General features: G+C 41.9%; 53 protein-coding genes (2 of these 53 only partly in view). 26 read left to right on the top strand and 27 right to left on the bottom strand.

All coding sequences use genetic code 11. The annotated features are described in order from the left end of the window. From K360_RS0101900 to K360_RS0101890, 3 genes are all read right to left on the bottom strand, one after another. Positions 1-1,071 carry the 5' portion of a gamma-glutamyltransferase family protein gene (locus K360_RS0101900; protein WP_024821498.1) on the bottom strand. The gene continues 537 nt to the left of window position 1, outside the view, so 1,071 of the gene's 1,608 nt are visible here — the first part of the coding sequence; it begins with the start codon at positions 1,069-1,071; the stop codon falls past the left edge of the window. A 93-nt stretch (positions 1,072-1,164) separates the two neighbouring features. Further along, the gene (locus K360_RS0101895) at positions 1,165-2,319 is read right to left on the bottom strand and encodes a YibE/F family protein (protein WP_024821497.1); all 1,155 of its coding nucleotides are present in this window, start codon (positions 2,317-2,319) and stop codon (positions 1,165-1,167) included. Between the two features lie 78 nt (positions 2,320-2,397). After that, positions 2,398-3,873 (bottom strand): alkaline phosphatase, encoded by a 1,476-nt coding sequence (locus tag K360_RS0101890; RefSeq protein ID WP_024821496.1) that lies wholly within the window; start codon positions 3,871-3,873, stop codon positions 2,398-2,400. A 388-nt stretch (positions 3,874-4,261) separates the two neighbouring features. Here K360_RS0101890 and K360_RS10925 point away from each other — a divergent pair, with 388 nt between their 5' ends. Both K360_RS10925 and K360_RS0101880 read left to right on the top strand, forming a co-directional pair. After that, the gene (locus K360_RS10925; protein ID WP_024821495.1) at positions 4,262-5,620 is read left to right on the top strand and encodes an HD domain-containing protein; all 1,359 of its coding nucleotides are present in this window, start codon (positions 4,262-4,264) and stop codon (positions 5,618-5,620) included. A 45-nt stretch (positions 5,621-5,665) separates the two neighbouring features. Next, on the top strand, positions 5,666-6,175 hold the full coding sequence (locus K360_RS0101880; RefSeq protein ID WP_024821494.1) for a hypothetical protein: 510 nt from the start codon (positions 5,666-5,668) through the stop codon (positions 6,173-6,175). Positions 6,176-6,187: 12 nt separating this feature from the next. On the opposite strand, the gene K360_RS0101875 is transcribed toward K360_RS0101880, so the two are convergent. Then, positions 6,188-7,087 (bottom strand): MurR/RpiR family transcriptional regulator, encoded by a 900-nt coding sequence (locus K360_RS0101875; protein WP_024821493.1) that lies wholly within the window; start codon positions 7,085-7,087, stop codon positions 6,188-6,190. A 308-nt stretch (positions 7,088-7,395) separates the two neighbouring features. Between K360_RS0101875 and K360_RS0101870 the strand changes: the two genes are divergently transcribed. The 19 genes from K360_RS0101870 (at position 7,396) to K360_RS0101775 (ending at position 29,775) form a co-directional block, all read left to right on the top strand. Beyond that, positions 7,396-8,373 carry a TAXI family TRAP transporter solute-binding subunit gene (locus tag K360_RS0101870; RefSeq protein ID WP_024821492.1) on the top strand — a complete coding sequence of 326 codons (978 nt, stop codon included), beginning with the start codon at positions 7,396-7,398 and terminating at the stop codon, positions 8,371-8,373. A gap of 62 nt (positions 8,374-8,435) precedes the next feature. Next, entirely contained in the window at positions 8,436-8,984 is a 549-nt protein-coding gene (locus K360_RS0101860) for a DUF1850 domain-containing protein (RefSeq protein ID WP_024821491.1), read from the top strand. Continuing rightward, a complete protein-coding gene (locus K360_RS0101855; protein ID WP_024821490.1) occupies positions 8,944-10,905 on the top strand; it encodes a TRAP transporter permease in 1,962 nt (653 codons plus the stop codon). Before K360_RS0101860 ends, K360_RS0101855 begins: the two co-directional genes overlap by 41 nt. Beyond that, positions 10,898-12,001, top strand: coding sequence for an NAD/NADP-dependent octopine/nopaline dehydrogenase family protein (locus K360_RS0101850; protein ID WP_024821489.1), 1,104 nt, complete (start codon positions 10,898-10,900; stop codon positions 11,999-12,001). The genes K360_RS0101855 and K360_RS0101850 overlap by 8 nt, the downstream gene beginning before the upstream one ends. An 18-nt stretch (positions 12,002-12,019) precedes the next feature. Further along, on the top strand, positions 12,020-13,063 hold the full coding sequence (locus K360_RS0101845; RefSeq protein ID WP_024821488.1) for an ornithine cyclodeaminase: 1,044 nt from the start codon (positions 12,020-12,022) through the stop codon (positions 13,061-13,063). A 308-nt stretch (positions 13,064-13,371) separates the two neighbouring features. Beyond that, positions 13,372-14,376 carry a Wzz/FepE/Etk N-terminal domain-containing protein gene (locus tag K360_RS0101840; RefSeq protein WP_024821487.1) on the top strand — a complete coding sequence of 335 codons (1,005 nt, stop codon included), beginning with the start codon at positions 13,372-13,374 and terminating at the stop codon, positions 14,374-14,376. A 109-nt stretch (positions 14,377-14,485) separates the two neighbouring features. Further along, entirely contained in the window at positions 14,486-15,511 is a 1,026-nt protein-coding gene (locus K360_RS0101835; RefSeq protein WP_024821486.1) for an SDR family oxidoreductase, read from the top strand. 6 nt (positions 15,512-15,517) lie between these two features. Next, entirely contained in the window at positions 15,518-17,353 is a 1,836-nt protein-coding gene (locus K360_RS0101830) for a polysaccharide biosynthesis protein (RefSeq protein ID WP_024821485.1), read from the top strand. Between the two features lie 39 nt (positions 17,354-17,392). Next, positions 17,393-18,502, top strand: a complete 1,110-nt coding sequence (locus tag K360_RS0101825; protein ID WP_024821484.1) for a DegT/DnrJ/EryC1/StrS family aminotransferase — start codon at positions 17,393-17,395, stop codon at positions 18,500-18,502. Positions 18,503-18,507: 5 nt separating this feature from the next. Next, positions 18,508-19,170, top strand: coding sequence for a sugar transferase (locus K360_RS0101820; RefSeq protein WP_024821483.1), 663 nt, complete (start codon positions 18,508-18,510; stop codon positions 19,168-19,170). Beyond that, positions 19,163-19,774 (top strand): acetyltransferase, encoded by a 612-nt coding sequence (locus K360_RS0101815; protein WP_024821482.1) that lies wholly within the window; start codon positions 19,163-19,165, stop codon positions 19,772-19,774. Before K360_RS0101820 ends, K360_RS0101815 begins: the two co-directional genes overlap by 8 nt. A gap of 7 nt (positions 19,775-19,781) precedes the next feature. Beyond that, positions 19,782-21,032, top strand: a complete 1,251-nt coding sequence (locus tag K360_RS0101810; protein ID WP_024821481.1) for a glycosyltransferase family 4 protein — start codon at positions 19,782-19,784, stop codon at positions 21,030-21,032. Between the two features lie 53 nt (positions 21,033-21,085). After that, positions 21,086-22,177, top strand: a complete 1,092-nt coding sequence (wecB, locus tag K360_RS0101805; RefSeq protein ID WP_024821480.1) for a non-hydrolyzing UDP-N-acetylglucosamine 2-epimerase — start codon at positions 21,086-21,088, stop codon at positions 22,175-22,177. 11 nt (positions 22,178-22,188) lie between these two features. Continuing rightward, on the top strand, positions 22,189-23,310 hold the full coding sequence (locus K360_RS0101800; protein WP_024821479.1) for a glycosyltransferase family 4 protein: 1,122 nt from the start codon (positions 22,189-22,191) through the stop codon (positions 23,308-23,310). A gap of 3 nt (positions 23,311-23,313) precedes the next feature. Then, positions 23,314-24,087 (top strand): N-acetyltransferase, encoded by a 774-nt coding sequence (locus tag K360_RS0101795; protein WP_034326175.1) that lies wholly within the window; start codon positions 23,314-23,316, stop codon positions 24,085-24,087. 32 nt (positions 24,088-24,119) lie between these two features. Beyond that, positions 24,120-25,439 carry a nucleotide sugar dehydrogenase gene (locus tag K360_RS0101790; protein WP_024821477.1) on the top strand — a complete coding sequence of 440 codons (1,320 nt, stop codon included), beginning with the start codon at positions 24,120-24,122 and terminating at the stop codon, positions 25,437-25,439. Positions 25,440-25,455: 16 nt separating this feature from the next. Continuing rightward, positions 25,456-26,454 (top strand): Gfo/Idh/MocA family protein, encoded by a 999-nt coding sequence (locus K360_RS0101785; protein WP_024821476.1) that lies wholly within the window; start codon positions 25,456-25,458, stop codon positions 26,452-26,454. Between the two features lie 168 nt (positions 26,455-26,622). After that, positions 26,623-28,029: a D-glucuronyl C5-epimerase family protein gene (locus K360_RS0101780; RefSeq protein ID WP_024821475.1), complete on the top strand. Its 1,407-nt coding sequence runs from the start codon at positions 26,623-26,625 to the stop codon at positions 28,027-28,029. A gap of 438 nt (positions 28,030-28,467) precedes the next feature. Next, positions 28,468-29,775: a hypothetical protein gene (locus K360_RS0101775; RefSeq protein ID WP_024821474.1), complete on the top strand. Its 1,308-nt coding sequence runs from the start codon at positions 28,468-28,470 to the stop codon at positions 29,773-29,775. Here the strand turns inward: K360_RS0101775 and K360_RS0101770 are convergent, their stop codons facing one another. From K360_RS0101770 to gcvPA, 19 genes are all read right to left on the bottom strand, one after another. Further along, complete coding sequence (locus K360_RS0101770; RefSeq protein ID WP_024821473.1) at positions 29,776-31,230, bottom strand: oligosaccharide flippase family protein; 1,455 nt, start codon at positions 31,228-31,230, stop codon at positions 29,776-29,778. 102 nt (positions 31,231-31,332) lie between these two features. Next, a complete protein-coding gene (locus K360_RS0101765; RefSeq protein WP_024821472.1) occupies positions 31,333-32,694 on the bottom strand; it encodes a hypothetical protein in 1,362 nt (453 codons plus the stop codon). 1 nt (position 32,695) lies between these two features. Then, positions 32,696-33,223, bottom strand: coding sequence for a winged helix-turn-helix domain-containing protein (locus tag K360_RS0101760; RefSeq protein ID WP_024821471.1), 528 nt, complete (start codon positions 33,221-33,223; stop codon positions 32,696-32,698). A 118-nt stretch (positions 33,224-33,341) separates the two neighbouring features. After that, entirely contained in the window at positions 33,342-34,274 is a 933-nt protein-coding gene (locus tag K360_RS0101755) for a DMT family transporter (protein WP_024821470.1), read from the bottom strand. Between the two features lie 101 nt (positions 34,275-34,375). Continuing rightward, the gene (locus K360_RS0101750) at positions 34,376-34,876 is read right to left on the bottom strand and encodes a sigma-70 family RNA polymerase sigma factor (protein ID WP_024821469.1); all 501 of its coding nucleotides are present in this window, start codon (positions 34,874-34,876) and stop codon (positions 34,376-34,378) included. Further along, complete coding sequence (locus tag K360_RS0101745; protein WP_024821468.1) at positions 34,873-35,247, bottom strand: YcbK family protein; 375 nt, start codon at positions 35,245-35,247, stop codon at positions 34,873-34,875. Before K360_RS0101745 ends, K360_RS0101750 begins: the two co-directional genes overlap by 4 nt. Then, positions 35,231-35,401, bottom strand: coding sequence for a YvrJ family protein (locus K360_RS11165; protein ID WP_084043838.1), 171 nt, complete (start codon positions 35,399-35,401; stop codon positions 35,231-35,233). Before K360_RS11165 ends, K360_RS0101745 begins: the two co-directional genes overlap by 17 nt. A 66-nt stretch (positions 35,402-35,467) precedes the next feature. Next, positions 35,468-35,674 carry a DUF2922 domain-containing protein gene (locus K360_RS0101735; protein WP_024821467.1) on the bottom strand — a complete coding sequence of 69 codons (207 nt, stop codon included), beginning with the start codon at positions 35,672-35,674 and terminating at the stop codon, positions 35,468-35,470. A gap of 42 nt (positions 35,675-35,716) precedes the next feature. Continuing rightward, the gene (locus tag K360_RS11395; protein WP_169728656.1) at positions 35,717-35,938 is read right to left on the bottom strand and encodes a DUF1659 domain-containing protein; all 222 of its coding nucleotides are present in this window, start codon (positions 35,936-35,938) and stop codon (positions 35,717-35,719) included. A 401-nt stretch (positions 35,939-36,339) separates the two neighbouring features. Beyond that, positions 36,340-37,221, bottom strand: a complete 882-nt coding sequence (locus K360_RS0101725) for a DMT family transporter (protein ID WP_024821465.1) — start codon at positions 37,219-37,221, stop codon at positions 36,340-36,342. Between the two features lie 33 nt (positions 37,222-37,254). Beyond that, entirely contained in the window at positions 37,255-38,076 is an 822-nt protein-coding gene (locus K360_RS0101720) for a pyrroline-5-carboxylate reductase family protein (RefSeq protein WP_024821464.1), read from the bottom strand. A 4-nt stretch (positions 38,077-38,080) separates the two neighbouring features. Continuing rightward, a complete protein-coding gene (locus tag K360_RS0101715; protein ID WP_024821463.1) occupies positions 38,081-39,268 on the bottom strand; it encodes an MFS transporter in 1,188 nt (395 codons plus the stop codon). A gap of 2 nt (positions 39,269-39,270) precedes the next feature. Then, positions 39,271-40,677 (bottom strand): Sapep family Mn(2+)-dependent dipeptidase, encoded by a 1,407-nt coding sequence (locus K360_RS0101710; protein WP_024821462.1) that lies wholly within the window; start codon positions 40,675-40,677, stop codon positions 39,271-39,273. 74 nt (positions 40,678-40,751) lie between these two features. Further along, entirely contained in the window at positions 40,752-41,066 is a 315-nt protein-coding gene (gene ppnP / locus K360_RS0101705; protein WP_024821461.1) for a pyrimidine/purine nucleoside phosphorylase, read from the bottom strand. Between the two features lie 20 nt (positions 41,067-41,086). Then, positions 41,087-42,562, bottom strand: a complete 1,476-nt coding sequence (locus K360_RS0101700) for an alanine/glycine:cation symporter family protein (protein ID WP_024821460.1) — start codon at positions 42,560-42,562, stop codon at positions 41,087-41,089. Positions 42,563-42,818: 256 nt separating this feature from the next. Next, positions 42,819-43,997, bottom strand: coding sequence for a saccharopine dehydrogenase family protein (locus K360_RS0101695; protein WP_024821459.1), 1,179 nt, complete (start codon positions 43,995-43,997; stop codon positions 42,819-42,821). 161 nt (positions 43,998-44,158) lie between these two features. Next, a complete protein-coding gene (locus K360_RS0101690) occupies positions 44,159-45,283 on the bottom strand; it encodes an ATP-NAD kinase family protein (RefSeq protein WP_024821458.1) in 1,125 nt (374 codons plus the stop codon). 6 nt (positions 45,284-45,289) lie between these two features. Continuing rightward, on the bottom strand, positions 45,290-46,879 hold the full coding sequence (gene gcvPB, locus K360_RS0101685) for an aminomethyl-transferring glycine dehydrogenase subunit GcvPB (RefSeq protein WP_024821457.1): 1,590 nt from the start codon (positions 46,877-46,879) through the stop codon (positions 45,290-45,292). A gap of 24 nt (positions 46,880-46,903) precedes the next feature. Then, the gene (gene gcvPA, locus K360_RS0101680) at positions 46,904-48,295 is read right to left on the bottom strand and encodes an aminomethyl-transferring glycine dehydrogenase subunit GcvPA (RefSeq protein WP_024821456.1); all 1,392 of its coding nucleotides are present in this window, start codon (positions 48,293-48,295) and stop codon (positions 46,904-46,906) included. 505 nt (positions 48,296-48,800) lie between these two features. Here gcvPA and K360_RS0101675 point away from each other — a divergent pair. The 5 genes from K360_RS0101675 to K360_RS0101655 all read left to right on the top strand — a co-directional run bounded on the left by K360_RS0101675 (position 48,801) and on the right by K360_RS0101655 (position 54,205). After that, complete coding sequence (locus K360_RS0101675) at positions 48,801-49,460, top strand: GntR family transcriptional regulator (RefSeq protein WP_024821455.1); 660 nt, start codon at positions 48,801-48,803, stop codon at positions 49,458-49,460. Between the two features lie 255 nt (positions 49,461-49,715). Continuing rightward, positions 49,716-50,801 (top strand): AI-2E family transporter, encoded by a 1,086-nt coding sequence (locus K360_RS0101670; protein ID WP_024821454.1) that lies wholly within the window; start codon positions 49,716-49,718, stop codon positions 50,799-50,801. Positions 50,802-51,124: 323 nt separating this feature from the next. Then, positions 51,125-51,790: a GntR family transcriptional regulator gene (locus K360_RS0101665; protein ID WP_024821453.1), complete on the top strand. Its 666-nt coding sequence runs from the start codon at positions 51,125-51,127 to the stop codon at positions 51,788-51,790. 86 nt (positions 51,791-51,876) lie between these two features. Next, positions 51,877-52,866 (top strand): uroporphyrinogen decarboxylase family protein, encoded by a 990-nt coding sequence (locus K360_RS0101660; RefSeq protein ID WP_024821452.1) that lies wholly within the window; start codon positions 51,877-51,879, stop codon positions 52,864-52,866. A gap of 28 nt (positions 52,867-52,894) precedes the next feature. Next, positions 52,895-54,205 carry an L-cysteine desulfidase family protein gene (locus tag K360_RS0101655; protein ID WP_024821451.1) on the top strand — a complete coding sequence of 437 codons (1,311 nt, stop codon included), beginning with the start codon at positions 52,895-52,897 and terminating at the stop codon, positions 54,203-54,205. Positions 54,206-54,277: 72 nt separating this feature from the next. Here K360_RS0101655 and K360_RS0101650 read toward each other — a convergent pair whose 3' ends face one another. The 4 genes in view from K360_RS0101650 to K360_RS0101630 are tightly spaced (at most 13 nt apart) and all read right to left on the bottom strand, a layout consistent with a single transcriptional unit that may run on beyond the window. Beyond that, positions 54,278-55,363: an NAD/NADP octopine/nopaline dehydrogenase family protein gene (locus K360_RS0101650; RefSeq protein ID WP_024821450.1), complete on the bottom strand. Its 1,086-nt coding sequence runs from the start codon at positions 55,361-55,363 to the stop codon at positions 54,278-54,280. 13 nt (positions 55,364-55,376) lie between these two features. Then, positions 55,377-55,727: a GrdX family protein gene (locus K360_RS0101645; protein WP_024821449.1), complete on the bottom strand. Its 351-nt coding sequence runs from the start codon at positions 55,725-55,727 to the stop codon at positions 55,377-55,379. A gap of 2 nt (positions 55,728-55,729) precedes the next feature. Then, positions 55,730-57,040, bottom strand: a complete 1,311-nt coding sequence (locus K360_RS0101635) for a glycine/betaine/sarcosine/D-proline family reductase selenoprotein B (RefSeq protein WP_084043836.1) — start codon at positions 57,038-57,040, stop codon at positions 55,730-55,732. Between the two features lie 11 nt (positions 57,041-57,051). Further along, positions 57,052-57,671: the 3' portion of a glycine/sarcosine/betaine reductase component B subunit gene (locus tag K360_RS0101630; protein WP_024821446.1), read on the bottom strand. It continues 673 nt past the right edge of the window; 620 of the gene's 1,293 nt are visible here — the last part of the coding sequence; its start codon lies off the right edge, out of view; it ends in the stop codon at positions 57,052-57,054.

Genomic DNA, 57,671 nt, shown 5'->3' with positions numbered 1-57,671 from the left:
GTAGACCGTACCACATGCCTCGGGTCGCCCAGCTTCTGGCATACGAGCTTTATCTGTTACCAACTCTCGACGTGAGGCTCCATATTCTTCTGAAATCATTTCAGAGACAGGAACACGGCTATAGCGTTGGTCTGCCACATATCGGAACCCGTCGGCAAATGCTAATTTTATAGCTTCAATCTGCTTATGATATGTTTCGGGATCATCACGGTGAGTAAAATCAAAACCCTTTAGAATATTTAAAGCCATTAATACGATAATGCCCTGTCCATTTGGGGGAATTTCCCATACATCATAACCTCTATAGTTCACAGAAATAGGATCAACCCACTCCGGCTCCACCGCAGCCAAATCCTCTGCCGTATAAAAACCACCTGTCTGCTGAGCAAAGGCTACAATTTTCTCCGCAATTTCCCCCCTATAAAAAGCCTCTGCATCAGTCTGAGCAATCATTTTTAACGTGTAGGCCTGATCAGGGCAAATCCATCGTTCCCCAGGCCTTGGCGCTCGACCAGCAGGAGAAAACGTCTTAAACCACGAGGCAAACTCTTTTCCACTTAAAATTTTGCGATACTTTTCAAAAGCCTTATTCCAATTAAAAGCAGTAGTCACTGCCACTGCATGACCATCCTGAGCATACGAAATAGCGGGTGCCATAGACGCAGTTAAAGGCAAATTTCCCATAGACTTCGCAAGAACGGCCCATGTTTTAGAAGCGGCAGGAACTGTAGCTGAAGCCCACCCGAAGTCTGGAACAGTCTGCCAATGTTTCTCTCGAAAAGCTTCCAAATCAAAAGATTGAGGGGATCGACCGCTTCCATTGATACCATGAAGCTTCCCATCTTTCCAAATAATGGCAAAATTATCGCTGCCAAGGCCATTACTAGTAGGTTCTACTACAGTCAAAGCCGCTGCAGTAGCTATAGCTGCATCAACGGCGTTGCCGCCTTGCTTTAAAATCTCAAGGCCTGCCTGAGCCGCTAAAGGATGAGACGTAGCCACCATTCCCTTAGAGCCATAGACAACATTTCTACGGGAAGGATATTGATAACAATAGGGGTCGAAATTCATAGAGCATCACCTCTATTTCATTATGGTGCCAGGTCTCAAATTGTGCAATAGCAGGGCTACGCCGCTGGTTAGTACATCATAAAGGGAAACTACTTAAATTCTAATGATACCTTGTATTTTCTCCAGAAAATACTTGCCCCTACCTTTAAGAGGCTCTAAATTGTAAGAATAAATCCATCCGGCAATTACAGCAGTAATAGGAGCAATCAAAACCAAGCCAATACTTCCTGCCACAGTTCTCAATATTTCTGCCGCAACCATTCTATAATTTACAATTCGTACAAAATCTGTACTTTGACTTGCAAACAACATAAGCAGCGTTAGATATCCACCAGAATAGGCCAGTAATAAAGTAGTTGTCATAGTTCCGATAACAGCACGCCCCACATTAAATCCTGACTGAATGAGTTCTCGACACATTATTTCAGGTTTCTTGCTCTTTACTTCCGCCATGGCAGAAGCAATATCCATACCTATATCCATAGCTGCTCCAGAAGCGCCTATTACAATAGCAGCAAAGAAGATCTGTTTCATATTCAGTCCAATATTTCCGCTAAATAAAAGTGTGGAAGAATAAGGGAGAGTTGTTCCGAGCAACCCAAGTTTATCGCCAAAAAAAGCTGTAATTCCAATAGTGACAAATAATCCTGCCACTGTTCCCAAGAAAGCAGACAAACCCTTTCGCGTAAACCCTGCAACAGAAAAAATAACAATGGCCGACAGCACAAACAAAATACCACTCGACAAAAGCAACGGATTTTCTCCAGCCAAAAGCCCCGGAATAAGATTTTTCCATATAACCCATAAACTAGCTATAAAAGAAAAGATTGCCCTTAGCCCTGTATTCCCAGCATAAATAATGAGCAAAAAAACAAAAAAACCAAAAAGAATAAATTCCCAGCTTTGCCTGTAGAGATCAACAGCTTTTGCGTCAATAACTTTCCCATGGTCTTCCCTTAATGCAGCAACTACTGTATCTCCCGGCGTGTAAAAGGCATCTATATCCAAGTTTCCCAGCAAGCTGTTGTACCCAACAACCTCTTGTCCCTTAAACTTTCCATCAACAACCTTCAAAAGCAATTCCTGGCTCCCTATCCTTGCTATTCCAGACCGCATCACATCGCTGTTATCTGTACTTAAAACCACCGCCCGAACAAAGTTACTATTTCTGTTGTTTTCATATATCCAAAATCCCATAAGAACGAGAAACAAAACGCCCCAAAGTAATGAAGCTTTTATTTTCTTCACTATTTATACACTCCATTCTAGTATTAATGAAGATATAGCCAGGAACAAGCCCCGGCTATATCTTCAAAGCTCTATATTTTAATAATTAATAACTTTAGGCAAACTGATCAGATGGGTAGATGCCACTTTAGTAGGTTTGAATTCCAAAATGGAGAATAAGGTTTTTGCTACTTCTGTATTATCTTTAAATCCGCCAAGAGCTTCGGTGCCAACTCCAATGGCTGAAAGAGGCACTGTTGTCCCAGAGTGGGCATAGGTGGTCCAGAACATATTTGCCCGCTCAGACATAATGTGAGTTACTGTGATAGCCACGGGATCATACCCCGCATACGTTGCAATTGCATCTTTCTGAGAGCCGTCTATGAGATCCATTGCCTGTTCAATTTTTATTTTCTCATCAAGGGATAAGTTATCTAAACCAAGGTTGGTGGCAATAAAATTAAAGAACTTCTTCCTATTTTTATCATATTTCCCCACACCCTCATTTAATACATCCGCCGTGGTGACCTTTGCCTTAAAAAGCTGATCCATTTTCAAAAAATAATTATCACCAAACCCAAGCCCAAAACCGCCTGTTTCATGGTCTGCTACAACAACTATCAACGTTTCATCGGGATATTTCCGGTAAAAAGAGTACGCTTCGTCTATTGCCTTATCAAATGCTAACGTATCGTGGATAGACCCCGCTGGATCATGGGCGTGACAGGCATGGTCTATTCTGCCGCCCTCTACCATTAAAAAGAAACCTTCTTTATATTTTTCTAACACTTCAATCCCTTTCGCCGTCAGTTCTGCCAAACTTGGAGTGTGATTATCCTCTCTATCAAGCTCATAGGGAAGGTGGCTGTACGTGAAGGCCGCAAAGACTTTTTCCTGCCCACTTGGCTTATAGTTTCTAAATTTTTGAGTATCTTTTTCTGTCAGGAAAACATGATACCCTTGGCCTTTAAACTTTTCCGCAATGTTAAGATCATCTTTCCTCTTTGATTTCCCGCCTTCCCAGTTCTGGGGAACAAAATGGCGATATCCTCCGCCAGCAAAAAAATCCACTCCGCTATCAAGATAGTCAAGGGCTATTTCATTTTCAGCATCACGATTTGAGTTATGGGAAGCAAAAACAGCAGGAGTCGCATGAGTTATTCGCGTTGTTGTTATAAGACCTGTTCCCATCCCATTCTCCCCCGCTGCCTCCACCAAACTTTTTACATTCGTGCCATCTGGAAGTTGAGCAATAATGCCATTATTCGTCTTATACCCTGCCGCTAATGCTGTTCCGGCCGCAGCAGAATCTGTTACCAAGGAATCTGCGGAATAAGTCGTGTTGATACCTGCCACTGGGAACTGATTCATTCTAAGTTTTATATCTTTTACTCCAGTTTCAGCCCTCAAATAATATTCTGCCGCCTGACGCTGTGCTGCGCCCATTCCATCACCAATAAAATAAAAAACATAGCGCGGAGCTTGTGCACTTGCACTATTAACTCCCCCGATTAGCCCTAAAAGTAACGTTAAAGCAACAACTGCCAGTTTACGAGAAAAAAACTTACGCAACATAATACCCCCTCAATGTAGATATTCTTTGCTTAATACCTTACAGAAAAGGGGTTTACGTATGGTTACATCTTTGTAAATAATACATAAAAGTACTGTGAAGGGGCTGTTACAAAGAACACACCACTCAGCTTCGCTTCCTCTGAGTCATTTTATGCACCCTCGTTTCTCCTCGTAGCCACGGAGAGTATTTAGTTTGGGAGACTTTACTTTTACCGAAAACTGATGACCTTTTCAATGTTTTATTTCATCCTACTGTTGCTCAATAAAAAATACAGCATTATAGGGCCATTATTGCGCTATTCAAATAACATCAGTTTTAATTTAATAGTATACTTGAAGTGTATTTTGCGCATATACATGTAAAGAGCGAAGCAAGGAGGCAGACACAGTGATTTATGAAGCATTACGGGCACTAGAACTTAAGCATCGTTTTCGAGACCCCTTGTATGGTTATATAGAGTTATCTGAAGATGAGACAAAGATTATAGACACTCCTATTTTTCAGCGACTACGACGCATACATCAACTAGCACTTACAAAATATGTATACCCGGGAGCAGAACATTCTCGCTTCCAACACTCCATTGGGGTTGTTCAAGCGGCTACTGATATTTTCACTTGTCTGTACAATGATATGGCTAAAAACAACAGGGATGAACTAAAAAAATTAGAGTGGGATAATTCTGAAACGTTATTATGTGCTCTAAAAACTCTTCGTTTTGCTGCGTTACTTCACGACATTGGTCATCTACCATTTTCTCACGCCAGCGAAGAAGTATTACTCGATAAAGCTCGACATGAAAACATTGGAAGGTATATTATCAAAAAACATGTCAGGATATCAGAAATTATTAAAGAAAACAACGTAACCCCCTCTCGAGTTGCCAACTTAATCAAAGCAGATCCCCAAGAAATCCCCAATTCAAAAGACAATATATTAAAGAGCATTATCTCTGGGCATTTTGACGCCGATAGAGCCGATTATTTACGAAGGGACTCTTATTATTGCGGCGTAAAGTATGGAGTTTACGACTATAATCGATATCTTTCGTCAATAAAAATACGTACAACAATGCCTTCCCTGGCATTTAACATTGTAATTGACAATATACCTATATTAGAAGAGTTTATTCTTGCTCGGTATCACTATAATTTACAGGTACCTTTCCACAGAACGAGGATGGGGTATGATATTGCTCTGGAACAATATATTGCATATAAAAAAGAGAACAATAAAGGATCTTTTGCGAACTTTAAAAATCATGTTACCATTAATAAAAGCTATTCAGAAGAAATAGACTTTCTGGATATGGATTGGTTCGTTACTTTCGATGACTATTCCATCCTGTGCGAGCTAAATAATGATGCAAGTAACTTTTGGGTTTCTTGTCTGAAACGTAATAACCACCTTAAGATGGTTAAAGAAGGACTCTCCTCAGATAAAGAAAAGCAAAAGGAATATTGGGTGTCCCTTGAAAAACTTCGCAAGGAAGGTTTTAAGCTCAACAACGATTATTTTGTGAAACAGAAGAACCTCAAAATTCATAAACTTTCCTCAAACCAAAATACAGATGAAAAGGATGAGGAAGATTTTCACGTCATATCCAGGTCAGGAGAAAATCTTGTTCTTCCTCTGGCTGAGTATTCGCCTATTTTTAAAGCTTTTTCCGAAACAACGCCGCTCTTGTGGCGTATTTATTCAAATTCCAGTAAAGAACAAGATATAAAAACGCTTCTCAGACAATAGAGCTATGAAGAGACCTCAACTTAAGGAATTAAGGAGGGACGATAGATGGGGAAACTTCTTTTGAAATTTGTTATTCATTATTTTAACGAAAACGGAATGGAAGCACAAAAGATACTTGTGCAAAAAGCTATCTATTTCCTAAACACTCAAGATATAGATACGGGATATTGCTTTGCAGGATATAAATATGGACCTTTTTCTTCTGCTATCATGGAAGACGCTGATACCCTTGAAATGTTTGATGAAATAGATATACAAAACTCCTCTTATCGTAAAGGGGAGAGATTTAGGGATGATGACTTTGATTCTTTAAAAGATATTCAGTCTATAAAAAAACAATTAGATATCTTTCGTGAACGTCTTTTAGAAGGTGATCACAGTTTTCCTAATGTTGAGTTAATAGGAACTGTGTTATATGTGATGAAAAACAAAACTCCTTGTACTCTAGAAAACACCATACGAGGAGTTGAAATGTGGAAACCAGAAAAATATTCACGCGAAGAAATAGAAGAAGTTTTCAACAAAATACAAGCTCTTTCTGCCTGTGATTTTTAAATTCCGCTTTCCCTAAACTGAAATATCATTTCTTAACAACAGGTCACCTAGGTTTTCCAGCTTTGGACGGGCGTCCTCTGCCTTGACACGACCAAGTTGAAAAACAAGGGCATCAATAATCGTTACGAGAGTTACCGTAGAATAATGACTTGTATTCTGCGGGGCTAAGAGAGCGGCAGATGCCAAAGGAACGGCCACATTCGAAAGGCTATTTGTGATCAATATAACAGGAATAGAACGCTCATGAGCATATTTCACGGCATTAATAGTCCGCTTTGTATAGTGAGGACTCCCAGCCATTAAGGCGATAAAAACGTCATCTTGAGTCATGTCATATAATTCATCAAATAAATTATCAGATCCCGAGGCATCGGCAAGATACACATTTCTAAACAACTGGTGAAGAAGGGCATGAAGATATACGGCAAGGCCACGGGTTGAACGTAACCCTAAAATATATATTCTTGACGCTTTCTGCATAATCCGAATTGCTTGAGGAAAACTCTCCGCCAGATGCTGGCTATATAATCCCTGCAAACTCTGAATGTTGTCTTTTATAACTTGTTCGAGCACATTTAGTTCCGAATCCCCTGCTATATTTTCCCGAAGTCTGTCGAGAGGCGGCGGTGTCGTTGAAGCGAAAAGAACCTGCTGAAGCGCCTCCTTTAAGGCTGTATAGCTCTTAAACCCCAAACTTCCCGCCGTACGAAGGACAGTGGCAGTACTCGTTTTTGTAGCGAGAGCAACATCCTCCGCCTTCATAAAAGCTGTTTGTTGATAATGGGCAAGAATGTAGTCACAAACAGCTTTTTGCTGAGAAGGAAAACTTTGGCTCGCCTCCTGCATATATTCAAATAAATCCTTTTTTATGTTTTCTCCCACAACAGAAACTTTTTGCTTTCTATTATGCATAATATTCCTCCTTATTGGATAATGCATACTTGAATAAATAAACAGTATATTGGGTTGACTTTCTGCCTTTCTAAAATTATAGTTTGTATCATGTGAATTTCAAAATATCAATTTCAATTATTTTGACGTATATAAATATCAAAAGATTGATAAATCAGCATATCAAGACGATTAGGTTTAAAAATATATTGACTTCTTTGGAAGTTGAAAGTAGCAACATCGCATTATATGTCGGCGGGTTGATTATATTTATCGAAATGTATGTGCAGTTTTAAAGTAACAATATCATACTCTAAGGGGGAACAAGCATGAGAACGCACGTAAAGGCTTTTGTTGTTTTTCTCACGTTGTTTTTTGTTCTTGGAATGTCATCTTCAGTTATGGCAGTAGAACGGTACTCTCTTGCGACAGGAGGAACAGCAGGAACATATTACCCTATCGGATCAGCTATTGCTTCAATTATTACTAAATATGTGCCAGACATAGAGGTTACAGCCGAGTCAACAGGTGCTTCAGTAGCAAACCTGAAAATGATTCGTGAAGGGAAAGTCGAAATGATAATGGGGGCTTCCAATACAAGTTACGGCGCCTACAGTGGACAAGCTCCCTTCGAAAAAGAACCTGTTGATAACATTCGCGGAATTGCATGCCTCTATCCAGAAATATTCCAGTTCGTTGTTTTAAAAGATTCGAATCTAAAAAGCATTAATGACTTAGCCGGTAAAAAAGTCGCGGTAGGAGCCCCTGGAAGCGGAACGGAACGGACAGCAAAAATGGTTCTTGAAGCTCACGGCCTAAGCTACGACAAATTTAATCCTCAGTTTTTAAACTTTGGCGAGGCTATTACCGCATTAAAAGACCGCCTCATCGACTGTGCCATTATTGGTTCAGGAATTCCTACTTCAGCAGTAGTAGATGCCTCTACAACCCTTGATATCAGCCTGCTTACCCTTGATTCAGATATTATGCAAAACTTTTTAAAAGATCGCTCATATCTCACGATGATCACTATTCCAGGAGGAACATATCGTGGTGTCGATATCGACACTATGGCTGTAGCCAGCCCCGCCCTTCTTATTGTCCGCAAAGATATTAGCGAAGAGGCCGTATATCAAATTACCAAGGCCTTCTTTGATCACCTAGATGTTGTTGCCGACTCTCACGCCCAAGGGAAAATGATCCGGTTTGAAACCGCCCTCAGCGCCATGTCTATTCCCCTTCATTCCGGCGCCGCAAAATATTACACAGAAAAAGGAGTAGACATAACTGGTTGGGTTATTGAGTAATCAAAAATAACTCAAGAGAGGGGTGCGTAAAGGCACCCCTCTCCTCAATAGGCGGTGAAAACATGAGGAAAAGAATCATCTTTGTGAGCCTCTTTTTTTCAAACACAGCACTCTTAACCTATTTTCTTTTCTTTTGTCCTGTTTTCCTTTTGGACATAAGAAACTACGAGACAGGTCAAGTTCTATACACGCATAAAATACCTGCAGGATACTCTTTTGCCACGAGTATTCGGCACTCAGTCCATTTAACACCTGTTTACGAGTATTACCAAGTGCACAAAGATGGCCGTATCCATGTGGTAGCAACAAAGTTACAAGATTTGGGATGGGGGGTCCCTTCTACGTGTGCCGCGACTATTTACTTCAAGGATAACTTTTTAGTTCTCTCAGGTCTCGACATCCCCTTAGATTTTCTTCCTTTCAGAATAAGCTATATAGCTGAACCTCGCCTGTTCCTAGATAGCGGACAAAGGGAAATACCTTTATATAAGTACTTTAACGACATGGAACGCATGGATATATCCGTTGAAAAAATAACGTATCTTCAGTATCTGAGACGAGGTGAATCCGATGTTTTTCAAGAAAAAAACACAGGAAGATCTTACTCCTGAAGAAAAGTTAAAAGCTCTGAACGAAAAATTTGAAAAAAAGAGAAACCTCACAGGCATCGCGGCTAAACTTTGCAGCATCTTAGCTATATGCATGTCTTTATATCACATGTATTCTTCAGGGGTTCACATGCTGCCCCAGTTCCAACATAGAGCTATACATCTAGCCTTCGCACTGGCACTAACTTTTTTAATTTTCCCTGCAACAGACAAGCAAAAAAATAAAGTCCCGCTTTGGGACATTGCCGCTATCATTTTCAGTATAGCTGTAGGTGCCTACCTTTGCTTAGACTATATGAACATCGTATTCCGCATGGGAGACCCGTTTACAAGAGATATTGTTATAGGAGCCATTATGATCGTGCTTGTCTTAGAAGCTACCCGCCGAACCATGGGATGGCCCCTCGTTATAGTAGCTGTAGCCTTCCTCCTCTACGCTTTTTTGGGGCATCTTATACCTGGCACATTAGGACACCGTCAGTATGAGGTAAGCCGGGTTATAGAACACATGTTCTTAACAAGCGAAGGAATTTACGGCGTCGCCATATACGTTACAGCAACGTTTGTATTCATCTTCATCCTTCTCGGCTCTTTCCTTACAGAAACAGGCGGAGCTCAGGCCTTTATAGACCTGGCATTTTCAATTACAGGACGTTTTCGCGGAGGGCCAGCTAAAGCAGCAGTAGTCGCAAGCGGCCTTATGGGAACTATTTCTGGCAGTTCCTTTGCAAATGTAGCTGGAACAGGAACATTCACCATACCCCTTATGAAAAGCGTAGGATACACGCCTGAGTTCGCTGGAGGAGTTGAGGCCTCAGCCTCTACAGGCGGACAAATTATGCCTCCCATTATGGGGGCTGCTGCTTTTATTATGGCCGAAATGACAGGAGTTCCTTACGGTCAGCTTATCGTCCATGCCGCTATTCCCGCTATTTTATACTATGTTGCCGTTTTTATTATGGTGGACATGGAAGCTGCAAAACTCGGGCTTCATGGGATGAACAAAAGCGAACTTCCCGTTTTCTCAAAAGTCTTTAAAGATGGAGCCTTTCTCTTGTTAGCTCCCCTCAGCATCGTCTATATGCTCTTAGCCGGATATTCGCCTATAAAAGCATCTGTCACAGCGGTGCTGATCGTTATCATAACCAGCTCTTTCAGAAAATCCACACGACTCACTCTTACATCTTTCCTGCGAGCTCTTGACCTAGGAGCACGAGGATCTCTCAGTGTTATTGCAGCTTGCGCCGTAGCAGGCCTTATTGTAGGAACCGTCACTTTAACAGGCTTAGGCCTCAAATTCGCCGATTTCATTATCGTATTGTCACGAGGGCAACTTTACCCGGCCCTTATCCTGACAATGGTGGCATCTATTATTATGGGAATGGGCATGCCTACTACAGCACTTTACATTATTTTAGGATCCATGGTAGCCCCTGCCCTCGTAAAAATGAACGTTCCAATAGTGGCCGCTCACCTTTTCATCTTCTACTTCGGATGCATGGCATCTGTTACGCCTCCTGTAGCTCTGAGTTCCTACCTCGCAGCAGCTATTGCAAAAGCTGACTCTGTAAAAACAGCTCTGCAAGGCCTGAAACTTTCTTCTTCAGCCTTTATTTTGCCCTTCATCTTCGCCCTGTCTCCCAGAATATTATTACTCGATACAACAATTGGAGCAGCTACCGTCGCTACTGTTACTGCCACAATAGGTGTTGTAGCTCTTTCCGCTTGCCTGGAAGGCTACCTTATAGGGTCTCTTTCTCTTCCCTTACGACTTGTATCTGGAGTAGCAGCAATACTCCTCATAGATCCCGGCTTGATTGGGGATCTTTTCGGCCTGGTTCTGTTATCAACTATTCTTTTATATCAATTAATTACAAAAAAGAAAAAACTTGCATCTAAAGACGAGGTGAATTTTCTTGAATAAGGTCGCTGTACTTGGTGCTGGAAATGGTGGATTAAGCATGGGTGCTTTCCTGTCTTTAAAAGGGTGCCACGTCAATATCTTTGACAAATTTCCAGCCGCTATAGAAGATGTTAAAAAAGCTGGCGGGGTTATGTTAAAAGGTGTTTCATCCACTGGCTTTGCTGAATTTAAAACCATAACAACCCACATTGAAGAAGCCATCGATGGATGCAATGTTATTTTAATAGTAACTCCAGCCTTTGCACACAGAGAACTTGCCCAAAAGATGGCCCCTTATTTAACATCTGGACAAAAAATAATATTAAACCCCGGACGTACAGCTGGAGCCATAGAATTTTACATGACTGTCAAAAGCACTTATCCCAACGCTAATTTTGTTGTGGCAGAAACTCAATCTCTCATCTATGCCTGCCGCAAAACAGGTTTGGCGGAAGCAACCATTTACAAAGTAAAAAAAGAGATGGCACTTGCCGCCCTGCCTGCTTATAAAACACCAGAGATACTTGAGGAACTGAAACCTTACTTCCCCCAGTTCATTGCCGCTGAGAATGTACTTGAAACAAGCTTCCTCAACATTGGCGCCATTTTCCACCCAACCCCTGCTCTGCTGAATATCGCTCGAATAGAAGGGAAAGAGCTTTTCGAATACTACATGGACGGCATTACACCTTGCGTCAGCAACGTCTTGGAGAGAATAGACGCGGAACGAGTCGCCATAGCAGATACTCTGGGCGTAAAAACTATGACATGCATTGAATGGCTGGAAGACGTATACGAAATTCCCCATATGAGTGGAACGTCTATTTATGAAGCCGTGCAAAAACAAGAAAGCTACCGAGGCATTGAAGCACCTAAAGATCCCTTTGCCAGGTATATTTCTGAAGATGTCCCCATGAGTTTGGTGCCACTGGCAGAATTTGGCCGCATTGCAGGTGTCCCTACCCCCACAATGAACCTCATGATTGATTTGGCCAACTTAGTTCATCAAACAGATTATCGCGAGAAAGGAAGAACCCTCTCACGCCTTCAGCTTGAGGGAGTTTGTCTTGGCGATTTAAAAAAATTTGTTACCGACGGCACCCCCTTTAAAAAATAAATTCAGGAGGGAAAAACAATGGTTCAACAGCGTGTCGAGTTTTTATATTTAACACAACAAGATGTTATCGACTGCGGCGCTACAAATATGGCTATGATAATGCATAAGATAGAAAAGCTCTTCTCCCTCCAAGACAAGGGAGAAACAATCGTACCCGACAAAGTGGCTCTTCGTTGGGGTGATGCAGATTCAGAAGCAAAGACAGGGCGTATTAACGCCATGCCAGGCTACATCGGAGGAGACGTGAACATAGCCGGTATAAAATGGATAGCCAGCAAACCCATGAACCCCCTTCTCCGCAACATGCCACGAGCTTCTGCTCTTACGATCCTCAACGATGTTGAAACAGGATTCCCCCTTGCCGTTATGGACGGCACCATTATTAGCGCCATGCGCACAGGAGCTGCTACAGGTGTTGCCGCTGCATACCTTGCCCGCAAAAATTCAAAAACACTATGTTTAATCGGAGCGGGGACTCAAAACCACACTCAAATGATTGCTGTAAAAACCGCCATTCCGAGCATTCAAAGGATTCACGTGTTCGATATTTCCACGGAAAGGGTTAACGCCTTTATAGAAAAAGCAAAAGAAGAGGCTCCAGATGCTGAAATTAGAGGGTACCAATCCGCATCTGAAGCCTTAAAAGGAGCTGACATAATAGTAAGCGCAACTACAACAGTAAAACCTATTGTAAAGGCAGAATGGATTGAGCCGGGAACATTTATCTCAAACGTAGGAAATTACGAATATGAATTCGATGTGGTGAGAAAAGCCCATAAAATTGTTACAGACGACTGGGATGCCGTTATTCACAGAGGCATTCAAACTGTAGCAAAAATGGTATTAGCCGGAGAGCTTTCAAAAGAAAGATTCCATGGCAACATTGGAGAAATAATCAACGGCACCAAAGCAGCACGAGAAAAAGATGATGAAATTATTTTTTATAACCCTATTGGCATGGGAATTGAAGATCTTATTGTAGCGAAAGAAATTTACGATCGAGCTATACAATCTGGCAAAGGCCAAAAATTAACTTTATGGGAAGAACCATATTGGATTTAAAAAAAGCTTCCATTGGCAAAGTAAAAACACGGAGAAGACGGGAAAGGGCCGCAGGAAAATCCACTCCTTTCCTGTCTTTTTTGTAACATTACTGCCACACCTTTATAAACTGTTACCTCCTATTTAGAAAGAATTTTTTCTATACCAAACACCTGTATATAAAAACTCTCTCCTTTGCCTTTCATGTAATATATAATATATTAATAGAAACAGCTATAATAGCTAACGTTAACTAAAGAAACGTCTACCACACATCATCCTCATTAAATCAATAATAATTGGCAAAAAAGAAAGGGGACCATTTAATAATGGAGGAACAACATAACAATTCCCAACACCCTCGACCTTACATTGAAGACGACGAGATAGATCTTCTCGACCTTTTGCTTGTACTCGTAAAAAATAAAGGCCTTATCATTGGTATCACTGTTCTTTTTGTTTGTGGAGCTCTTATTGCGAGTTTTGCAAAGGAGCCCGTATACCAATCGTCAACAACTATCTTTCTATCACGAGCAGAGCAAACAACCATTGGGAAGGGGACAGAATATACACGTACTGTCTCTACTTTCACACCAGAGCTTATTACCAAACTTTTTTTAACAGGCGATGTAATAAACAAGACAAAAGCCAGTTTACCCCAAAAAGAAGACATATCATCTGTGGCTCTTCAGGCATCTTTTGATAATAAAACTCAACTCATTACTCTTACAGCTACAGCCAACGCACCCGATCTTGCCGCTTTAGCCGTGAATTACGCTGTAAACGCAGCCCAATCAGACCTTGACACTCTTATAGAAGACAGAAACTCCGAGGTTTCTCGCCTTGAGAATGCTATTACTCTTGATATAAATGACGTGCAAAAGCGCCTTTCCGAAAAAGAAGAGGATTTAGCACAATACGTTAAAAAAGTGTCACCTAAAAAAGAAGTCGCGCCGTTCTATTCTCTTTCTACACCTGAAAGTTCCCAAAATGCCGCTGCTTTTTTTGAGCTTCCAGATGGTGGCCTTGAATATCTTCGGCATCTTAGAGAAATTACCCTTCTTGAAGACCAGTATCACGTGCTTCAACAACGTAAAGTTGCTCTTTCTGAACTGAAGCGTCCTGTATCTATAATGGCCCTCGGAGAGGCCATGGTACCTTCTTCGCCCATAAAACCGAGGCGATCTCTCATAGTAACCCTCGCTGCAATGCTAGGCCTTTTTGTGGGGGTATTCATTGCTTTCATTCGGGAGTTTATATATAACGCGAAAAAAGATCCGGAAAGAGCCAACAAGATAGCTGCCATACGGAAATCATTAACATTTAAAAGGTAAAAATTTATATATTGTTTGCTCTTTTTAAATAAATAATAGTAGGTCTTAAAATTAGTAACTGCATCTTTCAAGACCTGGCATCATAAACATTTGAAAGGAACCGTATTTCATGAGCGTATATAAAAATTGCCTCGACCTGATACAAAAAAAACGCCGCACCTGGCTTATCACCGGCGTTGCTGGTTTTATAGGCTCTCATGTGGCCCAAACCCTGCTTCTCTGTAATCAACGGGTTGTAGGGCTCGATAACTTCTCCACGGGGAAACAAGAGAATATAGAGGAAATAAAATCTGCGATCACTCCTCAACAAAGAGAAAACTTCACTTTCTCTTCCGGGGACATTCGAGATCGCGAGCTCTGTTTCCATCTCTGTAAAGAAGCAGACGTAATTCTTCATCAAGCCGCCCTTGCTTCTGTGCCAGCCTCAATAGAACAGCCTCTTACAACCCATGATGTGAACGTTACAGGCTTTCTAAATATATTAGAGGGCGCCCGACAGAACAAAACAAGGGTCGTGTATGCTTCGTCAAGTGCCATATATGGCGACGAGCCGGGCCTTCCTAAAATCGAAACAATGGCTCCTGCTCCCCTCTCTCCCTACGGCCTCACTAAACTTCAGAACGAAGAGTATGCAACTCTTTACACAACCCTTTATAACGTTCCCACAGTAGGGCTACGCTACTTTAACGTCTTCGGTCCGCGCCAAGATCCCCATGGTGCTTATGCCGCAGTTATTCCTGCGTGGATAACAGCCCGCCTCACTCAACAACCTGCTCGTATCTATGGAGATGGAGAAAATACTCGTGACTTCTGCTATATTGATAATGTCGTTCAAGCTAATTTACTCGCTGCCACAACGGAGAATAAAAATGCTTTTGGATTATCTTTTAATGTTGCAGGTGGACATCGACTCTCTCTTAACGAGCTTTATGCCATTATTAATGAAATAGTTTCTAAAAAAGCACATATCCACGCAACAGCTGAGCCGAACTATTTTTCCCTCCGCCCAGGAGATATTCGTCATTCTTACGCTTCTCTTACCCTCTCTGAACGGGAGCTTGGCTACACGCCTATTGTAACCGTGCGAGAAGGACTTGAACGCACAACACAGTGGTTTGCACGATTGAGAGATTAGATTATTATGTCTAAAAGTAAACGTATGCTTCTTATAAAACTTTGTATTGATATTATTCTTGGTGCCCTTGCCGCCTATAGCGCTTTCGCTCTCCGTATAGGTTTGCCCCTCGGGAAATATGCGCCACGGGCTTTTACCTACACCTATTTAAGCGTCTTTATCAAAATAGCCATTAACTTTTATTTTAAACTTCACCGTCAATCATGGCGTACTGTTGGTACTCGCGATGCCATGGTTCTTATTAAAGCTACTATTACCTTCGCTCTCGTTGCTTCTTCTATTTCTTTCTTAGTAGGCGGCGCTTACAATATTCCTCGCAGCATTCCCCTTATTGACGCCCTCGCTTACGCTGTTTTTATGGGAGCTAGCCGTTTCGCCTGTCGAACAATGTTCGAAAGAGCTGTAGGCAAAAAAGTTGGGGTTAATAAAAGAAGAACCCTTGTCATTGGTGCTGGGGAAGCTGGAACAATGATTGTTCGAGAAATGTTCCGCCACCCTGAATCAGGCCTTGTTCCTGTAGGTTTTCTTGACGACGACCCTATGAAACGAGATACTCGTTTTTTAGGCCTCGACGTATTTGGAGCCATTAAAGACCTTCCTCATGTGGTTCGTCATCACGGCATTGAGGAGCTTGTTATAGCCATACCATCAGCGGAAGGTGCTACAGTCCGCCGCATTATAGAGCTTGCGAAAAAAGTAAACGTTCAATACCGCATCATTCCAGGTATTTACGAAGTTCTGAGCGGGAAAGTTTCTATATCACTGCTTCGCCCTGTCGAAGTGGAAGATCTTCTTCGACGGGAACCGGTGAAGCTCGACATCGACTCTATTGCCGGCTACCTCACAGGTAAAGTGGTACTTATAACAGGGGCAGGAGGATCTATTGGCTCTGAAATTTGCCGGCAAGTATGCCACTTTTCTCCCAAACTTCTTATTCTCCTTGGCCGTGGTGAAAATAGCCTGTTTCACATAGAGCAAGAGATACAAGAACAGTATCCTGACATCTCTTCTATTACCATAGTAGCCGACGTACGGAACAAGTCTAAAATTGAACATATTTTTGAACAGTACAGGCCAAACGTAGTTTTTCACGCCGCAGCTCATAAACATGTACCTATGATGGAAACGAACCCTGACGAAGCTATTCTCAACAATGTGGGGGGAACACAGAATTTAGTAAAAAGCGCCTTATGTGTGAATACACGTTATTTTGTCAACATATCGACAGACAAAGCGGTAAACCCTACATCCATTATGGGAGCTTCTAAACGTGTAGCAGAAATGGTTGTACGGAAAGCCGCCCAAGAAGCTAAAGAGGGGCAACATTTTATCTCTGTACGTTTTGGAAACGTACTTGGCTCCCGAGGCAGTGTGGTCCCCACCTTTAGAGAACAAATTCGCAGAGGCGGCCCTGTAACTGTTACTCACCCTGACATGACACGATACTTCATGACAATTCCAGAAGCGGCGCAGCTTGTGCTCCAAGCAGGGGGCATGGACAAAAACGGACAGGTTTTCGTTCTTGACATGGGTGAACCTGTGAAAATAGTGGACCTGGCAAAAGACCTTATTCGCCTTTCGGGCTTTGAGCCTGACGAAGATATTGAAATTGTCTATACAGGCATCCGCCCCGGTGAAAAGCTTTACGAAGAACTTCTTACGGCAGAAGAAGGAACAACAGCAACCCACCATAAAAAGATATTTGAGGCAAAAAGCAATGATTTACCGAAAGATTTGGAAAACACTATTAATTTTTTATTTGAAATAGCAAACAAAGGAAATGGAAAGGAAATTAAAGCAGCCTTGCAAGAAATAGTGCCTCGATGTAAGTTTGGAAAATAAAGATGCATGGAATTGAGATATGGAAAGGATGATCTCCCCATGGGGAATAAAATTTGGCTTTCATCTCCACATATGAGCAAAGAAGGATATGAAATGCAATATATACAAGAAGCCTTTGACACGAATTGGATTGCCCCTCTTGGCAAAAATGTAGATGGTTTCGAAAGTGAATTGGCAAATCGGGTTGGCGCAAAATATGCCGTAGCATTGTCTTCTGGAACAGGTGCTATACATATGGCGCTTAAAGCGGCGGGGGTAGATAAGGGAGATATTGTGTTCTGCCAGAGCCTCACTTTTGCGGCAACAGCTAATCCCATTATTTACCAGAACGCAACGCCAGTTTTTATAGATAGTAATTATGAAACGTGGAACATGGACCCCGATGCGTTAGAGAAGGCTTTTAAGAAATATCCTATGGTAAAAGCTGTTTTAATTGTGCATCTTTATGGACTATCAACAGACATGGATAATATTATGAGCATTTGCAACAAGCATAACGCCACAGTTATTGAAGATGCTGCAGAGTCTTTGGGAACTCGCTATAGAGGCAAGCATACTGGTACTTTTGGCGAATATGGGGTGTTTAGTTTTAATGGAAACAAAATTATTACTACCTCAGGTGGTGGGATGCTTGTTTCTAATAATGAAGAAAAAACCAAAAAAGTACGCTTTTGGGCAACGCAAGCCAGAGACAAGGCAAGACACTATCAGCACAGCGAACTGGGATATAACTATCGCATGAGTAATATTGTTGCTGGTATTGGCAGGGGGCAACTAAAGGTGCTTGATCAACGGATTGCCAAGAAAAAATATATCTTTGAATTTTATAAAAAACACCTAGGCCAATTAGACGGCATTCACTTTATGCCAATAAACACTTGGAACGAACCGAATTATTGGCTATCGTGCCTGACTTTAAGTGGAAACGTAAAACCTCTTGATATTATCGAAGCTCTTGAAAAGAATAATATAGAATCAAGACCCATTTGGAAACCAATGCACATGCAGCCCTTCTTTGCAGATTATGATTATATTGGGGCAGATGTCTCAGAAAAACTGTTCGAAAACGGTGTTTGTCTTCCTTCTGATACAAAGATGACAGATGACGACTTACATAGAGTTGTTAATGTTATTAAAAAGCTATGGTAAAGGGTATGAAAACGTATAGACACGGAATATATCGACGTTTTTTTAAAAGACCTTTGGATTTTACATTAGCACTACTAGCTATAGTAGTATTAAGTCCCATTTTTTTAATAATTGCAGCGCTAGTCAAAATAAAGCTTGGTAGCCCTGTCATTTTTAAACAACAAAGGCCTGGCCTCAACGAAAAAATCTTTACTATGTATAAGTTTAGAACAATGACGAATGAAAAAGATGCTAATGGAGAGTTGCTTGCGGATAGTGAGAGGCTTACAAAATTTGGAAGAATTCTTAGATCCACAAGTTTAGATGAACTGCCAGAACTCCTCAATGTTTTAAAAGGAGAGATGAGCGTTGTAGGCCCTCGCCCACTTTTAATTGAATATGTTACCCTTTACAACGAGCAACAACGGAAACGCCTTCATGTACTTCCAGGAATAACTGGTTGGGCCCAAGTAAATGGCAGAAACGCTTTAACGTGGGAAGAAAAGTTTGCATTAGATACGTGGTACGTAGAAAACTGGAGTTTTATGCTAGATCTAAAAATAATTATAAAAACGATTCTAGCAGTACTAAGGCGTGAAGGGATTTCTGCACAAGGTGAAGTCACAATGCCTCGTTTTACTGGAAATATCTCAGCACTAGAAAAGCAACGGGAAGATTATTATGAATAAAGTAAGTGTTATTGGGGCTGGTGGACATGCAAAAGTCGTTATTAGTACTTTACAAACTTGTGGATATCTTATAAATGCTATTTATGATGACAATGCCGCTTTATGGAATACTTCTATTTGGGACATACCGGTCATTGGAGGTATACATCTTTTAGAAGAAAAAAGCACTGCTGCTATTATTGCCATTGGGGACAATAAAGTTCGTCAAAAAATAGCCTCTCGTTTACCACATATTAAATGGGTTACAGCCATACATCCATTTTCTATGGTTCATTCTTCTGTCTCCATAGGAGAAGGAAGTGTCGTTTTTGCAGGAACGATAATACAACCAGATGTCACAATAGGGAAACATGTTATCGTTAACACAAGTGCATCGATAGATCATGATTGCAATATTGGGGATTTCGTACATATCGCTCCAGGATGCCATTTAGCTGGTAATATACAAGTTAAAAGAGGCTCCCTCCTCGGAGTGGGAACAACTGTCATTCCCAATATAACAATAAATGAATGGGCTACAGTAGGTGCTGGAAGTAACGTTATTGCCTCGTTGAAAGGCAACGATATTTACGTAGGGAATCCGGCAAAAAGAATAAAAAGGTGAGATATAGATGAAGCTTTGGTGGATAAACCAACACGCCCGCCCCCCTATATTTGCAGGAGGGACGAGACATTTTAATTTAGCAAAAAGGCTTTGTTCTTTACAAAATGATATCATGATTGTTAATGGAACTTTCGATCACTTAGGAAATATTGTTCTTCCAGAAGAACAATTCAGCGGCAATTCTATTTTCCGTACTTATGATGGGGTGCCATTCTTATCTATCAGTTTGCCTCAGTATAGCGGAAACGCATCTTTAGGGCGGGTAAGAAACATGTACTCTTTTTATCTTAAAACAATAAAGGTTCTCTCACCCAACGAATCTAAATATGGCAAGCCGGATATTATTATAGGATCGACTGTTCATCCATGGGCAGCCTATGCGGGCTATAAATTATCGCAAATGTATAACGTACCATTTGTTTACGAGGTCAGAGATTTATGGCCTTTGACCTTAATAGAACTTGGTAGAATTAAAAAATGGAATCCGTTGGTATTCTACTTTGACAAAATTGACAGAATTTTATCAAGAAAAGCTTCCTTAATTATTACAACGGCACCCCTTATGAAAAAATATTATATAGAGCGGTGGAAGCTCCCAGAAGAAAAGTTTTTATGGATAACAAATGGGACTAATATTGATGTTAATTCGACCAACGATTCTAGGGACATTATCATCTCCTCCGAAAGAAAAGAAGGATCTGACCATTTGTTTCGCATTGTTTATACAGGGGCATTAGGACAGGCCAATGGGATAAGTGAAATTCTAGAGACCATTCAAGCAAATAAAGAAAAACTTAAAAAGTTTGAATTTCATTTCTGGGGGGATGGACCTTTAAAAGAATCTCTATCTCGTTACATTAAAGATAACAACTTACCTTGTTTTATACACCATCCCGTACCCAAATCACAGATAGGAACTGTTTTTAACCAAGCAGATTTGCTGTTGTTTAATTTATCCTCATCGTCAACTACAATTTTTCAATATGGCATCAGTCCAAATAAATTAGCAGATTACCATGCTTCTGGTAAACCTATTCTTTCTATTGGACAATATGCGCGAAATCCAGTTTTAGAATCTGGTGCTGGATTTGCTATTCCATCAGCTCAAAACCTGCCAGAAGCTCTTTTGAAATTTCAGGACTTAAGCACTGAAGAAAGAAATAGAATGAGCGAAAAGGGCCTGAAGTACGCACAGGAATATTATGATTGGGAAAAGTTAGCAGAAAAGCTCAATACCCAACTTAAAAAACTCGTATAATATTAACATCTAAATTAAAGGTAAAAATTTTTGCTATTCAGGAGAACAACATCGTGAAAAATAAAATCGTTTCCCTCGTTGGGGCACGCCCCCAGTTCGTAAAAGAAGCAGTTATTGCATCTGAAGTTCATAAAACAAATGCTTGGAACCATATACTGGTTCATTCAGGCCAACATTATGATGCCAATATGTCGGATCTTTTTTTCGAAGAACTGCATATTCCAACTCCTCAGTATTTCTTAGAGGTTGGATCCTCTCGTCATGGGAAACAAACTGCATTGGTACTTGAAAAGTTTGAAGACATTCTTCTTCGAGAAAAACCAGACATAGTTATTGTATATGGGGACACAAACACCACTGTAGCTGGAGCTTTAGCCGCTGCTAAACTTAAAATTCCTGTAGCTCATATTGAAGCTGGAATCCGTCAGAGCCCTAAAGACATGCCGGAAGAAATTAATCGTGTTGTGACAGACCATTTATCATCTCTTCTTTTTTGTTGCTCTGAACTTTCTCGACAAAACCTTCAAAAAGAAAACATCATAGACGGTGTTTTTATTTCTGGGGACATAATGTATGACCTTTTTCTTCGAATGAAACCATACTTTCTAAAAGATAAAATATTGCAACGTCTTCATCTTCATGAAGGTAAATATACACTTGTAACTCTCCATCGAGATTTCAACGTAGATAATAAAGAAAATCTCGTTTCTATTCTTGAAGGGCTACATTCTTACTCTAAAGCAATGGGGCTAACGATTGTATTTCCTATGCACCCCAGAACACAAAAACGCATAGAAGAATTTAACCTTACCAAATATCTTGACTTTATGAACATTATTGAACCTATTGGCTATTTGGAACTCATGGGCCTACTCGAAGGATGTGCAAATGTCGTAACTGATAGTGGCGGACTTCAAAAAGAAGCGTATTTTGCAAAAAAACAAGCAGCCGTAATTATGCCCGATACAGGTTGGAGAGAGATTATAGAATCTGGTTGGAATCAGCTTGTACCAGCAAATATGGCAAAAGAGGTCTTGCCTCAGACGTTAGGGAATAAGTCTGCTGCATACCCAGACAACCTTTATGGTAAGGGAGAAGCCTCAAAATTAATAGTGAAAGCTATAACTTCAACTTTGAAAAACTGAGGTCGTAATTAATGGGAAAAAGAATATGCCACATTACAACTGTACATCCTGCAAATGACACTCGAATTTTTATAAAAGAATGCCACTCATTGAGCAAAGCAGGCTATGAAGTATTTTTAATAGCTCCAGAAACTCCAATGTCTTTAACAGACGTTCCTGTGAATATAAAATTTATCCCTAAAGAATACAGCCGTTTTCTCCGTTTGATACGTGGTCAATGGCACGCCCTAAAAGAAGCTCTCAAACTAAAAGCTTCCCTTTATCATTTTCATGATCCAGAACTTGTTTTTATGGGACTTGTACTTAAGTTTATGGGGAAAAAGGTCATATATGACGTGCATGAAGATCTTCCACGTCAAATACTAACTAAAGAATGGTTGCCAAGTTGGAGTCGCAAGATTATTGCATCTATAGCTGAACTTGTAGAATGGATTGGAGCTAAATTTTTCGATGGGATCATAACAGTAACTCCATTAATACAAAAACGTTTTCCTCCTCATAAAACTATATTAGTTCAGAACTTTCCCATACTTGGGGAATTGGCCTTAATAGAAGCTAAAAATTATGCAAATCGTTCCCCTTCTTTTGCTTATATTGGCGGAATAACTGCCATTCGTGGCATCAACGAAATGATAAAAGCATTGAAATATATAGAGGATCCTCAAATAACGCTCATCCTTGGAGGGGAATTTAGCCCTGAAAATCTATATGAGGAAGTTAAATCGTATAAAGGGTGGGAAAAAGTTCAATATGAAGGTTTTGTCGATAGGGAAAAAGTTGCACAAATACTAGGGGAAACAAAAGCCGGGCTTGTTTTATTTCTCCCTGCTCCTAACCATATTTCATCTCAACCCAACAAATTATTTGAATACATGTCAGCAGGAATTCCTGTAATAGCTTCAGACTTTCCTTTATGGCGTCAGATCATTGAAGACGCTCAATGTGGGTTACTTGTAAATCCCCTATGCCCCAAAGAAATTGCCGAGGCAATGAAATGGATTTTAGAACACCCAAACGAGGCAGAAAAAATGGGGCAAGATGGTTTAAAAGCTGTTCAGAACACTTATAATTGGGAGAGGGAAAAGAAAAAACTTTTAACTTTTTACAAGAAACTGCTCGAAGAAGGAGCGTAAAACATGAATGATGGAAAAGCAAAACTTATATCCCCTCAAGTTCAAATAGGGGCAAATATAAAATTGGGCTACAATGTGATTATAGAATCAGATGTAATTATAGGTAACGATGTCGAAATTGGGCACAATGTCATTATCCATTCAGGTGTTCGTATTGGGAGCTTCTGTAAGATAATGGATAACGTCGTTTTAGGCAAAAAACCGGCAAAAGCTTCTCTTTCTGCTACAACAGGTGAAGAGCGAGAATTACCCCCCCTCATTTTAGGTCAAGCCGTTACTGTTGGAGCTGGGTGTATTATTTATAGAGGAGCTCTTCTTCGCGATCAAGTTTTTATTGGCGATATGGCTTCTATTCGAGAAGACGTAGAAATAGGGGAACTGACTATTATCGGTCGAGGTGTAACTGTCGAAAACAAAGTAACTATTGGCCGAAAATGCAAGATAGAAACAGAAGCATATATAACCGCTATGTCAACTATAGAAGATTATTGTTTCGTTGCCCCAGAAGTAACCTTTACAAATGATAATTTTCTTGGACGAACAGAAGTACGAAAAAAGCATTTTGGAGGTCCTATACTTCGCCGTGGGGCAAGAATAGGAGCTAATGCTACACTGTTACCCGGCGTAGAAATAGGAGAAGATGCTTTAATAGCAGCTGGAGCCATTGTTACTAAAAACGTTCCGCCTCGAGTTATCGTTGCCGGAACGCCTGCTCGCTACTTACGAAACGTTCCAGAAGAACAACTTATAGAAAACCAAATCTTTTTTGATAAATAGACAAACTTTGTCTTGTATACAGGAGTGTTAAAATGACGTTACTGCAAAAAATTCAATCAAAAACAGCATCCGTTGGTGTTATTGGCCTTGGTTATGTTGGCCTTCCATTAGCCGTAGAAAAAGCAAAAGCCGGTTTTCACGTCACTGGTTTCGATATTCAATCAGAGAAGGTCGAGAAAGTAAACAAAGGAGAGAACTACATAGGTGACATTATCCCCCAAGAACTTAAAGAGTTAGTCGCTTCAGGTCACCTGAAAGCTACTAGTGACTTTGCAGAAATTGGTACATGTGACGTTATCGCTATTTGCGTTCCTACTCCTTTAGATGTGTTCAAGCAACCAGACCTTTCATATGTGGTAAGTTCTGCACAATCTGTAGCAGACCATATACATAAAGAAATGCTCATTGTTTTGGAATCTACTACCTATCCAGGTACTACAGAAGAAGTCCTCTTGCCTCTTTTTGAAGAGAAAGGGTTAAAAGTTGGCAAAGATTTCTACCTCGCTTTTTCTCCAGAACGCGTAGACCCTGGGAATCATATTTATAAAACTAAAAACACTCCTAAAGTTGTTGGCGGATGTACTCCCTTATGTACAGAGCATGCAAAAGCTTTGTACGAAGCTGTGCTTAATGCCCCTGTCTGTGCCGTTTCTTCCCCTAAAGAAGCAGAAATGACGAAAATTCTTGAAAATACTTTCCGTATCGTTAACTGTGCTCTCGCCAACGAAATGGCCCTTGTCTGCAACAGGATGGGTATTAATGTGTGGGAAGTTATTAATGCAGCTGCCACAAAACCCTTTGGTTTTGTGCCTTTCTACCCTGGCCCCGGTGTTGGCGGACATTGTATTCCCATAGATCCTTTCTACCTCACGTATAAAGCCAGAGCCTATGATTACCATACTAGGCTTATTGAATTAGCCGGAGAAATTAACGACTCCATGCCAGAACATGTAGTTGAGCGGCTTATGAATCTTCTTAACGAACAAGCAAAACCCCTTAAAAAGAGTTCCATTCTTCTTTGCGGCGTGGCCTACAAGGGAGATATTGATGATCTGCGAGAGTCTCCAGCCTTAAAAATATGGAAGCTTCTTGAACAAAAGGGAGCCATTGTTACATATTTCGACCCTTGTTGCCCTTCTGTGGCGTGGAAGGGTAAAAAGATACTTTCTACACCACTTACAAAGGACGTTGTACAAAAAGCGGATGCTGTAATCATTACAACCGCTCATAAAGAAAATGTTGACTATCGGCTTATTGCTGAAAACGCTCAATTGATATTCGATACCAAGAATATTTTGAGTCAGATTCTTAACATAAAACCAGAAACCTTGAATACGTTACATATTCTATAAAAAGGAGTTATCCGTCATGTATAAGTTTGCCTTGCTCGGCTGTGGCCGAATCAGTAAAAACCACATAGAGGCTTTATCGACATTAAAAGAAGAAGGGAAAGCGGAGTTCGTCGCTTGCTGTGATATTGTTCAAGAAAAGGCTGATTCTGTAGCTTCCCAGATAGGGTGTACACCCTATTATAACTATTCACACATGCTTAATGATGGTAAATTTGATGCGGTTTCCATCTGCACTCCATCTGGGCTTCACCCAGACCACGTTATAATGGCAGCTCAGGCTGGTAAACATTCCATCAGTGAAAAACCAGCTGGAACATCTCTTGAATCAGTAGATGCCGCAATAGACGCTTGTGACGCTGCACAGGTACTCTATCTTGTCATAAAACAAAATCGATTCAATAAAACCATTCAGCTTCTACGAAAAGCCCTTGAAGCTGGTCGGTTTGGTCAGCTTTACATGATCTCATCTAATGTATTTTGGACCCGCCCCCAAGAATACTATGACCAAGCTAAATGGCGAGGGACATGGGAATTCGATGGTGGATGCCTTTCAAATCAAGCCGCTCATTATGTAGATATGGTTCAGTGGATGGGAGGAGCTGTAGAAGACGTTAGTGCCTTCAGCTCTACACTTGCACGACGTATTGAAGCAGAAGATACTATTGTAGTTAACCTTAAATTCAGAAGCGGCGCTCTCGGCTCTATTAACGTTACTACCCTCACCTACCCCAAAAACCTCGAAGGGAGCCTTACTATACTGGGCGAAAAGGGAACGGTACGCATTGGCGGTGTCGCCATGAATAAGGTAGAAACATGGCAGTTTGCCGATAACAGCCCAATGGACAAAGCCATTTGCGAAGCTGACACGAACCCTAAAAGTGTTTACGGCTTCGGACATCTCGATTACTATCGCCACGTTGTTGATGTTTTTGATGGCAAAGTAGAACCATTAGTGACCGGACGAGAGGCACGAAAGACTGTGGAGATTATTGAAGCGGCGTATGAGAATCGATAATAAAAGGAGTTCTTGACAAAAAATAGCTTTAGAGCTTAACAGAAAAATTTAAGATATATACGCGTCACAAGTGTGTTTATGAAAATTACCCCAGTAAAGCAACAAAAAGAGGTGCCAAAAAATTATAAAACTTTACATAAAACATAATCACAGGGGTGACCTTTGAGCATGTTAAAAAAAACGATAAACAACATTAACTTTCCCACATTTACCTTTAAATTAATAAGTCTAATCATGATAACTATCATTTCTTTATTTTGTGCGGGGCGTTCTGAAAGTGCCAATTTAGCGCCATTTAAATACGGTATAACATCTTCAGCAACAGAATATGCAAACTCCGGAAGACGCTCTTTAGACAAAAACAGAATACTGGTATTTGATTATGGGAAAGCCTACAATTCGCTGGGAAAGTGGCACAACCCCTTTTTTATAGCTAGGTATGCGCATGCACTATATAACGACTGGTACAAGACTAATTGTACAGATGATAATCTAAAAAATGATTTTCTTCTGCAAGCAAAATTTCTGCTTTCTTCGTACAAAGAAGAGCGAAAAGGGATGGCCTATTGGATATATCCTTTTGAAAATACATATTTTGGAGCCAAACCTGGTTGGATTTCGGGGATTGGACAATCTCTGATTGCTGGCGTTCTTCTTAGAGCCTATGAAATCACTGGTAACCAGGATTTTGAAAATGTTGCTAAAAAGGCAATAGAAGTTTATTTTCATCCTATGTCCTCTGGTGGCGTGGTCACTAGCGGTGAAATGGGTTTATGGATACAAGAAGTAGCGAGTCCTGATTGCAAAGAATTTTGCATTTTAAATGGGCATATAACGGGTCTACTCGGCTTAATTGACATTGCGAATCTAACTTCTGATAAAAAAGTATACGATGTTGTAACTCGTGGAATAGCTACTGTTCGTAACCATCTACACGATTTCGATGCAGGGTTTTCTTCTTTTTACTCTCTCAAAGTTAAAGATGGGGATCAGCCAATCATTGCTCCCAGAAATGGCTATAATGCTCTACATGTTTGGCAGCTCGAAAAATTATTTGAGATTACAAAGAAGCCTGAATTTTTACATGCAGCAATTTTATTTAAAAAATACGAAGAGGTAAAGGATATAAGAAACGCTAAAGGTTCTACTAATCCCAATACACATGGACCGGATGAAGCAGCCGGGTGGTTTGGCAACCGTTATTGGTCTCATAATAAATTCCCCACATACTACGAGGTTCATATGGCATCCGAGGAAGCTCTTGAAGGGGTATTTATAGGTGCACATTTTCAAAAAGCTGCTCCCCTGTCTCTATCGGTTTCACTTTTTCAAAATGACAAATGGGTAAAAATATGGAGCACAGAAAAGAACATCCAAAAAGATATTTTTCTTTCTTTCAGCAATCCCATACTCGCATCTGCTATACGTATCGATATATATAGCGATAACGGAAATAAAAACGTTGCTCTCAATACGGTAATGCCTATACGAAGCTTAAAAAGCGTTTCTGCCAACTATGATCAACCCGTAGTAACTTTGAGTACATTAGTGCCTGGGTTTAGGAAAAACGACTAATTTTATTGCTTTTAATAAAATTTTTATGTGTACCTTATTTGAGATAGACATAAAGTGAAGTGAAATAGAGCTTTTGACGAGTCACTACATCGCTCGTAAAAAAATTTCTGTTGCTGGCAGATAAGATACATGCTCCGTTATGACTTATTCGATTATGTTTACTTAATCGTGATAATTTAGGCAAATGGTACAGAATATATAGTGTTTCCTGCATATATGATAAGGGCTCTTGCTATCGGTAATGGAATAACAAACGACACCACAGAAACACAGCAGGCTGGCAAATCATTTACATAATTAATTCCAATATTACTATCATTAATGTATTTGATGGCAAGGCAATCCCTATTAAAACAGTGGGAAATATAGCGGTGGCGTATGAGGAAAATAAAAAACAATAAAGAAAGAACTGGGAACGTTAAAGAGGGAAAGTATAAAATGAAATTTACTATAAAAAAAGATCGCCTCCTAATGATACTTCTATATTTTCTTATAAAAGTATCATTAGATTTTATGTACTGCTCATATATAGTTCCACTATGGGGATATATGGGATTTGTTTTATCCAAATCCTTTAGTGCTTACGTTATTTCATTTATTTATGTATTTTTACTTTCTATAAGTGTTCCCGTGAAAGTTAAAAAAACCTCTGATCTTTTTTTACACATATTAGCATTATGCCCTCTTATTCCTATGCTCACAATTTATGCTTTCTCGTTTGCCACCCACGAATATATGGCAGTATGTATCCTTTCTTTTTTCATCATTTTAATTTGTGTAAATTTTCTTTTTCCATCAGTTAGTCCTAAAACATTATACAAGGGCTATAAAATTGCGTTTGGTATCTCTATATTTTTTATCTTCCTCGTAACATTGCATATTATATCGCTAGGCGGTCTCCGTTTCTTCAATTTAAAATTATCAAAAGTATACGAATTTCGCAGGGCATCTGCTCATGTAGTCGCTCAAGGTTTGTACGCCTATCTCAATAATTGGGTTTTCAAAGTTTTCAATATGTTTATTTTTACATGGTCTTTGTATAAAAATAAAAAGTTACTAATAGCTATTTCTCTCATATTACAAGTTTTCTTCTTCGCTGTTTCTGCCCACAAGTCAGTATTATTTTTTCCTCTTGTGATCGTGTTGATAAAATATATCAGTCAAAAAAAACGACTATCCCTTCTTCTACCAACCCTTTACTTGTTAGGAAGTTGGTTTTCTCTTACTATATACTCTTTTTTTAACAATATTTGGCCTTTAAGCCTCTATGTAAGAAGGCTACTTTTCGTTCCTGCTTTCTTAAACTTCAAGTACTTTGCTTTTTTTCAAAACAATCCCATGGTATATTTTTCTAATAGTTTCTTAAAAAAATTTATAAACTATCCATACGATATAGCACCACCTCTACTCGTAAGTACATTTATAGGGCAAAATCCTCAAGCATGGGCAAATACTGGTTTTCTTGGTACAGGATATGCCCACATGGGCTATTGGGGGATAGTTTTTTATGCATTCTTACTTGGTCTTGTTTTGAAGTTCACAGATGACACGACGTACAATAAACTTCCCCTATGGGTAGGAAGTTCTCTCATTGCTGTTCCTATTATTACTGTTTTCATGAGCTCAGATCTAACAACGGGACTTCTTACTCACGGATTAGCCCTTGCAGTTTTCTTGCTTTGGTTAGCGAAAACTGCAAATCTGAATCGAGCCAAAGAAAAGATATTTGATAATCAAATTTTTTAATCACACCAAGAGCTTTCTTTTGAGAATCCAAAACACGTAAATTAAGCTAGAAAAAATCCATGCACCTATATTAAAAAACGCTGGTGCTCGATAAGATTGAGTAACTATTATTGGAATAATAAGTAACATAGCAATACAAAACTCCTTTATTATTCCTCCTAAATATTCGCTTATGCCTTTGCCCACCAATTTCATAATAATAACGAGGTACAAGAAGTAGACTATAAATTTCCCTATTCCATAAATAATAATAGGGGCATAAGTACCTTGGACTAAATAGCCTATATAGAGAGATGCCACACCCATAAGTAACATGAATCCTTGAAAAAGAGTTAAATACTTTTGTTTATTCACTATCAAAAAAGTAGCAGAGATAGGAGATGATAAAAACTGCATCCATAGGTAAGGAGCAAGGAAAAGAGTATAGTAACCAGCTATCTTCCAACTGTCCCCTAAGATTAAAGGAAAAAGATCCGGGGCTATAAAACCTAAAGATAAAATAGGGAATGTCCCTAAAGTAACCAAAGCCTTAAGAGTACGAACCGTTACATCTGATAACCGTTTTTCCCTTTGTGCAACGCTTGCTTTCTGAAAATAAACCTGTCCTATAGACTGACCTAAAAAACTGGCGGGCAGCTGAAGAACTCTCATGCTCATAGCAAACCATCCAGTTACATCTGAGGAGAAAAAAGAGGCGAGCAAAAGTGGCATTATTTGTATACTTAGCACGTTAAGGAGGGTTCCCCACGTTTGATAAAGAGGGAAATTGTAATATTTTTTAGCAACGATTGCTAACATTTTTTTATTGACTACGCTTAGGGAAAAGTTTTTTTTCGTTATACGAACAAGAGAAGTAATTCCGCCTGTCATACCTATAATCTGCCCCCATAACAAACCAGAGGGTGTAAAACCTGTTACCCCCATTAAAACACTTGTTCCCGCACCAAACAATTTTTGGGTTACCTTTGTTTGCGCAATGGTTTGATAGGCTTTAAATCGAAGTGCAAAGTAGGTTAATATCGTATATAGACCGGTAAAAAAAACCCCTAAAGGAAGGAGCCATTGGTACGGTTTTATTGCCTCCCAACCACATTTAGCTAAAAAAAAGTCCCCCTTAAAATAGATAACAAGAGATAGAAAGCAAACTACTCCTGCATGTGCCAAACAGCTTAAAACAAGTAGGTTTGTAGCTGAAGCATCTTCCTCAGGCAGAGGTATAGCTAAATGATATGATAAGCTTGTAAAAGCCCCCAAAATGCTTAGTAAGGCTGCATATATGGCTAAAACCCCAAAATCTGAAGGAGAATAGAGCCTAGATAAAATAGGGGTTACAAAAACATAAATAGCCTGACCAATAGCTGTACCTCCAGCTAAGAGGGAAACGCTTTTGACTGCTGATTCTGATTTAAATTTGTTTTTTAGATTTTCAATTAAGCGAGGCAAAAAATACTTCATTGAAATCAAACCTTCACCCTATTAATAAATTGAAATAACATGTAAAATGCAATTTCTTTTTAGATTTGTCCGCCTTTATATTCTAAGAGCACCTCTTCTCTTCTAGAACACAGGCATTTTACTAGCTAATCTAACTAACAACTCTGAATATCCATTCTTGAAAAAATCTGGAAATTTAACAAGGGAATGTCTTTCTCTAGTTGTGTTGGGTCCGGTATATACAGATATAATTCTTTCACTTAGAGGGAAAGCTTTTACCATCTCACCATAGGAATCATCTATTATTTTAGAACCACAAAAAGCCCACCAACCAAGCATGAATGTCCCTGATAATTCATATGGGCCATACCCATTATTTGGTCCTTGGGTTTTATAATTCCACCTATAAATACCATTTCTCCCGTCCATAAAATTAGTAGTTCTGTACGCCTGGAAAACATTGGAAGGGGGGATCAATACTTTCTCTGTAAATTGTTTTGCTAAGCCTTTTCTTACTTTTTCATAATATTGGTATTCCTCGTCTGAGCTTTCATATGCATCTCGTAAACTTAATATCCAAAGAGGAAACCTATGGCTATGAGATACATCAGAAGACACGTCTCGTAATGGTTTAGGTTCTAAATTAGTCCCTTTCTGTAAATGTCCAACATACGCATAATCCCCATGGTCTGCCCATACGCCTATTTGGAAAAGCCAACCATCATCACTTAAAAAACTGCTTTCTTTTTTAAAAACATCATATGCTGCATCTAAGATATCACTAATGAGAGGAGACCATGTTGCCCTTGTTTTAACAACACGCTCTATACTTCGTAAATCAGCTGCGATCGAAAAAACAAATAATTCCTCATCAATAACAGCCTTGCAATAACTATAAGGGAGTTTAGCACCAGAGAATTTCCATGCGAATCTCTCGCGCATCCCCCCAATAAAGGGCTTCTTCCCCCACATCCATGCGGGGTCTTTAGTCCATAAAATTTCTATCTCGTCATATAATATTTTTTGCAACTCTTTTTGTAAAATACCATAATTATTTGAATTTAAAGACAGCGCTAAAAAACGACTCATTAAATAAAAATAATGAAGCCTATTAAGTCTCCCTTCTACAATAGCATTACCATTTTGATAAGCTTCTAAAAACCGCAAAAAATGAGTATTAAATTGTTCTTCCCACTCATATTTCCTCAAAAGAAAAGCCGCATGCATAGGTACCATTAAATAATGACACGCATCATATGCATTTTGCTCTGTCCAAAGATCGTCTTTCAAGTATATTTCCACTGTTTTTTGCCAAAGTGCTTCATCAATATTATCAACAATGCAAGAATTCTCTCTGAAATTTTTTTTAGAGGATGCAAAAGATGCCCCACAAAAAAAATTCAAAATCATAACAATCATTATTAATATCATTAATATTTTTTTCATTATTCTTTCTCCACTAATAATCTTAACCATATTGTCCACATTACATCTCCCAAACCACAAGTACATTATCAGCAAAAGTATCACTCAACATCTGCAATTCGTCTTGCTTCAGTACCAAAACACGAATTTTCCGTTCAATCATCTTTTCAAGTTTGTCTATCAGGCTTTGCAGGTATGCCCTGTCAATGTCACCAACAAGCACTAGGTCGATAAGGCCAGAGTCAATACCTTTTGCATAGTCTCCAGTTATAAAGGCAAGTTCCACATTGCCAAGGCGTTTTATAACCTGATCCACAAGTTGGTCGATTCCAAGCGTTTTTGCCACAATGGCCCGTATTTCTGGAAAGAGCGGGTGTTTTATGTTGGCCCTATAGACTTTTGTTCGACCTTCGTCGTGGGTCTCTAAGAGGCCTGCTTCTGTAAGGCGATTCAGTTCTACCCGCACAGCGTTAGTCGACTCGCCAAATTCATCGGAGAGTTCCCGCAAATACCCTTTGTTTTCCGGGTTCAGAAAGAATTTTAAAAGCAGTTTTATTCGGGTTTTTGATGTGATAAGAGATTCAAGCATGTGTTATTGAATATTTCCTTTCCCTTTTTGAGTCATTTTATTACTCAAAATAGAGATTGTCAAAAAACAAGGGAAGCACCTTCTCTAAAAAAGTGCTTCCCTTAATCTACACCTCTTTTTACGCATTATCTCGCATGGAATGCCGCGGGCGCCGCTGGAAAAGGTCTGGCGGCAGAGCTGCAAGAAAGATGGCGAGAATAATAATGGCACTGCCCCATATTTCGTTGGTCGTTGGCATCTCTTTGCTCAAGAGAGCGGCAAGGCTAATGCCCGTTACTATTTCCACTGTACATACAAGACTGGCAGCTGTGGCTGAAATATATTTAAGGGCTGTGTAGTACGCTGCGTACGCCAACAAGCTTCCTATAGCGGTGAGAAGGAAGATAGATCCCCAATCGCTGCGGGAAAGGAGTGCAATATCGTGCCATCCAGCAGAGAGATGCTTTGCAAGAACCATGCAGAGTCCACCCCAGAGATGGGAATAAAAAATAAGGCTGCCTTGGGTAATGCGTCCTTCTTTCGCTATTTTTCGCCCCAAGAGAGATTGACCGGCTAGCCCCATAACGGCTACAAGCCCCCAAAGAATTCCTGGAAGGGCAATGTTTTGAGCTCCGCCTTTTCCGAAAAACATGCCCACCCATACACCGAGAAGAATAAGAAAAGCCGACACAATCTGGGCGAAGGTGGGGCGTTCCCGCGTAATAAAAATTCCACCTATGAGGGTGACGAGAGGGAAGGTGTAGTGAATAATAAGGGCGGCAGAAACTGTGAGATATTTTAAAGAGTAAAGAAATCCCGTATAGGTGCACACTACAGAGAGAATACCGTAGATAAAAAGAAGCCCCTGTTCCTGTACTGTCTTTTTCAGGGAGGCGCGGTCGCACCATGCCAGGTAGGTGCCACAGCAGATGGTAACGAGAAAGGCTCGCAGCACTATAACTGTTGCCATATCCACACCTCGAAGGGCAAGAGCACGCCCTAAAGGACTCACCACGCCCCAGGAAATTCCTGTGCAGAGTGCAAAAAGAATGCCAATAAAGTGTTTGTTCATGTTTTTTACTATCTCCATGGATATATTTTGCTTGAGAGGCAATATTTGAAATTATATCATGATAGCGGGGGAAGGGAGCCACATCTGGCTCCCTTAAAAGTTTATAGCGGCCAATAACGATGAAGAATATTCCTCGTTTTGCGCCGTATCTTCTTTATGCGAGCACTCACAGCCTGTTGGGTACGTTGTAACTTTTCAGCTATTTCTTTCTGCGTATACCCTAAGAAAAGTGCCTGGATAAGGAAGATCTCTTCCCGGGTAAAATAGCGCTCTAGCATATCGATATATTCAATAGGAAGGTTTTTCCTCGGGGCTGCCATTACCACTTCAAGTTGAGGGGTAAACTCGCAGGCGTAAGGAGTTCTGCGATATCGCCTGGCTGCGTCTCGAACTCGCCCCGGTAATCGTTTGGAAATATACTCTTTTTTAGACTTTTCCGGCGGGCATTTTTGTATAAGAAAGAGATAGGCTATAATGCCTTCTTGTTTCAAATCTTCAAACTCGGCACCTCTACCAACATATCGTCGTGCCGTTATTTCAATAAAGTGACGAACCCAACACTTAAATTTTTCTGTTTCTTCAATTCGTTTATTGGCACTCACTCCATTCTCACCCTCTTTTGGTTGATTTTTATGGCGAGATGAACGAAGTTACGACGACCGTAGGGCAAGATGGTGTGGAATCCGGTTTTTTCTGCTAATTTGCAGAAATGGGATTGATATTTATGCATAACTACCACGTCTGCAGCACAACCTTTCATATGAAGACTATGAGGGACACCGCCTACTTCTTTGTTATGGGTTGGGCAACGGTATCCACTCGTGAGAATAAGAGGTTTTCCCCAAAGGGTTCTCAGTTTTTCAAGGCATAGCGGCAATTGAGGCCATACTTTTGCCTGTTGACAACAACGACATTGAAATTCCCGCAAGTTAAAGTGGGGTGTAAGCTGGAAATCATTAAGAAGCTGTTTCACTGTTCATGCCTCCTCCAATATGTGTGATAGCGCTTTCGAGGCGCCGGATGGCTTCCGTGAGTTCGTCAAGCCTTTTCTCCATACGTACAAGCAGATAGGCTGCTACCGCCACAGAAAAGCCATTTTGAAGACACAAGGACCAAAAGTCCTCCATCTCTATCACCTCCTTTTAGAAGCATGAAAAGGCGACCGGGAAATTCCCGGCCGCCTTTATAGTCGTTTACCCTTCAATAAGAGGAGTCACAGTGGTCTCTACCATCTCTGCGCTTGCAATAGCAGTAAGGCCATTTACAAAAATGTTGTTATCGATAAGGGCCTGCATGGCACTGCGGACCTCAGGCTCTGTTATATCTGCCCGTGGATATCGCAGGGAGATGGTTCGTTTTTTTCCGTCGGACGTTCCAAACTTGAGTCGTACGCTCTTCATATGTATCCCCCCTTTTTATCTAAACTCTACGATACCTGATAACTACTGCTCTTCAACGGCGTTACTATCGATCTTCAGCGTTTCCTCGAGAGGATACTCAAGCAAGGAAGCAAGAGATTTCGCTACAAGATCTACTTTGCCAGCTTCGGCTTCAGGTAATACATCAGAGAAGTTCATGCTTTTAAGAACCATGTCGCCATTTTCATCGGGACCAAGATTAATGCGAAGCTGTAGCCGACTTTCAACAGGAATATACAGAGACACGAGCCACACCTCCTTTCTTTTACCAGCCTTCACCCTTATAAGTGGGGTCAAGGGGTAAAAGATACAAATACGTGGGGGGAGAAGTTCCCCAAGTAGGGCCTTTCGTCGAACAGCTGGCCTTGTAAAATACGTGGCATCAGGCTGTGCAACGTGCAGTAAAGCCAGGAGAGGTTCTTGGTACATGATGGCCCTTCCTGAGCGCGTAAATAACGTCGCTGGAAGGTTTTTGGAGGTAGGGTGGTGCTAGGTTTTGCTCTATGTACTACATGCCGGCCAATGGTTGCTTGTTGCATACTATTGATAGTGTGGGTAAGAGGACGGGAGAAAGCCCCTCCCGTAGTTGAAACGCTGCTTCGTTTTCACTACAAGAGGGGCTTTGTTACTGTTCTATGAATGCCTTATCAACCGAAGTTGATGGCCACTCCACCAGCAAGTATAAGGACAATGCCAATCCATTGGGGAATTAAAATAGGTTCCCTATAGAGTACTCTCCCCCAAAATGCCGCAAAGAGGGGGCTAGATGCAGTAATAGGAGTTACTACCGATGCAGGAGCATATCTCATCGCTTCTGACGTCAGGAAGCCTCCCAACCCCATTGATAGAACTCCCACTGTTATCATCATGAGCATGTTTTTAAGCGGCATTTTAAAAAAAGGCTCTTGTCGACCGTTTCTAAACCAAGAGATGCCCCAGCACAGCCATATAGATATGAAGAAAGAAATAGATTGCCAGAAAACAAGGGCCTTGGGCGAAATATTACCTGCAGTCATTCCCCATCTAGTTAAAACAAAGTTAACACTCCAAAAAAAAGCTGCGAAGAGTGCCAGAAGAACTCCCTTAAGAGATTTCTGCTTTGGTTCCTCTTTTTTCATGCGGAAGACCACTAATCCAACAAAAATACAGATTGTTCCCACAACCGTTGCCGTGGTAGCTTTTTCGCCAAGGAAAAGAATCGCCGCAACACTTGCAAAGAAGGGATAGGTACCTGTAATAGCGGTAGCGGTACCAGGCCCTATAAGTTTAATGCCGTGGAAAAAAAGCGAGTCGCCAACTAAAAGAGCCGATAGCCCACCAATGGAAACCAGGAAGGCCGAATGGAAAGCAACTCGCATTATGTCTGGAGAAAATGCCGCTATAACCAGACCACATCCTAAAAATCCAATGCTACGCACAGCCTGCATCTTCAATGCAGAACTGCTCGCAATGCAATAGCGATAGATAATAGGGGCACTTCCCCACACAAAAGCGACAAGAAGGCTATAAAAAACTCCAATAATATTCACAGACACTACCTTCGAGACTTTCTTTTAAAAAACTTACTTTTTTAACATTTCTCGAATAGAATCGCTGTAAGCCTTTGTGCGAGTCCAGCCTTCCTCATAGTTTTCTTTGACAATAGCCTTGAAAGCCCGTTTTTCAAGTGCATAAAGCTGACGGACAGAGATACCACCTGGAGTGCTCGTCTCTTTCAATAGGCCTGCTATATTATCAATTTGTCGTTCCCAAACTTTTAAACAACCTTCTACTGTCCCAAAGGCCATATGAGATGCCGTTTTATGGTCAATGCCAAGAAGTAGAGCAGATTCTACCATGGCTTCGAAGAAAGCATAGACAGGTGCAGGGCCTGTAGTAGCTGTAGCAACGTTGATTTTCTCTTCGTCGAGCATATAAGCTTTCCCCATGGAATCAAAAAGTTTCATGAGATTTTCTCTCTGAGTATCGTTAAATTTTTTGTTAAAGGCTACAGCAACTACTCCATGACCAATGCGGCTGGGAGGGTTGGGAAGAGCCCTGGCAATGGCAAGGTCTGGGAAGATATCCTCATAAAGTTTCATGGGTATGCCCGATGAGATGGAAACAAGGGCTTTGCCACTGAAATCAGGGTTCATTTTACGAAGTTCCTCTGCAAGATCTATTGCATTATCAGAGCGAACACAAATAAACACAAAATCTGCAGCCTTAATAACGTCAGCCTTATCAGAAGCAACTGTAAGGCCATAGCGATCGTGCATTTCTTTTTCACGAGCTTTAAAAACATCGGTAATGTGGATATCCTCCGCTTTAACAAGCCCGCTGCCCAAAATATTTTGAGTTAGAATTTCACAAATGAGACCCGCACCAATAAATCCAATTTTCATAATGTCATACCTCCGATATGGTTTCTATATTTTGTGAAGTCGCGGCTTGCTGTATACCATAACTCCAGCGAAAAGCAGCAACGTTCAGGCTTAAAAAGGCAATAGATACAAGACGATAGGCTATTGTATAGTTCAGATATGCTGCAATAGAGCTAATAATTGCAGGTACTATAAAGAAAGTACCTGAATAAAGCAGCCCATAGATTGCTGCAAGCTTTGTACGCGTTCGATCATCACCTAAATCCCCTACCAGGCACGTCATGGCAGGGAATCCGATTCCCATTCCAATGCCGAAAAAAATTCCTAAGAATACAAGTTGCCATGAGGATGAGGCGAAACTCGTACCTAAAATACCAATGGCTGTAACAAAGGTAGTAGCTCCTGCCAAAAGACGACGAGGGAAACGATTCAAAAGGGAGCCTCCTAAAGTACGGATTGCCAGAGACGTAACGGCAACAGGAAGGAAAAACGCCGTAGCCACAAGATGTCGTTCATAAGCAAGAGACACGAAGGTAATCTGCATGGCATCCACTAAGGAGAAAACGAACATGACAGCCATGAATGCAAGGATTGGGCGCATGGTGAATATTTCTTTGTAGCTAGCAGCCCCTTTCTCTTCTTTACAAAGGCTGGGGTGTTCTAGCTCTCCTCTGAAGCGAAGACTGAGCAATAATCCGCCTAACACAACTACTACAAGAGTTAAAGAGTAGACGTGCGGATAGCCTTTAAGGAGAATCCATTCAAGGCAAGGCGCAAGTATGAGAGATGGAAGAACGTACCCCAAAGAGATCAGGGCGATATCCCGTCCTCGCGTCTGTTTTGGAACGAGAACCATTTGATAAGCTATCATGGAAACTCCCTGAAGCGTAAAGCCGAAGCCAAGAAGTACTTTGTAGAAGATAGCAAGTCCCACTGTTAATGGACCAACAGCCAAAGCTACGGAAGCAACCAGTAGTAATAGAAATCCAACTTTCAGAGAGCGATCAAGACCAATTCGTTCTACTATCAAAGGAGCGAATGGTCGAGAAAGAGCTGATACTCCATACCCGGCCCCCATTATCCATCCCAGCCATGGGCCAGTATCGAAACCAACACTGGGAAAATAGGCCGGAAGGAAGTAGTAGCCGCTATCCATCGCCGCTGCTGAAAACGTCATAAATAGAAGTTGGAACACTACTGGGCTATATGTCATAGCTAATCGTTCGCCAGCTCTCTAAGAGCATGAGCCATGATGCACGTACTGCGGAGCAGGCGATCTATGAGAACTCTTTCATTCGCCCCGTGAGCGAAGTCCGGTTCATCATTGAAAGCCCCCCCAAATGGAACCATATTCGGCATTTTTTTCGAATATGTGCTGCCACACATAGATAGTAATCGAGGCTCCTCATTTGTCGCGCTCTTATAGCCCCTGGATAAGGCCTGAATGAGACGAGATTGAGGAGATACAAGCAGTGGTGCCATCTGAGTTTGTATATCAAGAACAATAGCTTCTTTGAGGCAAATAGATTTAATTTTAGAGCAAGCATCTTCGAAAGAAATTGTCTCAGCTGGTATATAGATCCCTACAAAGAAAGAAGCATTGTTGTTGTCTCCTTTAAGTTGAGCCAAATTACAGGTAATATCCCCCGTATGAGGATGAGAAGCCGCTAAACCTAGACCTGATAGATCAGGGGAAAGGGCAATGTTTTCTCCAATAAAGCGAAAGAAACGACGGTATGTTTCTGCCATATCCAATTTTGCCATTAGAGAACAGAGCCTTCCAATGGCATTCACACCCAATCCAGGCAAGGTTGCATGCGCAGCTTTACCCATAACGGAAATCTTCAGATGGGAGTCGTGCCAACTGGTAGAAATTGGCCAGTGAAGTTCTGCTGCCATCTTTGTCAGAATACCCTTCGCTTCTTCCAATTCCCTTTTTCCCCCTGAAAGGAGGGCTTCCGCTTTTGCTGGCACAGATCCCGTGCTTTCACCCCCGTTGTAAGAAAGAGGCGTGATTTTACCTGGGAGATTTCCAGTGAAATTGGTTTTGCCAATAAACTTGAGAGCCCCTTTCTCTGCATTGATTACCGGGTATTCTCCGTCGGGAGTGTACCCCATCAGCCAAGGGCCTTCAGATTCTAGATAGGCTGTTACATCTTTCATTTTGCCGGATTCTTCGTCTAGACCGAAAATAATCCGAATCTTATTTTTCAAAGGAACGCCAGAGTCTGCCAGCGCTTTTAATGCAAAGAGGGAGCTGAAAAGAGGTCCTTTATCATCTTGTGTTCCTCTGCCCCGTATGTGGTTATCAACTATATCTCCACAGAAAGGATCGAAATCCCAATTTTCTCCTGGAGGAACCACATCAAGGTGCCCCATGGCTCCAACAATTTCCTCGCCATCACCATATTCAGCCCATGCCACTTTGCCATCGAGATTAACAGTATGAAACCCTAAGGATTGGGCTACATGCAGAGCATGGTCCAGGGTACGCCCTATCTCCCTGCCATAGGGACAGTCGGGCTGAGGTGCGGAACAAATGCTGGGAATGCGGACACTCTCCTGAACAGTCTGTATCAGTTCTTGCGATCGAGAGAGTACTAATTCATCGAGATTCTTCATCCTCTAAACCTCCGCTTCCTTAAGGAAAAAGTATGATGTTCTGCCGCTTTGCAGCGGCAGAACATCGACATATATTAAAGAAAGTCGCAAATATACTCCGACAGTTCTGCACATCTGATCTTGAAGACAGTGTTTGCAGGGACCATATAGACCTCGCCTACGCCTACTTTTCGCCAGTCAGCGTCTCCAGGGAAAAAGACTTCCACAGAACCTGCAGTCATTAACACTTTCTCTGGCCCGTCAGAATGGAACTCATAATCGCCTGGGAGATACACTCCCAACGTTTTACGACTTCCGTTGGGGAAAATTAGAGTACGACTCTGAACTTTCCCTCCAAAGAAGCTATTGACTTGAATTTTAACCTTAACAGCGTCAAAGAAATCAGACATCTACACGTCCTCCTCATAGGCTACTCTGCAAGCTGAGCGTCTCTTTTGGCGGCTTTCCGAGCAGCTTTTTCAGGATCAAGATAATCGGTTTCAAACTCCTTCGTAAGACGGAATATGAGCGGAGACAACAAGACCAACGCCACAACGTTCACATATACGGGAACGGCAGATTGAATGTCTAAAACCATCCAGACCACTGAGGGAACCATGTTGTTATAGAAAGCATAGAGAGTAAAGAGCAGGGGAACACCAGGACCAGTGAAACGAACGAACTGAATATACTTCATGCGCTGTTCACGTGTCTTATTTCTAGTGCAATAGACGATCAGGGATTCCAAGTATGAGAACCAACCTGTTGTGGTGGTCAAAGCAAAAATAAGCATGAAAAATGACAGCGCATATGCACCGTATGACCCAAATACTGCTGTCAAAGCGTCGCCTACAGCGCCAGCCCCGCCATGACCACTCTTCCAGGCACCGGTAACTATCACCATCAGGCCTGAGATGGAACAGACTATAATGGTGTCTACAAAGACTTCAAAAGCTCCCCACATACCCTGACGAGCAGGGTGGTCCACTTCCACTGTAGCGTGGATAATGGCGGAACTTCCCCAACCGGCTTCATTGCTATAGACGCTACGGGCAACGCCAACCTGAACAGCTTTCATAACCCCTACACCAGCAAATCCGCCGACAGCGGCACAGGGCGTAAATGCATAATAAAAGATGCTGGCAAACGCATCTTTAAGAGCTCCAAAGTCTTGGAAAATAACAAAAAGCCCTGCCGTAACATAAAGGACAACCATAGCAGGAACGACGTTTTCTGCGAATTTAACCACGCGAGGGATACCGCCAAGAACAATGTAATAACAAAGGAGGGTATAAGCAATGCTCATCCCAATAGCGGTATATTTGCTTAGATTGAAAGAGCGTTGAAAAGATTCCATTATGGTGTATGGGCCAGGAGCAAAATAGAAAGCACCAATCATGAAAACGGTGAATACAATAGCTAGTACCTTACACCATTTCCAACCTCGTTCTTGAACAAGCCCTTTTTCAATGTAAAAGGCGGCACTTCCGTAGCATGTCCCATCTGGGAAACGCTGTTTATAATGTTGAGTCAAAATAATCTCGGCCATTTTAGTGACCATTCCCACCAAGGCCGCAATCCACATCCAGAATAACGCACCTGGGCCACCAATGGCTATGGCGCTGGAAACTCCAGCAATGTTACCTGTACCTACAGTCCCCCCCAGGGCTGTGGCAAAGGCTCCAAAAGCGCTAATAAATCCTTTCTCTTTCTCCTCTTTTTTCTTCTTTCTAAAAAGGGTTCCTATAGTGTTATATACGATATCTCCAGCCCGTCTAAATTGAAAGAAACGCATTCCTATTGTCAGGTACAAACCCATAACAATAAAAATAATAGGGAAAAAACGGTTCCAAAGAACTTTCCAAGCGAAGAACTCTAACCATTTCGTTACTAGTGCAACGTCCATGGGCTACAGGCACCTCCTTGTAATGTGACACCTTACAGTGCCGGAGTAAAAAAACTGCCAGCGCATAAAAGGGATATATAAAGGTGGTTTGACGCTGTTTAGACCCTAAGCTATCTAAAATACGAGATATGACTGTTACGAATCGTAACGATTCCTATCAAAGTTCTTTTCTTAAAACTGGAAACAATAGGTGCTAGAGAAAAGTTAGGAAAAACTCCTAACTTTTCTCTTATCTATAAATAACTCCTCTGTACACCTAGCCACGACTCCACTTTTTCTTGGCGTCCTTTTTAATGTCGATCTTGAGCTTGTAATGAACGCCACGTTTATCCTGCTCGGCCATAACCCAGTTGTAGAAATCGTCATCAGCTGCAAGTTTTTCAGCAGAGACCATTCCACATCCCTTAATTCTGCCTTCACACATAGCACGGGCAAAAATGCCGCAGGTACTGGCCGTACACCAAGCCATAGATGAATAGCCGCTGTCAGGATCCTCAACTTGTGCTATTTCCCACGTGTAATTTACGGCATCGCCATTTTTATATCCCTTGGTGATAATGCGCATAACAGACATATCAAGGTCACCAGGAAGTTTCTTATATTTATCAGCGAAGAGGCTGAAGAGAATTTCACGCGGTACAAGTTTATGTCCGGCAATCTCTCTAGGTTCCCAATCGAAGAGATCGAGATCTACCAGGAAACGCATCTGCTGAGTCAACCCAGGCCAACGAACAGTATAGGCGGCCATGTTGGGCACATTGTGGAAGCTGCGGAAAAGGCTTCCAAGGCCATTACTGGTAAAGGCTTCCATAACCGGATAATCTTCGATTTGAAATTCTTTAAGCTCACTCAATGCCTTAATTACAATTTCCTGTCCGTTACGGACGACAGTGGTAGGCTGTGCAAACTGATTGAGGTTATCTGTGAAAGACCAGGTGGTAGTGTAGTTAAAAGGAGGGCGCGGATTATAAGGAATGCCGCCAACGTAAACATACATCTCCTCACATTTGTCGAGAAGGTGGTAACCACGTCCAGCAAAAAAGTTGCTCATCCCAGGCTCAAAGCCAATCATTGAAATACCGAGCCCGCCTGTTTCTTTCCCGATCTTATCAAAAGGTTCGTCGGAACGACCATGCATGCTGGAGACACTGGCAAGCTTTTTCCCATATTTCATAGCGATCTCAGTCACCTTATACCCTACTGTTCCAGGCATAGCAGCGGTAACGATATCTACATCTTTGGTAATTTCCTGAAAAAGCTTCTCGTCTGTGGCAGACCCCTTGACGGTTTTTACATCAGGGAAGAGGCGCTTCGTTTCAGCCAAATTCTCTTCGCTCATATCAAGGACAGTAACATCAAAATCTTTTATCATATCGTTGACAATACAACGACCAACCATCCCTGCACCAATTTGTAATGATTTGCGTTTAGCCATATTGAAAACTCCCTTCTGAATATTTTTGCGTTAAACGCGCAGAAAAGAAGTTAAAGTTACGTACGACTCGCTCAGCAACGAAATGAATTCATTGAATCCATTGTGTACATCAATTACAATATCACAAAAAAACCTTCTGTCAACGATTACGCTGCAGCGTCTCATCGTACTTTATACACTACATATTCCTTATATCCTGTAATGAGATGGATATAACCGGAAAATTTCTGATTAATGGGTGTATCGCCGGTATCGATAAGTAAAGGAGAACCTTCCAAAGAACAAAGTTTAGCTGGTGTACAGAGAACAAAGAGATCATCACGAGATACAAAGTGAAGAACACGAGGACTTATTTGCTGGTTTCCTCGCCCCAAAAGAAAACCCTGTCCACCAATAGGGGTTATAAGAAGTTTCACCTTTTTATGCTGAGCGCAAAGCTTTAATAGTGCTTCTTCTGAAAGATCTTTTCCTACAAGACGTTTGTTGCAAACACAATCCACACCTAAAAGAGAGTAATCAAGGTTCAGAGCAGACATAACAGCCCTTGTGGTTGTTCCCGGCCCAATGATGTACAGCGTATCGGCATCCATTTCGTTGTGAATAATATGATCAGCTATTGCTTGGTGTACAGCTTCTTCAGAAGCAGGACTTCCTGCTTTAAGCCGTTGCACTCTTCTTCTTTCGAAAGGGATATTGAGATACCCATAAAGCTTAGCAGTTACAACTCCGCTTCTGAAGAGGTCTTCATCAATATCCATTACCTCTGCGAGTTTCTTTTGTGTACTCTGCCCTTTCAAGTATAATTGAGCCACTTCACCAGCCTGTTGCGGAGAACAGCCAAAAACAGCTGAGTGAATTTTCACTCCGGAGGGGATACCGAGTACTGCAAGTTGAGAGCCCACACTCTCACATATGTCACGGGCCGTACCATCTCCTCCGGCAAAAAGTAGAAGATCCACTTTTTGTTTTAACAACTCTTTTGCTGCAAGGATTGTGTCTTCACAAGTAGTGTTTTTTCCAGATATCACTCCTTTCAATAAGATTGTTGGGAAGAACCCCTTTTGTTTTGCTACTCTTTCTCCCATATCTCCCGGAAAGGTAAGAATTTGTATTTCCTCTTTTATGTCTAAAAGTTTTTCCAGGGCCTCAGCAGCGCGCTCCGGAGCATGAGAGGTGGCTCCCATCTCCAGAGCCCGTGCCAATATAGCGGGGCCATCAGTTCCCTTGAGCCCAACTTTGCCACCCATTCCAGCAATTGGATTAATGATGAGCCCCAGCTTTTTCATGCCTTGTTACTCCTCTATCCGTCTTTTTTCAAAATAGCCCTGATATTTCTTTTGATAACTCCTCCACGTAATAGCCCACTTCTCAGGGTCATCAAAATAAGAGTGGTCTACTGTATGGATCGTACTCTTATGAGGGGCTGTTTTAACTATCTCCGGGTTTTCGTAAGCTTCTTTCACAATCTGTTCAGTGATAGCTATAAACTCGTCCAGCTCTTGTTTTGAGTAAGATTCCGTTGGCTCGATAGTGAAAGGTTCTGGAACTATCCAGGGTTCATGGCTTGTCCAATAGTGGACACCAAAATCGAACATCCTGTTCTGTACATCAGTTGTGGTTACACCCGTTTCTTCTTTCAGTTTCTGCCAACTGTAACGGACTTGCTCTACCCTGTGTTCCCCTTCAGCATATGGTGCAGAAGCACCTCGTATAGCCAGGATTTTTCTAAAAATATAGTTATTATTTAAGACTGCCACCCTGGCCGCTTCCTTAATACCATCGGCTCCTAAAGCCCGAACCCACGCATAGGCTTTGAGAATGGCGGGGAGGGTCCCATAAAAGTTTTTAATTTTCCCTACAGAATGGGGAAGGTTATAGTTTAAAGAAAAAGCACCCGTCTTCATGTTTTTTTCTACAAGGGGGGCAGGAAGATACTGTTTCAACCTTTCTGTAACGCCGACAGCACCACTTCCCGGGCCGCCGCAGCCATGGGGAGCCGAAAAGGTTTTATGAAGGTTGAAGAAGCAAATATCGAAGCCGGCCTCCCGAGCGCGAGTTATGCCCATAATGCCGTTGAGATTTGCCTGATCGTAGCTGCAAAGACCTCCAACGCTATGTACCAGATCTGTAAAATCCTTGATCCGCGAATTATAAATTCCAATATCTTCAGGGTTTGTAATCATAAGAGCAGCTGTTCGTTCTGAAACAGCATTTTTAAGGGCTTCGAAATCTGGACGTCCGTCGTCGCCAGGGTATATTGTGATGATTTTAAAACCTTTAAGTTTAGCTACCGCAGCGTTAGAAGGATGGGAATATATGGTCGTGATAATTTCATCTTTTGTTTCTGTCTGCCCCGTATGCTCAAGCCAGGCTCTGATAATGGAAATAATGGAATAAAGAGCTTGAGAACCTCCACCTGTCTGAAGAGAAAAAGCGTCCATTCCAGAAATAGCCCTCAAAGCAATATCCATGTTATAGATAATTTCAAGAGCCCCCTGAACTGTAGATTCATCTTGATATGGGTGGAGCTGGCTTATTTTGGGATTTTGTGCCAGGACCTCGTTTATTTTGGGGTTGTACTTCATCGTGCACGTCCCCTGCCCAATATCAATGTTCAGATCAGCACCGAGGTTTTCCTGAGAAAGGCGAAGATAGTGTTTTAAAACCCTCATTTGTCCCATTTCAGGAAGGTTTGCCTCATCTGATCGGACCATATGGGCAGGAAGCTTTTTTATAGGATCTTTAACGGTGTTCTGTATTCCTTCTTCTATCTCGGGCAAGAGCACTCCCCGTTCGCCTGGTGTTGAGAGCTCGTAAATAATGGGTTCGTCCCACCGCGCCTGATGGAAGTCTCTCAGTTTGGTTTGCATATTCATTCCCATGAGCGTTCATTCCTTTCTTTCAATTTATACAAGAATTTCGCCTAGAGCTGTGATGAGAGTATCCATGTCTTGTTGCGTTGTAACTTCTGTTACGCTGTAAAGAGCGCTCTCGCCATAGCTTGGGAAAAGTTTCGAGACATTGAGGCCACCAAAAATATTCCTATCTAATAGAGCTTTATTAATCTCCTTCACAGACTTTCCTGTTCCATCAAAGTTCACAATAAACTCTTTAAAATGAGGGGTGGATTGAAGGGGTATTTTTACGCCTGGAAGCACCGCCATTTTTTCCATAAGGTACTGACAGCGTATATAAACGTTCTCTCCAAGCTCCTTCATGCCTTTTGGCCCCATAAGAGCTACGTAGACCCCTGCAGTAATTCCCCAGAGAGCCGCTGCTGTTCCAACAAATTCTTTAGCTTTTTCTCGCTCTGCAAAGGATGTTCGTTCCCAAGCTACATCTCCAAATCCCCACTCACCATGGGTTGTGGGAGCTATTCCAAAAAGCCGGGATGGATACTCTCTAACGAAGGTTTCGTCGTCCCGAGTAGCCATGAACCCACCCCGGGCTCCACCATAACATTGATGCATACCAAGAGGTTGTAGGTCTCCGCAAACAATATCTGCCCCGTAACGGGACGGAGGCGTCAGGAGTCCCATAGAGGAAGGATCCACACCTACAACCATAAGAGCTCCAGCCTCATGAAGGATTTTCGCTATGTGGGAACCATTGGAATCTATAGTGCCGATAAAAGATGGGTTTTCAAAATAGAGAACAGCAGTTTTAGACGATGTAAGGCTTTTGAGTTTCTGTACATCAAGGCATCCTGTTTTAGGATCGCAGGGGACGCAGACTATTGAGAGATCTGGGTTGCAGTAATTTTTTATAACTGCTTTTGTTTCTGGATGAATATTTTCAGCCACAAGCACTTCGCTGCGGTTCGCAATTCTGGAAGCCATTCTGATGGCTGTGGCTGCGGCCTGAGCTCCATCATATGTTGGAACGTTTACAACATCCATATCCACAAGCTCGGCCATCATGCTTTCATATTCAAAAAGAGCTTGAAATCTTCCGTGATCTTCGTAAGGCTCTCCTGCGTAGGCCGTAAGAAATTCCGAACGTTGGTTTATTTCATCGCATATGGCGGGAACGTAGTGGTTCCAGCACCCTCCGCCAAGAAAACTAATATTTTCTGTAGTAGTGGCATTCTTTGAAAGAACCTGTTGCACATGTCGCTTAAGCTCAATTTCAGAAAGGAGGGGGGCGGGAAGATCAAGTGGTTTGTGAAGCCTTAATTCATAAGGGATACACTCAAAAAATTCATCAATGCTTTCCGCACCTATTTCCTTCAACATTTCTTCCTGAATATGAGGAACGGAGTTTGGAATATAAGGGTATACGACCTTTTTCTTGTCCATGAGCTTCCTCCTCTTTCTTACTATATAATTCTTTTAGTATTCATGGAATACATAGTATTCATAATCCATTTTCCCCGTCCTGTCAAGTTTTTTCAATTTCTAAAATTTCATAAACAACTCGATACAAGAGATACTTTTAGAATGGGAACAACCAGATTCGACATCTTTTCCTTCTCGCCGCATAAATTTCTAAGGTCCTTGACAATCGATATTGCATCTTTTAGCATTCAATGGATACATAGAATTCTGGAAAACAAGGCGACAATGAAGACACTAGGGAAATAAATGTATGATGAGTTGGAGGTCTTTATGAAAAATTTGATAAAATAAAGCCAGCTTTTTAATTGATTTTTCCGTTCTCTCACAACTTCTTAAATAACATCTTCTTTAATATAAATATATTTATCTATGTCTGAATCTAAGCAGTTATGGAGAATTTTCTCGTGGGGAGTTCTGAATAGGGTTCCTTCGACAGAAAATCTATGTGGACAGGGAGGTTTTTTTATTGAGGCATCATTCTCAAACACAATCATCTGTAGATTATGTATACAAAGAACTACGCCGTAAAATCATGAATAAAGAATTCAAACCGGGGCAACATCTTCCAGAAATAGCTATCGCAGAGCAGTTACATGTGAGTCGAACCCCTGTGCGAGAGGCATTTAGACGTCTTGCAAATGAAGGGCTTATTAACATGATACCCAACGAAGGTGCCAGTTTAGTCGACCCATCTAAAGAAGAGATTGAAAATACCTTCGAGATGCGAGCATATTTAGAATGTTTGGCTGTGAAAAAAGCGGTACATCACATAACGCCTCTTCAGCTTTGCATGTTGGAAGAAGAGATGCAAAAAGAAGAAAGTATTTTTGCAGAGAAGGATTTGGATAAGTACCTGGAGATAAACAATGCTTTCCATAAAATTATTGCGGAAGCCAGCGGGAATGTAGTTCTTTATGATCTTATCGTAAGCGTACTCTCTCGCTCTCTCGTCTATTTAGTGCTTTTTGAATCATTTTTTGACTTCGGAGGGAACCCCAGCCTTGATGAACATAGAGAAATTGTAAATGCACTGAAGGAGCATAATGAAGAAAGAGCTGTTGAATTAATGCGCTCTCACATTCTTGCCTCCGCTGAATGCGTTGGAGAGCATGGTGCCAAGTCTTGAAATATGCAAGAGAGGGGAAATGCACCTTTCTTCAGCATGTTTAGTGGCATGAGAGCACTGGAGCCTGCAATGATCACATCTAGAGGTGGGCGTACTGAAACTTGTGAGGTTACGTCATCTGAGTGAACTGTATAGGGGAAACACTCTTCGTCAAAATCTGGCACCATTTAATTATTGTCTATATTGGCCACATCGGTTACATTGGCTGCATAGGTGGTCGTATCAACGCAGACCTCCTAGGATAGGAGGGGAAATATGGGCTCTTCTTCTGAGAATAATAGTAACGAAGAGATAAAAGAAAGGGTTCAGGTTGTAAGTCGATATGGGTTCCGAAGCCTTTTTTTCTTTATGGGGTTTCTTTGTGTTGTAGCGGCAGGCGCCGTGCTTCGCTCTGCAAGAAGCGTTGTTATGCCTTTGGTAGTGGCATGGCTTCTTTCTTATATTTTTAAACCTATAGTGAGAAAGCTCGAGAAGAAAAAAATTCCTCCTACCCTCTCTATAACGTTGTTACTTATTCTTTTTTTAGGTGTCTGTTTACTGGCGTTCACTTTCCTCTATAGGCGTTTAATGCCCTTTGTAAACGCATTCCCGGCCTATTATGAACGCCTGATACATCTTATACAGGATGTCGGCCAATCCACAGACCTACCAACAGATCTTTTGATTGAATTTGATTGGGGGAAACGCTTAACTTCCTGGCTTCTTACACTTCCAGGAACTGCTATTTCTCTGGTTAGTAATCTTTTTCTCGTGATCGTATTTCTGATCTTCATATTGCTGGGGACACCTGCGCCAGGGGGGAAACTTAAACGAGCTTTTTCCCCCACTACTGCGGAGCGAGTGCAGCAGGTTATTAACGCCATATCCGCACAGATAGGTCGATATTTAGTTACAGCGGTGATCATCAGCGCCGCGACCGGCATAGCCGCATGGCTCGCCTTAACGGCCATCGGAGTGGATTTCGCCGTTAACTGGGGAGTGCTGGCCTTTGTTCTCAACTTTATTCCTTACATTGGATCGATTCTAGCGTCTATCCCCCCTATTTTAGTGGCGTTGGTAAAATTTTACCCCGATTTGGGGCCTGCTATAGCCGCATCTATCGCTCTATTAATAATTCAAATGGGGATAGGAAATTTCTTAACCCCCAAGGTCATGGGAGACGCTCTCGACATCAATCCAATTATCGTATTAGTATCGCTGCTCTTCTGGGGATGGCTCTGGGGTGGTTTCGGAGCTGTACTCGCCGTTCCCATCGCTGTTGTCATTAAAATTGTCTGTGAAAATATCCCTTCCCTTCGGCCAGTAGCTATTCTTATGGAATCCGGGCGAAGGAAAAAGTAGAAAGAGGAAGTACCTCGTCTTGAAAGAACGCAATATAAATGAATGACGAAAGCATATTTGATACTCTATGTAACTGAGGAACTGATTACAAAGGTGGCTTCGTTTCTGAGAAGCCACCTTTTTGATTAGGCAAGGGTTATTTCTGAAAGAACGCCCCTTTTCCTTATGCCCCCATCATGTTCAAGCACTGCACATTTACAAAACCAGTCATCATTATTGACATCTTTACGATATTTAGTATAGTGAGATAAAAATAATATAAAATATCGTATAAAATCATTGGCGAAATAAACTGACTATTGAACGAAGGGAGGGAGTTCTTTTTGTCTTTAGCGCAATTGACCCCCATTAGCTCTGACGGTGACAAGACGATGAAGCAAAAGGTCTTAGAAAGTCTCAGAGAAGCCATTATGAGAGGATATTTGGAAAGTGGGCAGCAGCTGCGACAAGATGACATCGCTTTCCAGCTAGGTGTAAGCCGCATCCCCGTTCGAGAAGCCTTAATGCAATTGGAGGCAGAAGGGCTTGTAACTTTTTACCCCTATAAAGGAGCGGTCGTTTCCACTCTTTCTCCCGATGAAGCAAAAGAAATTTTCGAAATTCGTTTTATTTTAGAGTCTGAAGCCTTGCGTTTCGCCTTTCCCAATCTTTCCAACGACGTCCTTGATGAAGCACTGCGGCTTGTAGAAGAAGCTGGCGCAGAAAAAGATTCTGCCAATTGGAGTGATCAAAACTGGAAGTTTCACTCTTTTCTATATCAATATGCGAAGAGGCCTCGCCTTCTCGCTATGATTGATTCTCTCAACCAGAATATTGATCGCTATATTCGTATTTATTTAAGAACTTTAAGTTTCCAATCTGAATCTATCGAAGCTCACAAGCAGTTGATAACTGCTTTACGAGAAAGAAATATAGAAAAAGCTGTAGATCTTCTGAAAGAGCATTTAAAAAACGCAGAACATCACATAATTCAGTATTTAACGCGGTAAGTTCTTTCTATGAACTGTACGCGTTGTGAACCTTAGACAGACATATGTCGCTTATGCCAAATTTCTTTACTAAGGAGGATTTATCTATGAATCATCGCGAACGAATCGAACATGCTATAGCTGGGAAAGAGACAGATCGTTTACCGTACAGCCTTTGGTGGCATTTCCCCAACAAAGACAGAATGCCTCGAAGATTGGCGGAGCTCGCTATTCATTATCAAGAAGCTCTGGATCTGGACTTTATTAAATACATGCCTTACGGAATGTTCTCCACCATTGATTGGGGTACAGACCTCAAGGTATTCGAAGGGTTTGGCGAACCACCCGTAGCTGCCAATTTCCCTATAGCTACGCCTGAGGATTGGGACAAGATTACTCCTCGTTGCGGTACATCTGGGGAGTATGCCATTGTTCTTGAATCTCAGCGAATTGCCCTTAAAGAACTCCATTGTCAGGTTCCTATTGTACAGACTGTTTTCAGTCCCCTTACAACTGCTCTTAAAATGGCTGGTGAAGAGACTCTGAAAAAGCACCTGGTAGAGTGCCCAGAGAAGGTTCATAAGGGATTGGAAGTTATTACCGAGACCACGAAGGAATTTGCTCTGGCTGCTGTTGAGAACGGTGCGGCGGGAGTATTTTTTGCTACGCAGATGGCAAGCCGCGACCGTCTTAACGAAACACAACTCAACGAGTTCATGAAAAAGTACGACCGAGTCATCCTTGACGCCATTAAAGATACATCTTGGTTTAACGTGCTTCACATTCATGGATCGAACATCTATTTCGAGGAACTTCTTGATTACCCAATTCAAGTTTTGAACTGGCATGATAGAGATGACGGTCCTTCCATGGAGGAAGCTCGGGCTAAAACCGACCGCTGCTTCTGCGGAGGATTGAGCCACAAGCACACTCTTCCCAATGGGACAGAAGAAGAACTTCGCGCTCAGGTTCAAGATACATGGAAACATAATGATGGAAAAGCTGTTATTTTTGCTCCTGGCTGCGTAGTTAACCCGAACACATCCGACGAGCGTCTGCTGCTTGTCAAGAAACTTATCGAAGAGACAGCACGGTAAATCTGCTGAAGAGAAGGAGTCTATATACATGGTATCGCTCAAGAATTTCCTTAAAGAAGAGGTAAAGCCTGCATTAGGATGTACCGAGCCCGGCGCGGTAGCTTTGGCTGTCGCCCGGGCTACGGAAGAGCTGGGAAAGGTCTCTGTAAATTCCATTAAGGTTCTGGTGAGTGGAAATATATTCAAGAATGGAATGTCTGTAGGCATTCCCGGGACAAACGGCCTTCGGGGCAATGTCATTGCCGCGGCGCTAGGCGCCTTGTGCGGAAAGAGTTCCCTCGGTCTCGAAGTCCTCAAAGACTGTACTGACGACATGGTGCTTAAAGCTCAGAAAATGGTGTCTGCCGGACATGTACAGGTCCTCCCGGATCCCGACCGGAACGGTGTTTATGTCAAAGCAAGCGTGCAGGGCGGGGATAAAACAGCCATCTGTATCATTGAAGGCAGCCATACAGGCATTGTACAGGTCACCCTTGATGGGAAAACTGTCTTCTCTCTTGAGGCAGAGACAAAAGAGAATAAATCTGGAGAGAAAGAGTCTCTTTCTGCCGCGCAGGAGATCGCCCAAATGCCCTTCTCATCTGTGGTGGACCTTATCCAGCAGATGGACGACAATGATGCCGCCTATGCGCTGGAAGGGGCACAAATGAATATGGACATGGCAGAACATGGTTTCGACGAGAGCCAAACCCTCGGTCTTGAGGTGGGCAAAACCCTCAAAAAAGCCGCTGCCAACTGGGAGACCCTGGACCGGTCCATTAAAATTCGCGCTATTAGTTCCGCAGCTTCCGACGCTCGAATGTCTGGAGCCCCCTACCCTGTCATGAGCAGCGCGGGGAGTGGGAACCATGGAATCACCGCCATCCTGCCCGTCTATATTCTGGGACGTGAACTGGGCAAAAGCGACAGAGAGATAGCGGAAGGCATTATTTACAGCCACCTGTGTACAAGCTTCGTGAAGAGCCGGATGGGACGACTGAGCCCGGTTTGCGGATGTGCCGTAGCGGCTGGAGCCGGTGCTGCCGGCGGGATCGTTCATCTTCTGGGAGGTTCCGATGTCCAGGCAGCCAAAGCCATGGAGCTTGTGCTGGGGAACCTTGTTGGAATGCTGTGCGATGGAGCCAAGGAAACATGCTCACTGAAGGTCGGAACTGGAGCTTTTGAGGCTGTACAGGCCGCAGAGCTCGTTATGAACGGACATTGCATTGAAATCCCCCAGGGAGTTATTGACGAGAAGATCGAAGAAACCGTCGCCAATGTGGTAACGGTAAACACCCAGGGAATGAGTGACGTAGACAAAATTATTCTCGATATTATGGCTTCTCGCTCTGCCTGCTAAATAAAACAACCCCAAACATCTCATAAAGAAAAGGGGCAGCCTTGTTAAGGCTGCCCCTTTTCAGTTCTTTTGTTAAATATTACGAATCTGGTCAATGGAAAGATCTGCAATACCCAGTGTCTCAAGGGTGGTTCCATTCTTCAGATAGTCCACTCCATGAAGACGAGAAGCCAATTCCACCGCAAGCTCCACTGTAGGAGCACTACAACCAGCTTTTCGGGCAAGCAGCAGGGCCGGAACAAGAACTCCGGGAACATCTTCTGTAAGGTATCGCCCTTTTATATTATGCCCTATTAAGTCTTCATAGGGAGATTGAGGACTCTGCACGTACTCATAATATGTTTTTGTGTCATTGTCTCCGTAAAACATTTTAAGCTGTTCAAGGGCTTCAATGAGATTTACTCCATAAGCTCTACCAATGGCTCTTCGCTCTTCATCCATTTTTTCCATAAGCTTTGTTATCTCGGGAGTAATTCCATCCATGTAATGGCGAAATCCTTCCGGATTTTTTTCGATAGCGCCATAATTTAGAAGAACTGGCAGTGGGTGGAGGGTAAAGTTGATATTATCAAGGTCAATGGCAAGTAAACTATTGGAGGGAATAAATTCTACATATCCCTTAAAAATATCTTGCATTATTTCGAATACTTCTTTTGCTTCAGCTGCAGGAGAAGTGGCAATTTGCAACTTAAATTTCTTTTTAAAAATCCGGACTGTATTGTAGCTGCTAATGCGGCAAGCATAAGGCATAGAAGCTGTCTCTGAAATGGAAATTTTTACATCAACTCCAGCTTCTTTCATTATTTTACGAAGTCTGAAACCAGCATAGTTACCAGGTACTACTACTACATGCTGTCCATCTTTAAGATGGGGGAGCATTTTCTTGAAGATAGGCTCATGTGCAAAAGAAGGAACGACCACAAAAAGCACTTTCGCCTTATCCATAGCTTCAGCAATGTCCATGGTAACACCCATTAAATTACCTTCTAGATTAATATCTCCTTTAAGATACATCTTCTTTTCTTCCCGAAGTCGTTTGTAATCTTCGGTAGCCTCGAGAGGTTCCCACATCATAACGTCGTACCCTTTAGCCCCTATCTGTGCACAAAAAGCCCGTGCTCCATTCCCGCTGCCAAGTACTGCAAATTTATGATCCATTGCTACCCCTCCTTTAGGTTATATTTAAGCGAATCGTCGATAAGAGCAAATCATAATCAATGAAGCTATAGTCATCTTGCTTGGCTATATCGCTATCGAATTGTCCTCGAGATAGACGTTCAATTGCATCATCAATCCAGAGTACCGACCGGGCACACACTTCATTCTGAGGTCCATCGAGTACAACAGATCTGTAAGGATTTCGGCAAAGACGAGCATTCCCAGCTAATGGATGCGCAAAGAGAACAAACCCCACATGGATGTATTTCCGTGCAAACTCCAACACAAGGGAGGCCGAACCTTTTATAGATTCTGCTTGGGAGAAAGCACTGATCACCCGAGGATTGTTCGATAGGATACGCATTTCTATTCCTCGAAAATAGTCTGTTCTAAAATGGGTTCAGACAAGGCTTTGAGAGCTCTTTCAAGAAGACGTTTCCGGATGGCAAGCTCTTCTGCTGGCTTCTCTGAAGGAGCGCCTACTGGATGAGGAATAGCAACCCCTCGTATTATTCGGTTGGCCCCTACTGTGAAGGCAACCGATGGGATGGCTGTAATGAGAACTGCTGGTAACCCCACTCGCTCTATTTCTCGGGCCAACGTTGCTCCGCAACGAGTACCCGTTCCTCAAGTGGAAGTAAGAATAACTCCATGTACCCCCTGGCTTAAAAGCATTTCTCCTATTTCTCGCCCATATCGTTCCGCAGACCTCACCGCCGTAACATTTCCTACAGTAACGGGATATTCGTTATGGAGACGAGCAAAAGCCTTCTCTTTTTCTAAAATCCGTGCAGCATCAAGAGGCAATACACGATTAGGATTTTCATTTGCAGCTACAGGATCGTAGCCTCCATGAGCGACTTCATAATCCCCTTTTTGCAATGCATCGAGGCCCTCTATGGAATAGTGACACCATTTCGAAGCGTTATGAGCCTCTATTCGGTCTGGATTTCCTCGAGGTACAATCCCACCCTCCGTACCAATGGCGATTACGGCATCTCTCATGTTTAAGACAGGGCGAGCTGGAGGAACAGTATCGAAGACTGGCATGGGGAGTTCTGTAATGTAAGGACGGTTGTAAAGTTTGTTAACCAACATATCCACTGCTCGCCGAGATCCCCTTTGAGGTTTCCGTATATTGGTTCGTATGCCTCTTGGGATATATCCTTCTTCTTCAGGGCCTCCAATAGTTTTCTTCTCCAGAACTTTATCCGCGAGATGAATCATTCGAGGCACAACAGAAGAAATTTCCCGAGCTGAATCACCTGTTTCAATAATGAAAAGATCTTTTCTGGCAATATCTACCCCTGGATTTACAGGATGCATGGCTGTTATAGCTGGGATTTTCAAAGTCGTTGTTATAGCTTGACATAGGGTGCCGCAAGAGGTTCCATATCGTCCCGCAGCAAAGGCTGGCCCTGCAATAAATAGATCTGGTTCTTCCTTCTTAACCCATAGAAGAACCTGTTCTTTCACTGTCTCTAAGTTCTCCGCTGCATAGTTATCTCCGCAAATAATCGTTTTTACTATTACATACCGATTATCAGACTCTTGTTGAAAAATATTACCAATACCCACTGGCCCATCTGTCGTAAAGGGATGTATACCTGCTTTATCCTCCCCACCAATCTGCCCGAAAAATTGATTTATGTAATGAACGACTTTGATCTTTTTCATAGCTCCTCCTCCTAAATTGCCCATGTGGTGAGGTTTTCTATGCCTAATTCGTTGGTAGCCCCCATGATGCCAGCTATTTCCATAGACACAGACCCATCAGGGAGAAGACTGCCGGAATGACCGCCTGTAATGACATCAACACATTCAATATGGCCAATAACTTCGTCCATAGGAGGTAAAATCACTCGCTCATTCCCGTTTCCGTTCGTTACAACAGCATCTGCCTCTGGAGTTACATCTGCAAGGCCTGGAGACGCACCATCAGAACCAGCATATTCATCTGTGACCAGCACTGTTTTTATGCCACGCTTTTCAAAGAGCCTCGTGAGCATCATGAGATCGGCCTCGGGGTTGCCTCCCCCATCTTCGGAAATAATGGCCCCATCTGCTCCCAGCATTTCAGCTATTTTGAATACCTGGTTGCAGATCCGCTCTTTCTCTACGAAAGCTGTGCGAACAGGAGCGACTATAACTCCTAGAAAATTAATATTTTTTTCATGTTCTAATAAAAGATCTTCTACAATAGGGTTGTTTTGATGGTGGTACGTAGTATGTTTGTGGCATGGGGCTGCGCAATTGCCGCTTACCACAGCTCCATCCATAAGCTCTGTCGGATTCATGAAGACAGGAA

This window comes from Aminobacterium mobile DSM 12262 (assembly GCF_000526395.1).
Lineage (GTDB): Bacteria > Synergistota > Synergistia > Synergistales > Aminobacteriaceae > Aminobacterium > Aminobacterium mobile.
This window is presented reverse-complemented; position numbering and strand designations above follow the sequence as displayed.

What these genes read in the sequence shown, in the direction of transcription:
- K360_RS0101890 (WP_024821496.1), bottom strand. Translation starts at nt 3,873, where the DNA reads ATGTTGCGTAAGTTTTTTTCTCGTAAACTGGCAGTTGTTGCTTTAACG.
- K360_RS0101880 (WP_024821494.1), top strand. Translation starts at nt 5,666, where the DNA reads ATGGGGAAACTTCTTTTGAAATTTGTTATTCATTATTTTAACGAAAAC.
- K360_RS0101875 (WP_024821493.1), bottom strand. Translation starts at nt 7,087, where the DNA reads ATGCATAATAGAAAGCAAAAAGTTTCTGTTGTGGGAGAAAACATAAAA.
- K360_RS0101870 (WP_024821492.1), top strand. Translation starts at nt 7,396, where the DNA reads ATGAGAACGCACGTAAAGGCTTTTGTTGTTTTTCTCACGTTGTTTTTT.
- K360_RS0101860 (WP_024821491.1), top strand. Translation starts at nt 8,436, where the DNA reads ATGAGGAAAAGAATCATCTTTGTGAGCCTCTTTTTTTCAAACACAGCA.
- K360_RS0101855 (WP_024821490.1), top strand. Translation starts at nt 8,944, where the DNA reads ATGTTTTTCAAGAAAAAAACACAGGAAGATCTTACTCCTGAAGAAAAG.
- K360_RS0101845 (WP_024821488.1), top strand. Translation starts at nt 12,020, where the DNA reads ATGGTTCAACAGCGTGTCGAGTTTTTATATTTAACACAACAAGATGTT.
- K360_RS0101840 (WP_024821487.1), top strand. Translation starts at nt 13,372, where the DNA reads ATGGAGGAACAACATAACAATTCCCAACACCCTCGACCTTACATTGAA.
- K360_RS0101835 (WP_024821486.1), top strand. Translation starts at nt 14,486, where the DNA reads ATGAGCGTATATAAAAATTGCCTCGACCTGATACAAAAAAAACGCCGC.
- K360_RS0101830 (WP_024821485.1), top strand. Translation starts at nt 15,518, where the DNA reads ATGTCTAAAAGTAAACGTATGCTTCTTATAAAACTTTGTATTGATATT.
- K360_RS0101825 (WP_024821484.1), top strand. Translation starts at nt 17,393, where the DNA reads ATGGGGAATAAAATTTGGCTTTCATCTCCACATATGAGCAAAGAAGGA.
- K360_RS0101820 (WP_024821483.1), top strand. Translation starts at nt 18,508, where the DNA reads ATGAAAACGTATAGACACGGAATATATCGACGTTTTTTTAAAAGACCT.
- K360_RS0101815 (WP_024821482.1), top strand. Translation starts at nt 19,163, where the DNA reads ATGAATAAAGTAAGTGTTATTGGGGCTGGTGGACATGCAAAAGTCGTT.
- K360_RS0101810 (WP_024821481.1), top strand. Translation starts at nt 19,782, where the DNA reads ATGAAGCTTTGGTGGATAAACCAACACGCCCGCCCCCCTATATTTGCA.
- K360_RS0101800 (WP_024821479.1), top strand. Translation starts at nt 22,189, where the DNA reads ATGGGAAAAAGAATATGCCACATTACAACTGTACATCCTGCAAATGAC.
- K360_RS0101795 (WP_034326175.1), top strand. Translation starts at nt 23,314, where the DNA reads ATGAATGATGGAAAAGCAAAACTTATATCCCCTCAAGTTCAAATAGGG.
- K360_RS0101790 (WP_024821477.1), top strand. Translation starts at nt 24,120, where the DNA reads ATGACGTTACTGCAAAAAATTCAATCAAAAACAGCATCCGTTGGTGTT.
- K360_RS0101785 (WP_024821476.1), top strand. Translation starts at nt 25,456, where the DNA reads ATGTATAAGTTTGCCTTGCTCGGCTGTGGCCGAATCAGTAAAAACCAC.
- K360_RS0101780 (WP_024821475.1), top strand. Translation starts at nt 26,623, where the DNA reads ATGTTAAAAAAAACGATAAACAACATTAACTTTCCCACATTTACCTTT.
- K360_RS0101775 (WP_024821474.1), top strand. Translation starts at nt 28,468, where the DNA reads ATGAAATTTACTATAAAAAAAGATCGCCTCCTAATGATACTTCTATAT.
- K360_RS0101770 (WP_024821473.1), bottom strand. Translation starts at nt 31,230, where the DNA reads ATGAAGTATTTTTTGCCTCGCTTAATTGAAAATCTAAAAAACAAATTT.
- K360_RS0101760 (WP_024821471.1), bottom strand. Translation starts at nt 33,223, where the DNA reads ATGCTTGAATCTCTTATCACATCAAAAACCCGAATAAAACTGCTTTTA.
- K360_RS0101755 (WP_024821470.1), bottom strand. Translation starts at nt 34,274, where the DNA reads ATGAACAAACACTTTATTGGCATTCTTTTTGCACTCTGCACAGGAATT.
- K360_RS11165 (WP_084043838.1), bottom strand. Translation starts at nt 35,401, where the DNA reads ATGGAGGACTTTTGGTCCTTGTGTCTTCAAAATGGCTTTTCTGTGGCG.
- K360_RS0101735 (WP_024821467.1), bottom strand. Translation starts at nt 35,674, where the DNA reads ATGAAGAGCGTACGACTCAAGTTTGGAACGTCCGACGGAAAAAAACGA.
- K360_RS0101720 (WP_024821464.1), bottom strand. Translation starts at nt 38,076, where the DNA reads ATGAAAATTGGATTTATTGGTGCGGGTCTCATTTGTGAAATTCTAACT.
- K360_RS0101715 (WP_024821463.1), bottom strand. Translation starts at nt 39,268, where the DNA reads ATGACATATAGCCCAGTAGTGTTCCAACTTCTATTTATGACGTTTTCA.
- K360_RS0101710 (WP_024821462.1), bottom strand. Translation starts at nt 40,677, where the DNA reads ATGAAGAATCTCGATGAATTAGTACTCTCTCGATCGCAAGAACTGATA.
- ppnP (WP_024821461.1), bottom strand. Translation starts at nt 41,066, where the DNA reads ATGTCTGATTTCTTTGACGCTGTTAAGGTTAAAATTCAAGTCAATAGC.
- K360_RS0101700 (WP_024821460.1), bottom strand. Translation starts at nt 42,562, where the DNA reads ATGGACGTTGCACTAGTAACGAAATGGTTAGAGTTCTTCGCTTGGAAA.
- K360_RS0101695 (WP_024821459.1), bottom strand. Translation starts at nt 43,997, where the DNA reads ATGGCTAAACGCAAATCATTACAAATTGGTGCAGGGATGGTTGGTCGT.
- K360_RS0101690 (WP_024821458.1), bottom strand. Translation starts at nt 45,283, where the DNA reads ATGAAAAAGCTGGGGCTCATCATTAATCCAATTGCTGGAATGGGTGGC.
- gcvPB (WP_024821457.1), bottom strand. Translation starts at nt 46,879, where the DNA reads ATGGGAATGAATATGCAAACCAAACTGAGAGACTTCCATCAGGCGCGG.
- gcvPA (WP_024821456.1), bottom strand. Translation starts at nt 48,295, where the DNA reads ATGGACAAGAAAAAGGTCGTATACCCTTATATTCCAAACTCCGTTCCT.
- K360_RS0101670 (WP_024821454.1), top strand. Translation starts at nt 49,716, where the DNA reads ATGGGCTCTTCTTCTGAGAATAATAGTAACGAAGAGATAAAAGAAAGG.
- K360_RS0101660 (WP_024821452.1), top strand. Translation starts at nt 51,877, where the DNA reads ATGAATCATCGCGAACGAATCGAACATGCTATAGCTGGGAAAGAGACA.
- K360_RS0101655 (WP_024821451.1), top strand. Translation starts at nt 52,895, where the DNA reads ATGGTATCGCTCAAGAATTTCCTTAAAGAAGAGGTAAAGCCTGCATTA.
- K360_RS0101650 (WP_024821450.1), bottom strand. Translation starts at nt 55,363, where the DNA reads ATGGATCATAAATTTGCAGTACTTGGCAGCGGGAATGGAGCACGGGCT.
- K360_RS0101645 (WP_024821449.1), bottom strand. Translation starts at nt 55,727, where the DNA reads ATGCGTATCCTATCGAACAATCCTCGGGTGATCAGTGCTTTCTCCCAA.